This is a genomic window from Chlamydia muridarum str. Nigg (assembly GCF_000006685.1).
GTDB lineage: Bacteria > Chlamydiota > Chlamydiia > Chlamydiales > Chlamydiaceae > Chlamydia > Chlamydia muridarum.
Window position 1 is genome coordinate 1 of the sequence record NC_002620.2, and the last position, 57,671, is coordinate 57,671.

Consider the following 57,671-nt stretch of genomic DNA (forward strand, 5'->3'; position numbering starts at 1 on the left):
CACATAGCAAAACACTCAAAGTTTTTCAGCAAAAAAGCTTGTTGAAAAAATTGTTGACCGCCTGTTCACAAATAGGCATAACTTCCTGTTCTGAACAGTTTGAACAATCTGTAAACAGAGTTATAAACAGTTTTTTCACAACTTTTTCTCTCGAAGAAATAAAGTTATAAACATTTTCCACACCACCTAAAGAAGAAGAGACTAATAAATATCTCTAAGAATCTTCTTCTGTGGGTGTGGAAACTTTCGATAAGTGTGAAACTTTATGACAAGACTTCCTCTACTCAAACGACCTCGAAGAAATCGGAAAAGTGCTGCTATTCGATCTATGATTCGAGAAACTAATATGGTTTCAAGTGATCTAATTTGGCCTATTTTTCTTAAAGAAGGTTCAGGAATTCGAGAAGAAATACCCAGTATGCCTGGAGTATACAGATGGAGTTTAGATACCATATCTAGAGAATTAGAAAGACTCTGTCTTATAGGGCTAAAAGCGGTTATCCTTTTCCCTGTTATAGAGGATCAGAAAAAAGATCAATTCGGAGCATATGCATCGCATCCGTATAACATTGTTTGTAGAGGAATTCAGGAAATCAAAAAATCTTTTCCCCAACTGTGTGTGATTAGTGATATAGCTTTAGATCCTTTTACGACTAGTGGTCACGATGGCATTTTTTACAACAATGAAGTGTTAAATGACGAAAGCGTTCGCGTATATGGAGATATCGCAACATTGCATGCAGAAATGGGAGCGGATATTGTTGCTCCAAGCGATATGATGGATGGGAGAGTTCGGCATATTCGAGAAAAAATGGATCAGATGGGCTTTGTTAATACAGGAATTCTCTCTTATAGCGCAAAGTATGCATCTTACTTGTATGGTCCGTTTAGAGATGCTCTTTCTTCGCATCCTCAATCTGGGGATAAACGGCAATATCAAATGGATCCTGCCAATGTTCGAGAAGCTTTGCTTGAATGCCGGCTAGATGAAGAGGAGGGAGCAGATATGGTAATGATAAAGCCTGCTGGGTTTTATTTAGATGTTATCATGAAAGCTCAAGAATGTACGCATCTTCCAGTAGTTGCCTATCAAGTCAGTGGAGAATATTCTATGATTATGGCCGCCAGTCTGCATGGATGGTTAAGTAAAGAAGGAGCTATCTCGGAGTCTTTGTTAGCAATTAAACGAGCTGGGGCTACGGCTATAATTAGCTATGCAACTCCATGGGTTTTAGAATGGCTAGCTAGAGACGCTCTTCCTTTTTAAGGAAAAAGTTCTTTGAAGAACCACCTAAAAAATTACAGAGGTGTCAAAACATTTTCTTTCGCGTAACGGATGAGAGCTTCTTTTACAATAGCAAACATCTCTGTTTTAGAAGGATCTATAAATGTTGGTAGAGCAAAATCTTCTGGGGAGACTTCTAAGAGTCCCAAGCGACACGCTTCTTCAAAATTTTGAGTTTCTAAAGCTTTAATAAGAGGGGCTACAGGAACTGCAATTGCCGAAACTTTCTCATAGATTTCAGAATCAATGATTGGGCGTTTTTCCCCGTGTAAATTGGTATTCATATCCATGAACACGCGTTTTCTCTTGAAGAATCCAGAGAGATAGGTTCTGGTGACCGTAAGTTTATTCCATCCTAATCGTAAGAAACTAAACATCTCTCGGGTTTTAGGGTTTGGAAGAATCGTTATGGTATGGTCCCGCATGCCTAAACAAGGATTTTCTTCTTTGTTACACAATCTTCCTGTAAGAGGATCCCCCGAAATTAAACTGACATCGTTGGAAGAGAAGATTTCTTGTGGTAACAAGTCTTTGAAGCTGGCTCCTTTTGCTGTGATCAGATATTTCCTTTGAGAAGGCGGGAGAGCAGATCCTGCTAATGCAACGACTTGTTGTCCTAGGAAAAATCCCTTTAAGAATAGATGGCCGATAGAGAGGACTTCTTGGAAGCTAATTGTGAATACGATATCCCTGTCATTGCGAATTCGTGCGATATGATGAATATGGGTCGAAGGAGATCCCGAAGGGTAAGGACCAGCTATTGTATGTAAATGAGCTACAGATATTAAATCTTGGGTAGGTAAAGAGAGCCTATCTGTGGAAACAATATGTGGTTTGAGACCAAATAGTTTTGCTATAGCCTGAACTCCCACAACAAAAATGTAATAACCATCTTCTTTTGAAGAGAAAAGACTTAGATGTTTTTCTACAGATGGGGTGAATGGACGATTGTCCGCTAAGTTAATAAAAACATCTCTAGGGGATTGTGTTGGGAGCGCTGGGATATTGAAAGGTCTTTGTTTAAAAAGGGTAAAAAGCCCTTCTTTTTTAAAGACTTCTAAAAGCTCCTTTTGAGATAAAGCGTGGAGGTCATAAGAGAACTTCGTTTGAGAAACCCCAGGCTTTTTTTTAATCACGATATCCAAAAGAGCCCGCTTACTTCCTCTACGGATTTCGATAACCTCTCCATCAACCGACGAGGTGATGAAAACACCTGGGAAAGACTTATATTCCGCTAAGGGAGAACCAGCTGTAATCTGGTCTCCTGGAGAAACTTTCACACCAAGTGGTAGGGGAGCAAAAGGTCTCAGATCCACGGAAACAAAAGCGGGATCCACTTTTCCGCAAAAACCCGATTCCTTAGGGGCTCCTTTTAAAGACAGATCTAATCCACGAGAAACTATTATCTTCATGTCTCGGGATTATAGAAGTTTTTATAAGGGAATCCAATTTTTTTTCTTACTTTTTTTCGGAGAGCTAGATTTTGCTTTGGGAGTGGGAGATTTTCCTGAGGTATGGCTGATGTCTTGGGTGACTTCTTTTATAAGCTCTTCGGTCTCTTTCTTGTATTCATTGCAAGAGGATCGGATGGTTTCTAGAGCTCGCCACTCTTCAGGAGAAAAGTTATCAGGATTGTTAGCAAAAACTTCCATTTGCTCGCGAGTCATACCAGTTTGTTGAAGGATTTCTTGAGAACGTTTGTCGAGCTCTTGGATTTTTTCTTGGGTTTTCTCGATGAGCATCTGGTAGTCCAGATCGTTGTCATCTGTAAGAACAGCGCCGAAGGAAGGATCGAAATCTATTTTATAAATAGAAAGAATTTGTTTTATAGAATCGATAATTTTTTGAGCGGAATTATTTTTCATAACAAAAAACCTGATGTTTTATTTAATAATAAAATTTTTCTTGTTTTTTTTGTGACGTAATATTGCTCTTTTTTATTGTTCAGCGTATATTTCCGGACTAAAAAGGGGAGCTATCATGGATTATCTAGAAAAGCTACAGTCCTTAATGGAAAATCATCCTTCGGATTTTTTTAGTTTGTGGGAAGAGTATTGCTTTAATGACGTCGTTAGTGGAGACGAGTTGATAGTCTTGCTGGAAAAAATTAAAAGCTCAAGTATAGCTCCTGCCTTTGGGAAAATAGCAGAAAGCGTAATTCCTCTTTGGGAACAACTTCCTGAAAGTGAAGAAAAAGATAAAGTGCTTTCTCTAGTCTTTGATATCCAAACAACAAACAGCAAGCGTTTATTAGAACTAGCTCTTCAACAGGTTAAGAAGTACGAGGACTCACCAAATTATAAAGAAGCTTTGCGGATAGTCGGATTAAGAGATGGGATTTTCTTTACTCATTGCTTAAGACATTTTGCTTTGCTTATGCATCTTTGTGAAGGGAACTTTGTTTTCCATCAGGGAGGATGGGGAGTAGGAGAGATTATGGGAGTTTCTTTCCTTCAGCAGAAAGTCCTTGTTGAGTTTGAGGGAGTTCTTACAGCAAAAGATATTTCTTTTGAAACAGCCTTTCGCATGCTGTCTCCTCTAAAAAAAGATCACTTTTTAGCAAGACGGTTTGGGGATCCCGATGCATTTGAGGCGTTTGCTAGAAAAGATCCTGTTGCGGTCATAGAATGTCTGCTAAAAGACCTTGGACCCAAAAATGCTAAGGAAATCCGTAATGAGCTGGTTGGACTTGTGATTCCAGAGGAGGATTGGAGTAGATGGTGGCAGTCCGCTAAGATTAAAATGAAGAAGGATTCACATATCCTGGCGCCTACTTCTTCTAAAGATCCCTATATTTTTGATCCAAAAGGTTTTTCTTTCATTTCTCAATTACAAGCTTCTTTGTCGGGAAGCAACGATGCTAGTAAAAAGATCGCTTCTTGTTACACATTTGTTAGAGATCTTGGGAGTGAGCTTAAGGATGAGGCTAATCGGCAGTTTGTGATAAAAGAGTTAAAATCTTTAGATTTGCCAGCGGATTCCGCCTTATCCATTCAGAGAGCGATGTTATTATCTGAATTCCTCGGAGATAAGTCTTCAGAATTAGATTGTGAAAACATTGCTAAGCTTTCCGAAGATCAAATGTTTGATATTGTCAACCATATTGAAATTCTATCTTTTCAGAAGAGTTTCCTATCGCTAATACACTCTTGCTCTCCAGCTTGGGTATCGGTATTTACAAAAATTCTCCTGACAACAAGTACTTCTATTCTTCGCGATCAAGTCTTTAAAGCATTGATTGTAGATAAAAAGGCTAGAGAAAGCATCTTAGAAAAAGTATCAGCTATGATTGAGCAACCCTTGCTTTATCCTGAGCTGTTTGTTTGGTTGTTTTTGCGAGTAGTTTCTGGGGAAGACGGGCTGTTTTCTGAGTCGGATAGGAAGGAAATTGGAAGACAGATGCTAGCTAGTGCTTTAGAGTTTATGCATAAAGTGGCTGGCTCTCCTCAAAAAGATCTTGGGAAAAAACTCTACTCATTCTTAGTCGGTCAACGATTTCTTGCAATTCGTCAGATCATAGAAAATGCTTCTATAGATTATCTTAAAGAATTTGTTTTATTATCTTCAAAATGCCCTCAGTTTACTCAAGGAGATCTTGGAGTTTTGAGAAGTTTAGCAGAAGTTGTGCAACCCGCTCTTAAACGAAGGGTTGCGGAAGAGGAAAATATCCTTTGGACAACCTCTGAGAGTTTTACTCGAATGAAGGCAAAACTTCAGTCTCTTATTGGGAAGGAAATGGTGGATAATGCCAAAGAGATAGAGGATGCAAGAGCTCTAGGAGACTTAAGAGAGAACTCTGAGTACAAATTTGCTTTGGAAAGACGGGCTAGACTCCAGGAAGAAATTCGAGTATTGTCTGAGGAAATTAATCGCGCAAAAATTCTAACAAAAGATGCTGTGTTTACAAATTCTGTTGGAGTTGGTTGCAAGGTTGTTCTTGAGGATGAGCAAGGGGAAGAGGATTGTTACACAATACTAGGCCCTTGGGACGCCAATCCAGAGGAAAAGATTTTATCGTTAAAATCTAAACTTGCGCAAGAGATGGTTGGGAAGACAGTTGGAGAGAGTGTGCTATTCCAAGGGAAGAAGCACAAGATAAAACAAATCTCTTCCATATGGGACTAAAAGAATTTGGAGCATAGCGGGATCGAACCGCTGACCTCAACAATGCCATTGTTGCGCTCTACCAACTGAGCTAATACCCCGAGAGAAGAGACTAGGGTATCATGTTTGTACGATTTAGGACAATAAGCTGTGGTCTTATCAGAAAAAAAAGATAATAATCGGCAGATTCATTATAGAGAGGTGTTATTGTGAGTCTTTTTGAACAGTTACCTTCTTTCTCTCCGGATTCTATTCTTGGTTTAGCACAAGCTTTTCAAGAAGATCCTCGTGAGGATAAAATTAATTTATTACTGGGTACTTACGAGCGAGAAAAAAGCCGATACGGAGGATTCTCAAGCGTCAGAAAGGCTCAAACAGTGTTTTTTGGTGATGAGAAAGATAAAAACTATCTTCCCATCAGAGGATCCTCAGTTTTTTTAGACCAGATGGCTGCTCTATGTTTTGGCGAGATTGATGCTAATCGATGGACTGGAGTGCAAGCTGTTGGTGGGACTGGAGCCTTACATTTGGGCGCCTTAGTGTATGCTAAATCTTCTCTTGCAGGTAAAGTCTATATCCCAGCTCAAACTTGGGGGAACCACTCTAGAATTTTTTCTCGTCTAGGATTGTCCCTAGAACATTATCCCTACTATGATCAAGAAAAAAAAGATCTCGATTTGCAAGGATTAAAAGCATCTCTTCGGGATGCTCCTGAGGCTTCTTTAATTCTTTTACATTGTTGTTGTCATAACCCTACAGGGAAGGATATTCCCCTTTCTGAATGGCCTGAAATTATTGCTATTATAAAGGACAGAGGCCTCATTCCTTTCTTTGATATGGCTTATTTAGGTTTTGCTAACGGAATAGTAGAGGATCGCCGACCTGTTCGGCTTTGCATAGAGGCTGGAGTTGCTACTTTTGTTGCAGGAAGTTGTAGTAAAAACTTCTCATTATATGGTTCTCGGGTAGGATTTTTTGGGGTTGTTCACCAAGATAAAACGGATTTGAGCAGGATACTTTCTTTCTTGGAAGAGCAGATCCGTGGGGAATACTCTTCTCCTGCTAGAGAAGGTGTTGCAATCGTTACCTCTATATTAGAGAATCCCTACTTGCGACAAGAGTGGGGGCTTGAACTGAATGGTATTCGCCAGTCTTTGGAAGAAATTCGAGCGAATTTTGTTATTGCAATGAGAGAAGTAGCGGGACATTCTTTTGATTTCATCGCGTCTCAGAAAGGATTTTTTGGGTATCCAGGTTTTTCAAAAGAGCAGGTTGTGTTCCTTAGAGAAGAGCTTGGTATTTATACAACAGCTGGTGGAAGATTCAATTTAAATGGCATTACAGATAAAAATATAAATCGTGTTATCCACGGTTTTGCTAAGGCCTATGAATACTCTCGGTCCGTATCATAAACGTATTCGGTTTATTACTTATCTCTTTGTCGCTTCAGGAATTATTGTAAGTTGGAATCTTCCTAGAAGCGTTTATGAGTCGCTTCAGGATAAATTTGTAAGTGTATGTTCTAAATTCCTTCCTTTTCAACAAAGGGCCAATTCAAAGGCCCTTATTGAAGAGAGTCAAAGTTTTCTTCTGCAAGAAAAAATCCGATTATTAGAAGAACGCATACTTTCTATGGAAGAGACTTCAAAATCTCCTCCATTATTTCCTGAAATTTTGTCTTCTTACTTTCAATCTCCGATCATGGGGAGAGTGATTTTCCGAGATCCCGCTCATTGGGGGAGTTCTTGTTGGATTAATATTGGGAAGCAGCATGGGGTTAAAAAAAATTCTCCTGTTGTTTGCGGAAAGGTTGTTGTTGGATTAGTGGACTTTGTTGGCAGTGCTCAATCAAGGGTACGATTAATCACTGATGTGGGAATAAAACCTTCCGTTATGGCTGTTAGGGGGGAGCTTCAAACTTGGGTAGTGAAGGATCAGCTACGTACATTAGCAAGAAATGTGACAAACCTTCCGACATCTGCATTTGCAGATAGTGATAAGCAGCAAGCTTTACAATGCTTAAAAGCATTAGAGAGCTGTTTATCCTCGTCTGAACACAATGATTTTGCTCTTCGAGGGATTGTTTGTGGTAGAGGGGACCCTATTTGGAAACCTGAGGCATCCGTTCTAACTGGGAGTGATTTTGGTTTTGTAGATGGGAAAACTATTGAGGTTGGAGATGTTCTTGTTACTACGGGATTGGATGGCGTTTTTCCTCCAGGATTACTTGTTGCTACAGTCAGCGAAATTTTACCGAAGAGTGAGGGGGCTTGTTCTTTAAAGATAAAAGCACAATCTTTGGCTCCAGATTGTTCTGTAGTTGACTTTTTGGTATTGCCTCCCATGGATTTTAATCCTAATGATCGTCCGGACATTTTCGGATTAATTTGGGAGTAATCATCCCATTTTAAGGGCTAGGTTGTAAGAATCCATTTCCTTTGTCATCAATTCCTCGAATGAATACGAAAGCCATCTCAATTTGAAGAGAAGAATTGAATTGATGCAGGAACTTTTTAGCCGCTCTTTTATATAACACCCCTTGTTTATCCAATCCTTGGCGCTGGATATAAAGAAGGAGTTTATCTGGAGAGTAAAGAGAGGGTTCATCCCCTAGAAAAGATGTTTTCCAGTCGATAATGAAAAATCTATTGTTGTGTTCAAAAAAAAGATCGACAATTCCTTGCCACAACTCCCCATTCTCTTGAAGGAGAAAAGTCTCTTCCACACGAATATTGTAAGGATGAACGTCCTTAAGAGCAAAGCTTCCTGAAACAAAAGGGAGTTTTGTTGAGAAAGCTGTGTAGATTTTCTCTGAAATAATAGACTCGAAGCCTTCCAAAATTGTGTTTTTCAATAAAGTTTGGGCTTTATGAGTAATCTCCTCAAGAGAGGCGTTAAAATTCCCTGATAACGACTCTAAAAGCTTGTGAATAAGAGTTCCTGTTAGAGATCCCCCAGGAAATAAAGAAGAGGAAGAAATCTCTTGAAAAGGCTCAGTAAAATACTGTGATTCTGTTGTGGAAGAAAAAGAATAGATGGGTTGGGAAGATAGTATTGGAAGAGAAAAAAACTCTTGTTCGGGGAGAGGTTCTGAGAAAATAGAGATATTGCTTTCCGGAGGTTGCGTACCTGAAGAGAAAAATTCTGGATGGGATGCGGTCAGAGTTTCTACTAAATGAGGGATGTTATCGTGTTGTGTAATATTGGCATAGTTAGCAAGAGCAGAAACTTTTTTATTGCTTTGTAAACGTTTCTCTATAGAGGAGAAAGGGATGAATAAGAATTTCTTAGCACGAGTACAAGCAACATACATTTCTCTCATGTGAACAGAAGGAGATTTCTCTTTAACTTTGTTAAGACTAGAACAAAAAACGACATCGTATTCTAAGCCTTTTGAAGAGTGGACTGTGGTAATTTTAAGCACATTATCGTCATTAGACTGAGAGGAAAAGGAAAGCTCTTCATCATATTTTCCAGTATCTAGAATGTTTATAAGATGAAATAGCTTGTGATGAGGATTTTCCGTAGTTTTATCAAGATACAAACAAAGCTCTTCTAATTCTTGGAAAATAATGTCACCAAGGGGTGTTTGTAATAACGTTTCTCCTATGGTTTGGGAGAAAACGGTTTCTCCCATCAATTTATAAAACGTAGCTAGTAAAGAGTATTGGTGGAGATACGTATTCAGCATAAAAAACAGAGAGGAGAAAATTTTTAAATGCTGATGAATATCTGTAGCAGAAAGATGAAAAAAACGACTCAGTAAAATGGCCTGAATCTTTTGTTGATTTTCTGGGTATAGAAGAGCTTCTAAAAGAAGAATGAGGAGATAGGGCGATTCTGTGCGATCAAAAATGCGTTTTTCTTTGCAATACGCCATAGGAATCGTGCTATGAGTGATCAATTTGAGTGCTTGCGGATAGTCTTGGACTAAGACTGCCATATTCCCAAAGGGAATAGCGAATGTAGAACGTAGATAAGAAGCGGTTTTTGAAATCCAGAGAGCTTCTTCTTGGGAATCTTGTGTAGTAAAGAAATGGATAGGACGAAACTCTGAATACGAAGTGGAGGCGCTTCCTTTAGATTGGAGTGGGTGGTAAAGAATAGTTTGTGGGGTTTCTAAAAAAGGAGAGGGGAGCGAAAAAAGATGGTTTAGAGCTTGCATGAGTTGTGGAGTGGATCGGTAATTCGTATCCAATATTAGCTGAGACTCCTTAGGAAAGGAGTTTTTTGCTTGGAGGTAGGTTGGAAGGTCTGCGTTTCTCCATTCATAAATAGACTGTTTAGGATCTCCAATAAGAAATAGTGATCCTGAATAATCAGGAGAAGCAAAGAGTTTAGAAAAAATTTTCCACTGACGTTTGTCTGTATCTTGAAATTCATCAATCAAAACTAATTGAAATTGTTTTCGTAGCTGAGAAACAACGTGGTCATTCTGTGCTAGCAAAGACTCTAAAGTGGCTATGCTTTCATCATGCGAGTAGGATTGTGCACAATACGTTTTTAAGTGTTGTTGTACGCTTTTAAGCAGTGTATGGAAAATAGGTTCTTTTTGACAGAAGGGCTGGGCTATTAGTAACCAGTCTTTGAGAAAAGGATCTAAAGGGGAAAAAGGGGGTCCCAATTTCTTTTTATTTCGATTTTCTTCCTGAAATTTCTGAACCATTCCCGGGAAAAATAGGATGTCTAAAGAATTGGGGTCTGTTTCGAATTGTTTCACAAAATCGGGTAATTCCCGATCGATTGGTAGATCGCTTTGTTTAAATCGGAGCGAAAAATCTTGTAACTCTTCAAGAGAAAGAGGGGAAAGGTGTTTATATTGAGAAGACCAGTTCTTCACTTTTTGAAGAGTTATAGATAGAGGGGGGAGAGCAAGGTTGGGTGTAGAAGCATAGTCTTGAAGCAGTCTGTCTGCTAAATGACGAGTTTGTTGGGTAGTGGCTCGATGATGATAGGATAAGAAGGCGTATTGTTTAGGAGAAAGAACGTTTTCCCAGCTATTTTGTCTTAAGTAATCCAGAATATATTGCTGAATGGTTTGGGGCTCTGAGAACATGGAAGAAGGGTGAATGGGTTGCACCCAAGGGAAGTGTTGTTCTAATGTAAAACGGCAAAKTCCATGAATAGTGAAAATATTCATTTCATCTAAAGTGGCTAGGCTATTACGAWTTTTAYTGTAAAGCTGCTTTACTTTGGTTTCTTGAGAAGAAACATAGGGGGGTAAAGGTGTTTCGGGATGAGAAAGAGCTTGAGAGAAGAGCGTTAAAGCTTGTTTAAGGCTTTCTTGAATACGTAATTTTAATTCATTTGTAGCTGCGTTCGTAAATGTAACTACGAGAATATTCTTAGTTTGTTCAACGTTTCCTTCTAATAGAGAACGGAGGATAACTTGTTCTATGGTAAATGTTTTTCCCGTTCCTGCGGATGCTTCTAGGAAAAATTTTCCGGAAACAGAAGTTGTCGGAGAAAAAATATCGAAAGAGCTCATATCCGTTCTATTGAGTATCCTGATTTATAAAGAGAGAGAGGAGTTGAGAGAGCAGATCTTTGGAAAGCTCTGAGCAAATCTCTTCCGTATCTCGGTTATGGAATAACCAAAAGCTATTGGTTAAGGGATCTTCTTCATTATCTAAAAGTTTTTTAATAATTTTCGAAGCCACATCTGTTTTCTTAATGTACTCCCAGGCCTGAGCAGAAGGAAGGGGGATAGCTTTGTTTTGCAGATGTTCATATAGGCCAACCGCAAGGATTAGATAGGATTCTGGAGAAGAAAAAGGAGGGGTTATGGGTTCTATGTCGTAAGGCGTGACTCGTAGTATTGCAGAGTCTTTGGGAAGAATGTGTGAAGCTTGGAGTAGTGCTAAGGATAAATAGGCCTCTAGACAGGATTCTAGTTCAAAAGAGTTTTTAGGGAGACCATGGGATTTGGTTGCTTTCTTAAAAGAGTCTCCTGGATTCATAGAAAATAAATACACTCCTTGTGAGCACACCCCACGAATCTCTCCTTGAAGGGAAATGGTTTGGTTATGGAGGGAGAGGGGAAAGGGGGGAACATACTTATCGTGAGGACTGCTCGGTTCTTGGAAAATCTGATGAGAAAATACAACAGAAAAAGGGGCTGTTGAGGGATCTTTTTTCAGGGTTTCCACACGTTGGATTATCGAGTCTTGTGTTTGAGTATATAGCGATTCTGTAAAAGAAGAGAGGTAGTTAGTAGTAGGAAGCGGAGAGTGAGGCGCCAGCTGATGATCCCAAAAAGATTTCGCATCATATGGACTAGGGAACACTTTCTCTGCTTTTGAAAACAAAGATTTGGGATGAAACGAAAGACCGTGTTGGGTGTTAAGAAAGAAGTTAAGAGGATCTTTAAAAGCTTTTACAAGATGTTTTAGAGATAGATGTGTTGGCAAAGGTTTTGGGCTAGCAGTTTCAAAAAGCGAAGGCGCTTTGTTCTGTATCGGATCAGCTTGAGCCATTCGGTAGTAAACTTGATAAGATTGATGTAATGATTGGGAAGAAAAATTTTCTTTTGCATAGAGCTTTCCAGAAAGATTCTCTTCTCGAATAGGTACAGCATCTAATAAATGTTTAAGAGCAGAGCTGGGTAATGCAGGATTTTTTGAAGAAGAGAGATAGCTGATATGAAGCTGGTGTTTTGTAGAAACAATGGTTTGTAGAAAGTGAAGGTTGTCCTCATCTTCCGTTGAAGAAAAGAGAAAATCTTCCTGTATGAGAGAAGGATCTATAAGGAAACTTGTGTCCAAAGAGAAATTCTTTTTGTTAGCCCCAAGAATAAACGTATAGCCTTTTGGAATTAGGCTGAGACTGTTTATGGACCCAATAAAAGGTCCTGGTTGATTGTATAACTGACTGTATCCAGGAATATGTGATAGGAAATCTAAGCAAAATTCTACGAAAATCGTTAACGAACAAGAAGAGTGCGCAAAAGGTTGTAAAGTTTTGGATAATGAAACTAGCAAAGCATGTTCTTCTGTAGAAAGAAGGAAGATGTTTTCTAGGGTAGAAAAGATAAGGTGAGAGTGCTCCTCATAGGTCTTGTCTTTTGAGTCTGTGTAATGAGTGATTACTTGTTGTAATAAGTCAAGCAGAGGAACAACGATTTCCCAAGTTTCGGATTCATTTACGACTCCTGAGTCATCAATGAATGGATATTCATCGAAAATGTGGTGGATGAGTTGGGAAATAAGGGGGTCTTTTTGTGACAAAGATTTCCAGTAACGAGACAGTTTGTGGGTGAGGAAACTGATTTTCGTTGTTTCTAAAGGGGTGCGAAGGTCTGGATAGGAAAGGAGCTTTAGTAAATCATGCAGAGTGCATTTAGAGAACAAAAACGCTACCAGTAATAATAGTTTGTTTTTTAGATCTCGGGTCTGAGATTTTTCTGATTTTGTTAAATATAAAGGAATATGCGGCTCAAAGATGCCTTTTAGAAGAGGTTCATATTTTGATAGGTTGGAAGAAACGATAAATATTTCATCTGTAGAGACCCCAGAGTTTAGAAGTTGAGAAATGATGGAAAATAGTTGATGAACTTCTCGAGCTGCTGAAGGAGCTTTACGTACAAAAATGGTTTGAGGTGAATCAGCAAACAGCTTCTGGTCTATGGGACGTAAATGGAAAAAACTATCTTTTACAATGTTTAGGGAGGAGTTGTTTTCGTATGGCTGAAAAAGTTCTTCGTAGGGGACGCTATAATCTAAAAAGAAATTTTGTAAAGACTGAGATCGATGCGCAAGATTAGCCAGCAAAGCCAGTCGATCTGTTAATACATATTTTTCCCATGTCTCCTGTTGGGGTTCTGGGATTTTGTGGGAGAGGAGGGCCATGGCTTTATCGGATAAAAGATCCCCAAAATAGGCGGCACTCGGTGAAAAACAGTAAAAATGCACAGGGAAATATTTCCCTAGAGAAATGAAAAAAGAGGCCACGTGCTGAGGGAGCTGAGGATATCCAAAAATATGCAGGGAGCAGGGATATTTTGGAGGATGAGCCAAAATAGAAGAAAAAATCGTTTCTAAGGGAGTATATGCGTTTGTGAGTTGCGTAAACAAGTTTTTGTAATAAGGATTGTTAGTCGATGGCTCCTGAGAAAATGTGTAAAACTTTTTAAAGAGTGAAGAAAGTTTTTGTAAATGAGCATAGGAAACGTCCGAGGATGAGTTAAAAGAGGACTCTCTCAAAAGGTTATAAATATTTAGAGGGAGGGTAATATGATCTGGGGTAGAGAGATCTGCAAGACGAGTTCCCGTAAATAAGTATTTGACAAAAGCATCGAAAGAAGCAAAAATATGTGTCCCCATGAAGATGTGATTGGATGAAGCCTTTACCAATTCTCTTCGTAACCAGTGATCTGTGTCTGAGCTCGGCACCAGAATCCATCGTTTTGTCATGGGAGTTTGGTTGATAGAGAACAGATCTTGAGCAAGTTTAGCTAATAGAACTTCAGGATAATTACTAAACGTTGCTTGGCTGTGAGATAGTTCATTCATCGGTTTGCATTCATGAGTATTGTTGCTAGGAAACGATCTTTCCAGGCGTTGGTCGTTACACATTTTCTTACGATTATAAACGACAATCTCTATAAGTTTCTTTTAGTTTTTTCCTTGTTGGAAGGGAAGACTTTAGAAGAGAATGCCAAAATTCTTTCTTTGGTTAGTTTCTTTTTCGCTCTTCCTTACATCTTGCTTGCGCCTTTCTCTGGGAGTTTGGCAGACAGGTTTCAAAAACGAAATATTATTTTGTTGACCCGTGTAGCGGAAATTTTTTGTGCGATTTTAGGCGTATACTTTTTCCACATTCATTCTGTTTTGGGTGGGTATCTTGTTTTAGTGTTAATGGCCTGCCATTCCGCTATTTTTGGCCCTGCAAAAATGGGTATATTGCCGGAGATGCTCCCTATAGAGGAGCTATCTAAAGCCAATGGAGCGATGACTGCAGCGACTTACTCTGGGAGTATTTTGGGTTCTTGCTTAGCCCCTCTTATGGTTGATTTAACACAAGATTTTATTGCAAATAGCTATGAATTATCTGCTTGGTTTTGTGTTATTTCCTCTATTTTAAGTTTGTTTATAGCCTTTCGGATCCGCGCAAGTAATGTAAAAAACAAACAACAAAAGATTGCTTATGTAAGCTTTAAAAATTTATGGGGTGTTTTTAAAGAAACTCGAAATATCGCCTACCTTACAACTTCCGTTTTTCTGGTTGCTTTCTTTCTTTTTGTTGGAGCTTACGTTCAGTTACAGATCATTCCTTTTGTGGAATTTACCTTGGGGTATTCAAAACATTATGGAGCATATTTATTCCCTATTGTAGCAGTGGGTATGGGGGTAGGTTCTTATATGGCAGGGTGGGTATCTGGAAAGGATATCAAGCTAGGATTTTCTCCATTAGCTGCTGTAGGGGTAGGGTTTTCTATGATGGTGCTGTGTTTACTCTCATCTTCGATCGCAGCAGTGCTTATTCTTCTCTTTTGTTTAGGACTTTTTGGCGGAATCTATCAAGTCCCCTTGCACGCATATATCCAGTTTGTGAGCCCCGAACATAAAAGAGGGCAGGTATTAGCTTTAAATAATTTTCTAGATTTTTCAGGCGTCCTATTAGCCGCCGGGTTTGTGCGACTGTTGGGTTCTGGTTTGCGTTTAACACCTGATCAAAGTTTTTTATACATGGGATCTTTGGTTATGTGTTTGGCAGTACTCTCCCTTTGGTTGTTCAAAGAGCATGTATATCGTTTATTGTTAGCTCGAGTTTTGAAGAGACAGTTGGGTGAGAGTTTCGCTTCTCCAAAAGCTGATGATGTGCGCTGCTTTTTTGTTCCTGCAACCTCCTATAGGGAAACAAGACGCATTTTATCCTTATTCCCTAAAACAGTGCGGAGTCGTGTGTTCATCTTGGATAAAAAATTGCAACCAGGATGGACTACTTACTTAATACCACATTGTGTAACTACCATTTTCTCTTATGGCGTGGAGGGTACAGCCTTTACTAATTGGATAGATCAGCAAGTAGAGGAAGTTCGCCAGTTATTGAAAAAGCAACCTTCTTTAGGGGTGGTTTGTTTAGGGGATCAGTCACAGAGTCAATTTTTCTTTGCTCAGTTACGCGCTTCAGGGCTAGCTGCTCAATATGTAACATTAGTTCGAGATGCGGGAACGAAGTATTCTTTGCATTTATCTGAATAAGTGCTTGTGCTTATCTTAGCTGGTTTAGTTAGGTAAAGTAGCTTTGATAAATCTGTCTCCACCGAATACTCTTGATTTTTTCTTTTCTAGCGAAGTCTTCTAGCACCGCTGTGGGTTGAGTAGCGAAGAAGCGGATTTCTTTGTCTGTCAAGCGTAGTAGAACCCAAAGAGGTTCTATACCCAACAGTTTGCGAATTTTTTTCTTTGCTCTACGGAATAGGTTTTGCGTTCGGAATAGGCGAAAAAAAAAGAAAATACTGGGACAAAGTATGCAGAGAGCTCCTATCCAGGGAAACCAAGGAAGTAAAAAAGCTCCAAACAAAACAAAAAAGAGAAAAAAATACGTTTCCCCTGCAGAGCGGAATAATGGGCCAAAAAATCTTCTCCAACAATACTTAGAAGTGCTGTATGCAAGAACTTCTTCAAAAACAGGCTCATAAAATTTCATGCGGACGGCATGGACGGCTTCATGAGAGAGCACCTCTTCTTTGGAGAAAAAACCAAACCAAAAAGGAGCTTTTTTAAACCGTTTACGCAGTTGAATGGTTACCCGATTATCCATAATCCATGTACACCCAGCTTCCCAGGCATCAAGGCTTTCATTAGAGTAGGAAACTTCTAAAAAGGTTGGATTGATATCAAAAAGTTTTTGTAATTCCAGAGGGAAAGGAGTAGGGGTTTCTGGGGCTTCTGCCAAAGTGTTTTCTACTCGTAGGAAAAAAGCCGGTTTTTCTTCTTCAGGGCCAGCAATAAAGCCCTCCTTGTTAAGTTGCAGTAGATCATCAAGGGGATTTAAAGAAGAGGAAGAAAGAAACTCAAGCGTGTTCAAGATTACTCTCAAAATTTTGGTCTTCTACAGTAAAGGAACGGCTCCGATGCCATTTTTTAGAAAAGACTTCACCATACGTTAGTATGGGTTTTTTGCCAAAGGAAGCGGTATGGTAAAGTGTTTCTAGGACATATATCTTACATAACGGCAAAAGATAGAACTCCCTTGTTAGAGGGATGTTACACAAGATTGTGATTTATAGGGCTTCAAAAAGTCTAGAGCATTAAAGTAAATTCCTTGACATTTTCCTGAGACCCAATGATATTGTGTTCTGGGAAGATTTGCTGTCCTGCAAATTCTTGATTCTGCTGGAAGGTTGTGCATAACTGTTAAAAGTCGTTAATCAAAACTCTTTCCAAAGAGTTAAATCCGGAAGGATTAGAGATTTTTCCCCGGCAGTTCTTTTATCAAATTTTTATTGGTGGAGAGGTTAGCGCTCCGTTCGGCTTTTCTGGCAAGCCTTCGAAAGAAGGCTTTGTAATATGTGGCTATGCAATCAAAGTTTTGTAAAAAACTAAGTTTTCTATGTTGTTGTTTTACAAGCGCGCTTCCGTTACTCCTTAGAGATTGGTAGCCCCCGCTATTCGAAGAGGTTGGGGGTGTTTGGGTTCGGGTTGTGAGTCTTGATATTTGAAGACTTTTTTGTTTATGGGAATAGGCATGTTTTAAATATGGGAAGCCTTAAATCAAAATAGGGAACAAAAATTCTCTAATATTTTCCGCTGCTTTGGTTTTGGTTTTCCCCCCAGATAAAATCAGCTTATAAATAGATGTAAGCGCTTGAAAAAGAGTAGCTAAAGAAAAAAGAGCCCCTTGAAAGGGAATAAAAATCATAAAAGGTAAATGAAGAGGGACTAATATAATCGTATAAGAAAAAGGTTTTTTTTTTTTAAAAAGCTTTTGTGCGAGAGACCAGGATCCCGCTTGTTGGCATTGGTGTATGAAAAAATCCTTAATCATCGTTGAGTCCCCAGCTAAGATCAAAACCTTACGAAAATTGTTAGGAGAAGGGTTTATTTTCGACTCTTCTTTGGGTCATATTGTAGATCTTCCAGCAAAAGGGTTTGGTATTGATATCGAAAAAGGATTTATTCCGGACTACCAAATTCTAGAGGGGAAGGAAGAGGTTATTCGGAAAATTTGTGCTGAAGCCAAGAAATGCGACGTTGTTTATCTTGCTCCCGATCCAGACCGAGAGGGGGAGGCTATAGCATGGCATATTGCCAATCAGTTGCCTAAGAATACCAAAATTCAGAGAATTTCTTTTAATGCGATCACTAAAGGGGCTGTTACAGAAGCGTTGAAGCATCCCCGAGAAATTGATATGGCGTTGGTTAATGCTCAGCAGGCGAGACGTTTTTTAGATCGCATAGTGGGGTATAAAATTTCTCCAATCTTGGGTCGCAAGTTGCAGCGATGGTCGGGAGTATCTGCAGGAAGAGTGCAGTCTGTAGCTTTGAAATTAGTTGTAGATCGAGAATACGCCATAGAACAATTTGTTCCTGTAGAGTTTTGGAATATTCGCGTTAATCTCCAAGATCCTAAAAGTCAGAAAACGTTTTGGGCGCATTTACATTCTGTAAATGGAAAAAAATGGGAAAAAGAAATTCCAGAGGGGAAGTCTTCTGAAGACGTAGTCTTAATTGATTCTAAAGAAAAAGCGGATGATTTAGTTTCCCTATTAGAATCAGCAACTTATTGCGTAGATCGCGTTGAATCTAAAGAGAAAAAGCGCAACGCATATCCTCCATTTATTACTTCTACGTTACAGCAGGAAGCCAGTCGACATTATCGTTTTTCTTCCTCTAGAACGATGAATATCGCTCAAACTTTATACGAAGGGGTGGATTTAGATAGTCAAGGCGCTGTGGGATTAATTACTTACATGAGAACCGATTCCGTTCGGACAGATCCTGAAGCTATCAAACAGGTGCGTAAGTATATAGAGAACCATTTTGGAAAAGAATATGTGCCTTCTTCTCCAAATATGTATGCCACGAAGAAAATGGCTCAGGATGCTCATGAGGCTATACGTCCTACAGATGTTTCTCTTTCTCCCGAATCCATACGTACAAAGTTAACAGAAGATCAGTACAAACTTTACTCTTTGATATGGAAGCGTTTTGTAGCTTCACAAATGATTGCGGCCATCTATGATACTCTTGCCATTCAAATAGCGACAAATAAAGGCATAGATCTCCGGGCTACAGGTTCTTGCTTAAAGTTTAAGGGGTTTTTAGCTGTCTATGAAGAGAAAAGAGATGAAGAAGGAGATGAGGATGAGAATATTCAGCTTCCTAAGCTCCATGAGCGTGATGAGCTAAAAAAAGAGGAAATAGAAGCTGAACAATCGCATACTAAACCTCTACCGCGTTTCACAGAGGCCTCTTTAGTTAAGGAATTAGAAAAATCTGGCATAGGAAGACCTTCTACTTATGCTACGATTATGAATAAAATTCAGAGTCGGGAATATACATTAAAAGAAGGCCAACGATTACGTCCTACCGAGCTTGGAAAGGTAGTTTGTCAATTTTTAGAGACGAATTTCCCTCGGATTATGGACATTGGTTTTACGGCTAAAATGGAAGATGAGCTAGAGCTTATCGCTGATAATAAAAAGCCTTGGAAACAGCTGTTACAAGAATTTTGTGAATTATTCCTTCCTTTTGTAGTGACGGCTGAAAAAGAAGCTTTTATTCCTCGTATTGTCACAGAAATGGACTGTCCAAGATGTCATAAAGGGAAACTAGTAAAAATTTGGTCTAAAAATCGATACTTCTTTGGTTGTTCGGAATACCCTACCTGTGATTACAAAACTTCGGAAGAAGAGCTCACTTTCGATAAAAGCGAGTATGCAGACGATACTCCTTGGGATGCTCCTTGCGCTCTTTGTGGGGGGCAAATGAAAGTGCGACATGGGAAGTTTGGAAGCTTTCTCGGGTGCGAGAATTACCCACAATGTCATTATATTGTGAATCTTTTTAAAAAAGGAGAAGCTGGCTCAGAGCCTGAAGAGATCGTATCATGTCCTGCAGAAGGCTGTACTGGTCATCTCGTTAAAAGAAGATCGCGGTTTAATAAAATGTTTTATTCCTGTTCAGAGTATCCTGCGTGCAGCGTTATTGGGAACTCTGTAGATGCAGTCATTGAAAAATATACAGGAACTCCTAAAACTCCTTATGAGAAGAAGATAAAAGCTAAAAAAGCAACAGCTTCTAAAAAGGGAAAAGCAACAAAAGGAAAGGCTTCTACTACGAAAACAAAGAAAAAATCTACTGTAACGACGAAAAACAGAAAGACTGCAACCTATACACCTTCTTCTGCTTTAGCTGCTGTTATTGGTCCTGACCCAATAGATGGTTTCCCCGAAGCTACGAAAAAAATCTGGGCGTATATCAAAGAGCAGGGATTGCAATCGCCGAATAACAAAAGAGTCATTGTCCCTGATAGCAAAATGAAGCATGTAATCGGTGATGATCCGATTGATATGTTCGCACTATCTAAAAAAATACAAGCGCATTTAACGAAGCAAGAGTAAGAATTTTTTTAGAAAGACATCCTCTTCTATTCAGGAGAGGATTCTTCTCCTTCTGCAGATTCTTCAAAATCGTTTATAAGCTGATAAACTTCTTGTGATGAGGAAGCTTTAGCTAGGCTAGCGCGTAAAGAACGAACTCTTGGGGAAAGAATTAAGTAGTGACCACACAGTTTGCGGGTATCTGTTAAGAGCTTTTCTTCGCTTTGGTAGTATTCTTCTATCCACTGTAGGTGCTGTACAAACGCTTGCTTTCTCATGGAGAAGGATGGGGAAGAATAGGTCCCTGTGGTTAAGTAATCTTCTATTTGTTTTCCAATCCAAGGAGCTCCCATTGTACCGCGAGCGACAAGGACTCCATCACAGTGAGTAGTTTCTAACATTGTTTTAGCTGCTTCAGGAGAAAAGACATCTCCATTTCCAAATACTGGAAAGTGCTCTCCAGCAGCTCGCTTTGCTCGTGCAATAAACTCCAAATTGCTGGGGCCTTGATATCCTTGAGAGCGAGTTCTTCCATGTACAAAGACAGCGCTTGCGCCGCTTTCTTTAATAATATGAACGGTTTCTTCGACATTGATGTGTTCGAAATCCCATCCAGAACGGATTTTTACTGTTACAGGAACAGAAACAGCTTCTACAATACTCTCAACTACTTTCCCGATTAATTGAGGGGTTTTGAGCATCCCAGAGCCACTTCCATCTTTGGTGATGCGATCTGTAGGACATCCACAATTCAAATCGATGAGATCGAAGCCTAATCCCTCTAAAATTTTTGCAGATTCTCCTGCAAGATCAGGTCGGCTACCGCAGAGCTGGCCTCCGATAGGGCGCATAGATTCTGAGAAATCTAACAAGCGCAACGTACGTTTAGGACAGTAGTGCAGACCTTCCATTTTGATCATTTCGCAGAACATCAATGCAGGGTGATATAGGGCCGACATACGGCGATAGGGGTAATCAGAAAATCCTGCAAGAGGGGCGTAAACTATCTGGGACCTAAGGGGAAGGTTTTTTATAAATACTGGAGAAGCCATGGTGATTGAAAAATATTTAGAACAATGAACCGCACAATTTTTAGAATCACGAAAGGAATAGTCCCGAGACAAAGGAGAGCGATCATTGGGCTAATGTCAATAAACCCTATACGGGGAACGAATTTATGGAAAATGCGAAGATAGGGAGTTACCCAGCGACGAATCACATGATACCACTGTGCGTTGTGGCATTCTGGCAGCCAAGAGCAGAGAACGTAAACTAAAATTAAAAAGCTGTAAATATTAACTACAGTTCTAAGTAAATAAGAAAGCATTTTACAAACTTTGTTTACTAATTAATAATATTTTTCTTGAAAAAGATGGTTTTATTTTATAAAATATGCGCTTTTCATTTTAAAAAAGATCAAAAACGCTAAATGGATTTTAAGCTGCCCATTTACTGCATGGGGATAACTCAAGATGCAGAAAACGTTACCAGGATAGCAATTTTACAGAAAACCTGTAAAGGGTGGCGTCTGTGTTGTTGCGATAAGCTTACTGAAGAAGTCGCGTTGTCTTTGCCAAAAAGGTTTCTATCTGCAAAGGTAGTTTTGTCCTTACAGGGACAGGAAACTTTAGTAAAAAGTGTCTTATCTTCTTTAAAAAGCAAAAACAATTTTTTAAAAGTAGTTTATGCGGAGCAAGAAGCTACTGCTGCTTTCCCTTTGCAGGAGTTGGTAATCGCGCACCATCTAGGAGGATGGAATTCTGATCAAGAGCGGGCTCTTACGCTATGGATGCTGCAAAGACAATCTATTGCTACACAAACCGCCCTTTTGGAAGAAAAGGGGGTGTTTGCCACTCATATTTCTTGTCGAGCTAAGGATATCTTTTCTGCCCTTCAGCACACTCTTTTAAACCGTCTTGCTTCGTATTTTTTTGTGTATGAAGGCATCGATGAAACAACCTGTTTGTTTGTGCGAGAAGGTTCTGTGTTATTAGCTCGTTCTTTTAAGAACGATTCCGAGGGCTTATTGGAGGATTTATTAGCCTCGTTTGCCTATGTTCAAGAGGTTTATAAAATCCGTTTGTCGGAGATTCATGGAGCTTACTTATCGAGTTCGTTACGAACCGTATTGAGTCGGCAGGCCGGAGTTCCTGTGATTATAAGTCCACTCTTTCCTCATCTATCTGCTGATCAAGACTCTTATCGCGATGCTGTGGCTGCAGCGTATCAAGGAATTCGTAGTAGCAAAACATGCTTTACTTATAGCTGGGCAGATTTTTCTCAAAAGGCTTTTGGCCATTGGATAAAAAGAAAGCTCTTTGGTTTCACAAAACTTGCTATGGTAAGTGCTCTCTTGATGTTCATAGGCAGCGGAGTAGAATCGTTTTTTTTAGTTCGCCAAGCTCAAAGGATGTTCAGGGAAATATCTTCTGAGAAAAAATTGCCCTGCACGCTTGGTTCAGCTCAACAGGCTGTTAAAGAAATTTGTGAATCTGATCCCGCTAGGGAATATGCCTATCTTCCAACAGTTCCAACAAATCAGGAAGTGATGGATGTTCTTGGACGTATGACTGCGAATCTCCCTTCTATTTCCTTCTCTCACTATATGTATAAATTAGAGGATATTCCTTCTGAAGAACGTCCATTGGGTGGGTACAAAGCCTATATTTCTCTACAAGGTTCTGCTAATGAAGAAGATTTTTCATCTTTTATAGATAAGTTATCGGCTTGGTTAGGTGCTCAAGTCCTTTCTAAAAAGCTGGCAAATAGCCAATTTGATGTGCGGATGGTTTTACTTGGGAGGGAATAAATGCGCCGGATTGGAGTTGTAGTATTATTATTCTTTGCAAGTTGTGTAGCTTCTCTTCCTGCATTAGGGGTGTGGTGTTGGCGCCAGTGTTCTTCGGAGGCTTGGGGAAGCTTATTGCTTGATATGCGAGCTATTCAGCGCAAACGCGATCACTTACATCAATTATCTGCGAACAACACTCTCTTAAAAGCTGCTCGGCAACAAGTGAGTTTCTCTGATTGGATAGAGCGAGGGGAACAGTTAGTTTTTTTAAATAAAGAACGGGGAGCATTGGCTAAATTTCCTGTGGCAGCTTGGGATGCAAGAAGTCGTGCAATTCAAGAGCGAAAAGCTTTTTTGAAAGACAATCGGCTGTTGTGGAGTGAACAAGCTTTAGGAGGAGGGAGCACTCTCTATTCTTTGCAGAAAGCTATCCAGATAGATAGCGAAGATATTCCTTTGTTATTGGCATTATTTGATTCTAGGCAGGCCCAAATACCTATAGTTTTTCTTTCTTACTGGGAAATGACTAAACAGATTTCATCACTAGGAAACGAGGTGTGGGTTGTTCACGCGGAGGCTTGGGGACGATGTGTTTAGGTAGAAGCATAAGATTGTGTTTATGTTTTCTTTTAGCTTGCGGGCTTTTAGAGGCGGGGGTTTACGATAAACTTCGGCTTACGGGTATTAATATTATTGATAGGAATGGGCTTTCTGAAACGATTTGTTCAAAAGAAAAGTTACAGAAATATGCTAAGGTGGATTTTTTGTCTCCCCAACCTTATCAAAAGGTAATGCGTACCTATAAAAACGCATCGGGAGAGGCTGTTGCTTGCTTAACTACTTATTATCCGAATGGTCAAATTCGACAGTATTTAGAGTGTTTGAATAATCGAGCTTTTGGGCGTTATCGTGAATGGCATAGCAATGGAAAGATCCGTATCCAGGCAGAAGTCATTGGTGGAATAGCAGACCTACATCCTTCCGCAGAAGCTGGATGGTTGTTTGATGGAACAACTTATGCTTATGATAGCGATGGGCGGTTAGAGGCGGTTATTTGTTATGAAAAGGGCTTTTTAGAAGGGACTTCTGTGTATTACCATTCCAATGGAAATGTGTGGAAGGAATGTCCTTATCATAAAGGAGTCGCTCACGGAGATTTTTTCGTATTCACCGAAGAAGGGAACCTATTGAAAAAACAAACGTATTGTAAGGGGCTGTTATCTGGCCATTCTTTGCGTTACGAACCCGGGTCACAGTTATTGCTTGCAGAAGAAGAGTATGTTCAAGGGAAGCTCCGATCAGGCAAGTATTACGATCCATTTACCAAGGAAGTCATTGCTTGTGTCGTGGATGGTAAGGGAGAGCAAGCAATTTATGGGAGATATGCGGTTATAGAAACTCGCACAATTCTTCGAGGTTCTCCTCATGGTAAGGTGGTTTTATTTGATGAAAGTGGAAAAACTATTTTACAAACCTATTCTTTGATAAATGGACAAAAAGAGGGAGAAGAAATCTTTTTTTATCCAGGAGGAGAAGGGAAGAAAATGCTGCTCACCTGGTCTAAGGGGATTTTACAGGGATCCGTCAAAACTTGGTATCCTAATGGGGCTTTAGAGAGTAGTAAAGAGTTGGTCCAAAATAAGAAGAACGGGTTACTTATGGTGTATTACCCTTCAGGGCAAATCATGGCTACTGAGGAATATGTGGAAGATCTTCTGATAAAAGGCGAATATTTTCGTCCGGATGACCGATACCCTTATGCTAAAGTTGAAAAAGGGTGTGGGACCGCGGTCTTTTTTAGTGCAACAGGCGGTCTTTTGAAGAAGGTTTCTTATGAAGATGGGAAACCTATTGTGAATTAGATATGGATGAAATTCTAAAGCAGAAAAGTTGTTTGCGTCACGAAGGGTTAGCTAAGCGGAAACAACTTTCTTCTAAAAGAAGGGAAGAGGCGTCTCTTTCATTGATGGATTTCGTTCAGCAAACGATTCCGCAGGGATTCGTATTATCCTACATTCCTTTTCGCTCGGAGTTGGATGTTCGAGCGATTAATCTGTGGTTAGCTCAAGAGAATCGTCTGCTTCTCCCGAAAATGCAAGGGAACACGATCGTTCCGATCGAGCCTTCCTTTGCAAAAATTTTTCATCTTTCTTCTCCTAAAGATGTGAATCAAATGGCAGGAAACGAGGTAGGTGCGCATCTGGTTACAACTGCCTTGGTTCCTGCTGTGGTTTTTGATCAGGAGCAGTTTCGTTTGGGATATGGCGGGGGGTATTATGATCGCTTTCTCGCTAGATACCCGCGTATTTGGACCGTAGGGGTGGGGTTCAAAGAGCAGCTAATCGCAAGTCTTCCTAGAGAATCTCACGATATTCCTTTAAACACATTGTATCTAACGTAGAAGGAAAAAGATTTTTGATTCCCGATGTTTTTTTTGGATTGCATGGCCCGGATAAGAATCCGATTTCATTCAAAATATGGGGATTTTTTTAAAAATTCTAGCACTTGACTGTTGGCTTTGAAATATTGCAAACTGACGCCACGAAATACAGGGGAGGAGTGCGGGTGGCAACCTCCTAAAGTAGAGTCTTCTAGACACAGCGCAACAAGGGAGTATACATGAGCGTTCCCGACAGAAAAAGGGCTTTGGAAGCTGCCATTGCTTACATCGAGAAGCAATTTGGCGCAGGATCTATCATGAGTTTAGGGAAGCATTCTTCTGCTCATGAGATATCAACTATTAAAACTGGCGCATTGTCGTTAGATTTAGCTCTGGGAATAGGAGGAGTTCCTAAAGGAAGAATTATAGAGATTTTTGGCCCAGAGTCTTCAGGGAAAACGACTCTAGCAACGCATATCGTGGCTAATGCCCAAAAAATGGGGGGTGTGGCAGCTTATATTGATGCTGAGCACGCCTTAGATCCTAATTATGCTGCGCTAATTGGTGCTAATATTAATGATTTAATGATCTCCCAGCCCGATTGTGGAGAGGATGCTTTGAGTATTGCAGAGCTTCTGGCTCGATCGGGAGCTGTTGATGTCATCGTTATCGATTCGGTGGCAGCCTTGGTTCCAAAGAGCGAATTGGAAGGAGAAATTGGAGATGTGCATGTGGGTTTACAAGCACGCATGATGTCTCAGGCTTTACGAAAATTAACGGCGACGTTGGCACGAACGAACACTTGTGCGATTTTTATTAACCAAATTCGAGAGAAGATAGGTGTTAGCTTCGGGAATCCTGAGACCACAACAGGGGGGCGGGCACTTAAATTTTACTCTTCTATTCGTATGGATATTCGTCGTATCGGTGCTATCAAAGGAGGCGAAAACTTCGATATAGGAAACCGAATTAAGGTGAAGGTCGCAAAAAATAAATTAGCTCCTCCATTTCGAACTGCTGAATTTGATATTTTGTTCAATGAAGGGATTTCTTCTGCGGGATGCATTATTGACCTTGCTGTAGAAAAAAACATTATTGATAAGAAAGGATCTTGGTTCAATTACCAAGATCGTAAGTTGGGTCAAGGCCGAGAGGCTGTGCGCGAAGAGCTGAAAAGGAATAAAGAGTTATTCCAAGAGTTAGAGCGCCGTATTTATGAGTCTGTACAAGCTTCCTCATCACAGGCGCTAGCATCTGCTTGCTTGGACCAGGAGGCTCGAGAAGTAGCAGAAGCAGCGAAATAAAGCAACGTTTTCTGTACTGTTGTAATCAAGGAAAAGAGATTTCTCTTTTCCTTGATATTTTCCCCCCTCTGCATTTTCAAGTCGCGACCTAAAAGGTTGTGTTTCAATTTCTCTCTAAATCTCTGTTTAATAATTTTTCTTTGAAAGGTTAAAAATTTTTGTTGTAAACTTCGCGGCACTTTAGTGGGCTATTTCTTGGTATTGGGTCTAGATGAGACCTGAACATAGAGTTCAGCTGAAGATCAAGCATTTTTACGAGAGAAAAGGCTTTGTGGTTCGCGTTTTTTTATTAGTGGGTTTTCTCCTTTCTTGTTTCTCCGCAGGAAGCAAGTTGTATCTATTTTTTTCTTCTTGGGAGACTACTCCAGAGCAATATGATGGGAAACATCAAGCTGTTGCACGATTAAGAGAAAAAAGTACTTTGTCAGAAGGGCTTCCCATCGAACAAGAGCAAATGTATTTACTCTGTTGCCAAGGGTTTACTTTACAAACACAAAGAAAATTTAAGGAATCGGAAGAAATTTTCTCTCGTATTTACAAAAAGAAAACCTCTTCACCCTTTTTTTTAAAGCGAGAGCTATTAGAGGGGCGTATCATTAACGCCTATTTTTTGGATAACATTCCATTAATGGCAGGCTATATTGCGGAGTTAGAACAAGAAGCTGGATCGGAAGCACATATTTGTTTGTTCAAAGCTTTACATGCCTATCGTGAAAAAAAATATAACGTAGCAATTGATGAGCTTTCTCACTGGTTTGAACACATAGAAAAGACCAAGCCTTTGTGTTTGGATACGAATATCTATGAGTTATTCCCTTCCTATGTTCTGGAGGATATTGCAGCAGAAAGTCTGATTGGTTCCGGTCGGTATGTAGAAGGGCGGATTGTTCTTAACAGAATTTTCCACAAGATCATGTCTCGGGAATATGCTTGGTCTGTAGATATGTACAACCGGTTAGTACTGATGTTGGGTCAGAGCTACCTTCTGGAGTTGAAAGAAGGTGTGCGTAGCGATTTGTTACCTGAATATTATAAAACCATGGTTTTCTATCAGAAGCAGATGCGGGGATTTGATGCTGTAGCATACAGGACATTTTTCCCGGAAAACGCTTTAATCCCTACAATTATGCAACATATTTTTGTTGTTCCGGAAACGATGTTGCCTCTTTTTATGGATGCGTTATTTCTTTGGGAGAATAGTTATGTAAATCCGAATTATTCCTTAGTATTGGAGGGGATAAAAAAAGAAGTCTTACAAGGCTCCCCGGATCTTCTAAAAATATGTCAGGCAATCGCCGACTCAAAAATTCAAAAATTAAAAGAGGAAGCCATAGAGGATTTCAGTAAGGAACTCGTTTTTTGGGTTGCTCAAGGAAACACGGTGCGGGCTAATCAATATTTAGCTTTGTTAAAAATTTTAGATCCTAGGGCTTCTTGGGGACATAAGTTACTACTTTCTGAGCAAGATTTTGTAAAAATAGTTTGCGAAGATGACGAACATTTTTCACGACTGAAAGACTATCTTATTTTATGGGAAGAGCAAGATGTTGCCGATGTAGATCGGCAACAGTTAGTGCACTATCTCTTGTTTAGCGCAGAGAATTTATGGAGAATTGGCAAGGAAGAAGCCTGTGTGCGTTTATTAAAAGAAATTATAGCGTTCTCTCATTATGACAAGGTTTGTCAAAATCAAGTGTTGCGAATTGTTAAGCGTTTTTATACGCAGGCTTTATCTATGCGGACTTTTCCACACTTAATATTAATAGAAGATTTTTTAGATGATGTGGGGTTGACGACGGCATTAGTTAGTGATGCTGAGATAGCAAATTGTTTAGCAGATGCGCAGTATCTGTTTTCTACGAAAGATTATCGTCTTTGTATTATATATAGTTCTTGGTTAGCACGAGTATCTCCTTCTACAGAAGTTTTACGATTGCTTGGGTTGAGCCTAGCAGGACAAAAAGAATATCAAGAGGCATGGGAAATTTTACAAAAGCTTCCTTTAGGTAAGGATACTTGTGATTCCCAAGTGCAGAAGGCTTTGCTTTTGTGCCATAAATATATAACACGACAACAAAAAAATACTTTCTTCCGTGAATGAAACTTTACACGTACAAAATATTCTCCAATCTCTATTAGCTCAACACATTCTCCTTCCTTTTGATCTAGTTTTCGCTCAGAAGCACTTGGCTCAGACATCTTCTTCCAATCGAGAGGCCGAGGCTTTTTTAGTTGTAGCGTCAGCACTGTTGCGTTGCGGCTATCCTTATTTTACTATCCATAAAGCAACAATAAGCCCTACGCTTCCAGGAATTTCAAATAGGCTATTATTCCAATGGTTCCAGGCATTGCCTTCTGATGTGAAAGCGACACTTTTTGAAGTGTGTGATGATAAAATTTATCTACGCTCATTGTTTCTTTTGAGAGAAAAAGTCTTTCAAAAACTGCATACACTAGCAGAAGCGGTTCCAAGAACTTCTTTAATTTTTGAAAATGTTTCTCAGCTGTCGGAAGAACAGAACGCAGTGTTAGGAAATGTATTAAATTCTTGTTTTTCTCTTGTTTGCGGTGGACCTGGAACAGGAAAAACATTTTTAGCTGTGCAGATGATTCGATTGATACTTTCACAAATCCCTTCAGCACAGATTGTGGTGGCATCCCCAACAGGGAAAGCAGCGGCTCATTTGCACAGTGTATTATCTTCTCAGGAGATTATAGGCGCTTCCGTAGAAGTAGTTACCATTCATAAATTTTTGAAAGATGTGAATAACGGACGTTCCCCAGTAGACTTACTTCTAATAGATGAAGGATCTATGGTTACTATGAATCTTCTACATGGACTGATAAAAACTATACGGGGGGAGATTCGAGAAGGGAAGTTATTTGCTGATAGAATGGTCATTTTTGGAGATGTGAATCAGCTTCCTCCTATAGGCATTGGAGTTGGGAATCCTTTTCATGAATTGGTATCGGAATTTACTCAACAGGCATTCTTCTTATCTACTAGTCATCGAGCTAAGCACAAGGAGTTGCAGGAGTTGGCAAAATCCGTTCTTCATAAACAGCCTATTCCATTTCAGCCATTACCTTCCCGCAAGGAGGCTATCCGCAGGTTATCTGATGCTTTTGTACAAACTGCTAAAGCAGGAATATCCTTGTGTGCCTTGACTCCAATGCGGCAGGGGCCTTGGGGGTTTTTACAGTTGAACCGGCTATTGTTTAATGAGATGCAAGAGAAGCATCCTCAGGCTCCTGTTCCTATTATAGTGACAGAAAGATATGAAACCTGGGGACTAACAAACGGAGATACTGGAATTTTAGATCCTTTAACGCAACAGCTGCATTTCATGAATGGAGAGATTCTGCGTAAGGAAGATTTCCCTTATTATTCCTACAATTATGTCATGTCGGTGCATAAAAGCCAGGGTAGCGAATACGATCGTGTGATTGTTATTCTTCCGAAAGGAAGCGAAGTTTTTGATTCTGCTATTCTTTATACTGCTATCACGAGGACGAAGCAATGTGTGGAGATTTGGGCGGATAAAGAGACTTTAGATATGGTGATTTCGAAAAAAGGTCGTTACTAATTAGAACTGGCACACTTTTTGCTCCTAGTATGAATGAATGATTTCAGAAAGAAGGAGTGGATGTAATGGATCAATTATCGCAGATGCACCAAGAGCTAGCCCGTTTAGAGTTTGTTAATGATCAGCTGCAGTCAGAAAGAGCATACATTCATGATTTGCTATGCGCTATAGGATTCCCTGAGGGGCTGAAGACTATAGCTGCAATTGCTAATGAGGTGCTCTCCGAAGAAGATCCACAAAGATAAACTCCTTCCATTTGCAATGAGCCCCAGGATTCAAATTCTGGGGCTCATGAATGTTTGCACCGGCCAATGATTAGGGGGTTAAGAGAAAGAGTCCCCTAAGTAGTGCTGTCTTACCATAGGATTTGCGATCATTTGTGCGGAAGATCCTTCGAAGAAGATTTTGCCATCAATGATCAGGTAGCAACGATCAGCAATGGATAAAAGTTCTTTAGCATTATGGTCAGTGATTAAAATGCCAATGCCTCGGCTTGCTAAAATTTTAATCAGGTATTTGACATTTTGAATCACAAGGGGATCCACATTAGCAAAGGGCTCGTCCAGTAAAAGAACACTAGGATTTAAAGCGAGAACGCAAGCAATTTCCAGTCGGCGACGTTCTCCTCCGGACAAAGAACCTGCTTTTTTATGTAAGCTAGTGGTCAATTGCAAATCATCTATTAGGGCGTTTAGTAGATGGGTCTGCTCTTTTCGTGTTTTGTAGATAATTTCAAGAACACAGATCAGGTTTTCTTTAACAGTAAGCTCTTTAAAAATAGTGGGCTCTTGCGCTAGGTAGCCAATACCGAGACGTGCTCGATAGTCCATGGGCTTCTTAGTAATGTCTGTGTTTTTGAATAAAATTTTACCAGAATCTGGACGGATTAACCCTACAGTTTGATAAAAAGCTGTTGTTTTCCCTGCTCCGTTAGGACCTAATAACCCAACGATTTCTCCTGCATTCACTTGGAAGGACACATCGTTAGTAACCGGTTTTTTATTGTATCTTTTGATTAGGTTGCAAACGGACAGTACTGACATAAGAAATTAGTCTTTAAGTAAAGAGAGAGAGAGGACTTTCATTCCGCCTTCAGCAATCCCCTTACCGGTTTCAGTTATGGAATCTGGGCTATTAATGGAAAAACAACAATTATACACGCTCAAAGAATAATCTTTGTAATTAAGCAGACCCCCTGTTCCTCGAAAAAACATAGCCCGCTCTGCGGTTTCAGTCTGCAGACTTCCTGTTAAATGCGATAAAAGCTCTCGACAATGCAAACTTGTATTGGAAATATGAAGTTCCATGCAAGATTTATCTATCGTGCAGTAAAAGAATTGCTTTTCTGGGGAAATAATGCGTTTTCGGACTCCTAGTTTTTTTATTTTTAAGAACGGAGGAGGAGGAGTTGAAGGGTCTTGGTGTACGAGTGTGGGATTCGTGAAATTTCCCATTTTGACAACAGCTAACGCTGTTATACAAGCACATAATACTAGGACGACTGTACACCAAATGCCGTGAAAAAGAAACTTTGTCATATAGAAACGGTGTCCATCTCTTGAATGTATGTGAACAGTTGTACCCAAGATGGTAATAATCGTTCTAGATCTTTCAAAGAGAGCATAGAAGCGGCATCACTTAGAGCGGAAGCAGGATTAGGATGTGTTTCTATAAACAATCCATGTACGCCTGCGGCTATAGCAGAACGCGTTAGGACAGGAATAAACTCGGTTTGTCCACCACTTTGACTTTGTAAAGCCCCTGGTAGTTGTATGGAATGTGTGCCGTCAAAAATAACAGGAAAACCAAAGCGCCGGAGAACTTCGATAGAGCGCATATCGGACACAAGATTATTGTAACCGAAAGAGCACCCTCTTTCGGTTAAGATAATTTTGTTATTCCCGGTAGAGAGGACTTTATCAATAGGTCCTTGCATTTCCCAAGGAGAAAGAAATTGTCCCTTTTTAATATTCACGATAGCTTGAGTTTCTCCTGCGGTAACAAGGAGATCTGTTTGGCGGCACAAAAAAGCCGGAACTTGAATAATATCACAGACTTTAGCAGCCTCTCGAGCCTCGTCAGGAGAATGCACATCTGTTAAAATCTCCACATCGAAAGTTTCTTTAATTTTAGCTAATGTTTGTAACCCTAATTTCAACCCAGGACCGCGATAATTTTGCAAAGACGAGCGGTTCGCTTTGTCATAACTGCTTTTAAAGATCCAATGAACAGAAGAAGAATAGGGAGCAACAATTTCTTTTAATCTTCGTGCGGTTTCAAAAACAGAATTGTCCTCAATCACACAAGGTCCAGCTATCAAGAGCATTTTGTTGTTTGGGAACATAAAGGGTGATCCTTTGTTTTAGAGTGAAATTGCGCTTTTAGTCAGGGCTCTAAAGATATTCGTAGCTGACAGAAACTCGACTATACACCATTTACGTTTGATTGGTATGAGAAACCTTTTAAAATCTTAGGAAAGAGGCTTTTTTTAAAGAGATATAGAAGCATGATACATAAACAGAGCAAGTAAGTGCACAAGCAGAAGACGGAAGAGTACTTCCAGAAAATCGAAGTCTGAGGTATAGTGTCTTCTTCTGTCACATCAGAAGTGTTTCTTGATTGTGGACCGATAGCTCAGTGGATAGAGCATCCGCCTTCTAAGCGGATGGTCGCAGGTTCGAATCCTGCTCGGTCCGAGATGCATGCTTCATTTCCTTTGGGGTTCGCGGCTTTTCTTTCGTGCAAAAAACTTTTGACTCGAGTAAGAATACAAAAAGATCTTTGTGTTTTTGGGGGCTTATATGGATACGCAGTCTGTAGCAGGTCGGATTGTTCAGAGCCAAGGGGCTTTTGCTGTTTCTGGAGACTTAAAAGGGAAATCCGGTGCCCCTTCAGATCTGGTTTTTGACGGACCAMTTCGGACTTTGGACCAGTTGAAGAACGCTCTCATTATTAAAATGGGAGAGGAAAAGGGGTTAGAGATGTATGATCAATTCATAAACTCCTTATTAGTTTCCGTATTTTCCACTATGCGTAGGGGGATGGACCGGGCTCAGCGCGCGTCTAAGCGAATGCGTGCGGCAATGTAGAGAGTAGCAGTGGATATTCTCCATTTCTTAGCGGTTCCTCTTGATGAGGAAGAAATGCAAAAGCTGGCTAATTGCTGTGAAAAGTTTCAGTTTGATGCAGAAAAGTATTTGATTCCGATTCGTTATAAACAGAGTGTTTATTTAGCCAAACCGATAAGAAGCTTCCCTATGACAATAGAAACGTGGGAATTACACGTTCGGCATGTCATGAGTATGTTGAGGCAACAATTTTCTTTTCTTTTGAATCGCGATCCGATCCTGCTCGTTTGTGAATCTAAGCTCGTGATGAGTGAGCGCGTGCTCAATGATTTTGTTAAGATTCCTTAACGGTGCTGAGGTTGAATAAAACTTCTTCGAACATTATCATGGTTGGGTTTAAAGAATAAGAGTTTGCTTCAAGGAGACTTCCCTCTGAAAATCTTTCCCCCAACTGATTCTTTTGTTGTTGATGAGAGGTTAATAGGCCGCTTAGATAAGGGGTTGGTCCTGCATAATAATGCGTATTCTCGAGCTTTTTATCAGCAACAGATAGACCTCGGTCGTGTCCGAGTAAATGGGCGAGTACAAACGCGCGCTTCGTATCTTTTATCTCAGGGAGATTTGGTCGATTTAGAATTGGTGGAAGAAGAGACCCCCTCTTCTTTAACCCCGGAGAATATTCCTTTGGATAAGGTGTATGAAGACAATATGATCTTGGTTATCAATAAACCAAGAAATATGGTGGTGCATCCAGCTCCAGGGCATGTACAAGGAACCGTAGTGCATGCTCTACTTCATGAAATAGGAGAGCGCTTAAAACAAGAGTTCCCCGAGGAGCCCTGGCGTCCAGGAATCGTACATCGTTTAGATAAAGACACTTCTGGGCTTTTGATTACTGTAAAAACACGGCGGGCTAAAGCTGTATATAGTGAGCTTTTTTCCTCTAAGCAGATGAAAAAGATGTATATTGCTATTTGTATCAACTCTCCGGCACAAAAGCATATCCATACACGAATTGCGCGTCATCCCGTAAAACGAAAGGAAATGACTGTGCTTTCTAAAGACACTGAAGGAGGGAAGGAAGCGATCACGCATTGTCATGTTCTTGCTTCCAATGGACGATTAAGTGTAGTTGCTTTATATCCTGAAACAGGTAGGACTCATCAGCTTCGTGTGCACATGAAGCACCTCGGAACTCCCATTCTTGGAGATCCTGTTTATGGTGTTCCCTCCATAAACTTTCGTTATGGTCTTGACAAACAACAATTGCATGCCTATAGCTTGGTTTTTACTCATCCGGAGAGTGCGGAGCGAGTGGAGCTAGTGACAAAGCTGCCCGACGACATGACTTCCTTAATAGAAAAGGAATTTAGAGAAGGTGTCTCTATAGTAGGTGGTTCGTGTGATTGGTTTAAAATCATTAGGTAGTTTTGTTTTTTAAGTAAGAAGTATAAAATTAGATTAGAATTACTATTTTATTTTTCTTTTTCACCTTCAGAAAAAAGCTTGTGTAGGATTTGCTTCGCATGAAAGAGTTTTTAGCGTACATTGTAAAAAATCTTGTTGATAGGCCGGAGGAAGTGCATCTAAAAGAGGTGCAGGGAACGAACACGATTATCTACGAATTGACTGTTGCTAAGGGAGATATCGGTAAAATCATCGGGAAGGAAGGACGAACGATCAAAGCAATTCGTACCTTGCTTGTCTCCGTAGCAAGCCGAGATAATGTGAAGGTCAGTCTAGAAATTATGGAAGAGCGATAAGAGCTCTTGATAGCTTTTTTGTTGCAAAAAGAGATCGATAGGCACTGTTGGCCCGGGAGGTGTGAACTCTAGGGCCCTCGAGGGTTTATTAGACCAGAGATTCTTCTTGGTCGATGGTGGATGCTTCTTTTGCTTTTTTATGGATGGATTTTCCTAAAAGCGCGTCTTCGAATTTTTCAATTTTTGTCTTTCGATGTCCGAGATGCTTGTAAGCATCGAGCAGTTTTTTGATGTACAGAATCGTATATTTTTTCAATTGTCCAAGATCTTTTTGCACGTTACAGCGCTTTTTCTCTAAGGATAGAAGCTCTTTTTCATAAGCATTTTCATCAAAACATAGGATTTTTTTGATTGTTAAAGAAGCAAGTTGTGTAGTTGCTTGTTTATCAGGTGTAGGGAGTGTTCCTAAGAACGGAGCTAAAGCATCTGTGACTGCATTGTGAATAACGCTTGCTGAGGGAGAAGTTTTTCTCTTAGAAAGCATGGCGCGCACAGTGTCATAAAGCTTGTGTTTGATGAATAGGTATTCAAGAGTTTTGTGGTAATGCTCGCGAGTTAACGAATCTTCTAAAATAAGTAATTCTTTTTTTAGGTAGCTTTGGAGAGTTTCTGTTTGTAAGCGGAGGATTTCGCTTACAGAAGTTTCCCAGGGTTTTCCTTGGTAGATTGCTGTTGGACGAGAGGTTAAAACGACCTGACATTCTGTGTGAGCGTATAGGGGTTGCAATAGATCTTTAGCATGGACCCCTTTAGGGAGTTTAATCTCTATATGTGGAAGATCTGTCGAAAAATCTTGGATAGAATCGATCTTAATAATTCCACGTTTAGCTGCGTTTTCAATAGAGCGAATAAGAGTTTCTGTAGTTGTGGATGGGCAGATCTCTTTGATTAACAGGGTTTTGTCGTTAACAATATCTATAGTTGCGCGAAGAACGATAGATCCTAATCCGTCTTGATAGTCCGAGGCATCCATCGAACCCCCAGAAGCAAAATCCGGGAAAAGAGAAAAAGGTTGGTCATTGAGTATGGCTATTTGAGCTTTCAGCAAATCACAAAAATTATGAGGGAAAATTTTTGTAGTCATACCTACTGCAATTCCATCCACTCCATGAAGAAGTAATAGAGGAATTTTTGCAGCTAAAATGTCTGGTTCTTGCTCTCTTCCATCATACGAATCATGAAATGTCATGAGATCTGTGTTAAAAAGCACCTCTTTGGCTAATGGACTTAATCGTGCTTCTATATAACGAGCAGCAGCATGTGGATCGCCTGTTAGGGGATTGCCAAAATTACCTTGTGTTTCTATGAGGAAACCTTTGTTTGCTAAAACAACAAGAGCTTCCACAATAGGCGCATCGCCATGAGGATGTAATGCCATCGTTCGTCCCGCAATGTTGGCAACTTTGTGCATTTTACCATCATCCATACGGAATAAGGTCCAAAGGAGTCGTCTTTGAACAGGCTTGAGTCCATCTAAAACATGGGGGATTGCGCGCTCTAAGATGACATAAGACGCGTATTGTGTGAAATGAGTCTTAAATAGATCCGAGATATTGCTCATAAGTGTGTTTGTCGCTATAGGTTAGTAACTAGATTCTCAATAATAAAGTGCTTCCGCTCTTTCGTATTTTTCCCCATGTAGAACTGTAGAAGTGCATCTAGAGTATCTGCATTGGGGGGAGAGACTGGAGTTAAGCGCATGTCGGGTCCGATGAAAGATTTAAATTCTTTAGGAGAAATTTCACCAAGACCTTTAAATCGAGTGATTTCAAGCGAAGATTCTTTTTTCCCCAGCCGTTCTATGGTAGAGAGTTTTTCTTCTTCTGAATAGCAATAAAACGTTTCATCCTTGTAGCGGACTTTAAAAAGCGGTGTTTCTAAGATGAATAGATGATTTTGTTCGACTACAGGCAGGAAAGTTTTTAGGAAAAAAGTAATCATCAAATTACGAATGTGCATGCCATCAACATCGGCATCTGTAGCTAAGATAATGTGATTATAGCGGAGATTCTGTAGAGAATTCTTATGGAGCCCCAGAGCTGTGGCAAGGTAAAAAAGTTCATCATTTTTATAAATAGTCTCTTCTTTTGAAGAAAAGACATTCATGGGTTTCCCTCGTAAAGAGAAGACTGCTTGTGTGAGCGGATTACGGGAAGCTAGAATAGAGGCAGAAGCAGATTCTCCTTCAGTGATGAAAATAGAAGAATTGTTGCCGTATAAAGAGTTGTCAGTGAGATGGAATTTGCAATCCCTGAGTTTCGGGATTTTATAATGGAGCTTCTTCTGTTTGTCTTTTAGCTCTTGTTTTAGAAACTGAGCATTTTTCCGAGTTTTCTCATTGAGTTTGATTTTTTCTTGAATGCGATCCGCGCTTGACGGGTGCTTTTTTAATGTAAGGATCACCGCTTCTTTCACACGTTTAGCTAGATCTGCACGAATGTTAGTGTTCCCAAGTTTATTTTTGGTCTGTGATTCAAAAATGGGGGAAGCAATTTTAATGGCAATGCACCCAGCAATGCCGTCACGGATATCTTGAGCAGAGAAATTTTTCTTGAAAAATTCATTAATGCCCTTAACAACTCCTTCCTTAAAAGCAATGAGATGGGTTCCTCCATCAGTGGTTTCTTGGCCATTTACAAAGGAAAAGTATTGCTCTGAAGAGGTTTCTGTGTGGGAAAAAAGAAAGGAGAGATCAGGATGTTGGAAAGCAATAGGAGGATAAAGAAGGGGTGTTTGAATTTCCTCTTCGAAAAGATCTGCTAACCCAAGCTTAGAGACAAAGGTTTCTCCATTATAAAGAATTGTGAGACCTGGATGGAGATAGGTATATTGACGTATTTTCTTTTTTAAAAATTCATCATGGAATGAGAAATTTTCGAATAATTCTTTATCAGGAGAAAAGGAAATTTCTGTGCCATCAGCATCTTGAGTGTCTCCTTGTTCGGTATGCAAAAGGATGCCTTTAGAAAAAGATGCTTTGAGAAATTTTTTGTTCCGCACAGAACGGACAGAAAAGTGTTGTGATAATGCGTTAACCGCTTTAAGCCCTACACCATTTAGTCCAACAGAAAAATGGAAAACATCTTGGTTATACTTTGCCCCAGTGTTAATTTTGGAGACGCAGTCAATAACCTTACCTAAAGGGATCCCTCGGCCTTCATCTCGAATGGAAAGTTTTTGTGAGTCTCCAGTTATAAAAATAGTATGCCCATGTCCCATGACAAATTCATCAATAGCATTGTCGACCACTTCCTTGAATAAAGTGTACACACCATCTTCGGATTGAGAACCATCTCCAAGTCTTCCAATGTACATTCCTGCACGGAGGCGAATATGATCTAGAGAAGCTAAAGAAATGATGGAGGCTTCTGAGTACGCAGTTTTTTTTCGCATAAAGTTCGTAGAATTGATAAGAGTTTGATGTGAGTTCTAATTGCTAAGAAAACAAGCAGCTAATAGTTATGCTCTCTTTAGAAAAATAATGTAAGACATAGTATTTCTTTCACTTCTCATTAGAGGGGTAGATAGTGAGATTCTGGACTCTAAAGAAAATGTCTTCTTTTAACGTTTTTTCTATTTTAGGCTCTAGACTACAAAAATTTTTTCAATGAGGTAACGCGAGAGCTATCAAAAATATTGGTATAAAATTAAGAAACTAAGAGAGAATAGGCCAACCAAGAGAGGAAGCTGAAGGAGCAAAGCGGAACCGCAATGGTTAGGGAAGGGGAAGAGCACATAGACGAGGAGTTTTCGTTGGGTGTTATCGGCGTAAGTTATCGCGAGACTGCGTTGCAGCAGCGAGAACAAGTCCTCCAATTCTTACAACAAGCTCAGCTTTCTTTTTATCCAAAATTTCCCCAGGAAGAAGGGCGTAGCGTTTTGTTATCTACTTGTCATCGTGTGGAGCTATACGGCATGGCTACCGAGGCGATCTTTTCTACTTTGGAGAAAGAAATTCGGGAAATGGGAGCTATCCCCTACTTTTATCGGAATCAGGATTGTTTTTCACATTTGTTTTGTGTAGTAGGAGGTATGGATAGCTTAGTCCTTGGAGAGACTGAAATTCAAGGGCAGGTGAAGCGAGCCTATTTACAAGCTATTGAAGAGCAAAAGCTTGCATTTGCTCTTCATTTTCTCTTTCAAAAAGCACTGAAAGAGGGGAAAGTTTTCCGAACAAAAAGAAGCTCGCCTTCTACAGAAATTACCATTCCAGCTTTTGTACAGCACGAGTTGCAGAAACAAAAGATGGCAAGGAGCGCATCTTTGCTGTTTATGGGATATTCTGAAATCAATCGTTCTGTAGCCTATTATCTACAAAAGCAAGGGTTCTCTCGCATTACATTTTGTTCTCGTCAGCCACTTTCGCTTCGATCTATGGATCAAGTATTGCGAGAAGAGGTGTGTTTTCAAGATCCTTATCATGTGATATTTTTGGGTTCTTCTGAACTGCGGCATGCTTTTCCTAGATCGCTCTGGGAAGGTGTGTGGGATTTTCCTGGACGGCTGGTTTTTGATTTTGCAGTTCCTCGTGCTCTCCCTGTACAGCCAGCTTGCCGTGATCGTTATATCGATATGGAACAGATTAGCGATTGGTTGAGACAGCATCAAAAAGAAGTCTTCCCATTGCAACTCGATAGTTTGAGAGAGGTGGGTTATCGTTATTGGGAATCTTTGAATAGAAGGCTTGCACGGCGTCGTTATGCAAGCGTGTGAGCCTAATCTCGGATGATTACAATGCAGGTTTTTCCCCCGAAAAGAATGCCGATATGTTAAAGGTCTGTAACTGACCTTTCAATGGAAATCACAAACTTCTTCTATTTAGTTCCAGACTTTCTAAAGCGTGAACTTTCAAGTTGATTTTATTTATGTATTAAATGTACGTTGCACCATTCAGCCTTTCATTCAGAAGCTTGCAGATTCCTGGAATAATGGAGTGCAAAGCCTTTATAGAAAGCTGGGAAGGGGGAGATCTGTTAAGCTGCGCTTGACCTAAGAATAAAGACCAAAGAGAGCTTCTCTTAAGTTTTCTTGGATACATACTGTTTCGCATATACACATAAATGATTCGTTGGGAGGCCTATTGCGCATATGGTCAATATAGGGACCACCCCCGATGAGCGTATTTTGTGGTAATGAAGTAGTGGGATAGGTCTTTAGAAATCAAAAGAACAGGTTAAGGATTCCTTATTTTTTTCTGAAATTCTTTAGTGCTTTAAATTGAAAAGGATGGCAGAGAAAACGGGAAAGGCACTACGGCTAAGATGAGAAATCGTTTTTCTTTTTAAAGTAGGTATTGGCATAACTCGGCGTAAGGTTAACCGGCCTTATTCCATAGGGAGAGGAGTATTTTGGACTCAGAGCTCTCAGTTAAAGATGAGCACGTGAACACATGTTGGAAAAATTGATAAAAAATTTTGTGGCTTACATGGGAGTTGCTTCTGAGTTGGAACTCGATGCTGATGGATCCTATGTGCTGCCGATTAGCGATCTTGTGCGGATGCGTGTTCGTCAGAACGCTGATGAGGAAATTATAATCAGTGCGTTTTTGGGAGAGATCCCTGCATCTATGGATATAGAAAAAGCGTATGCTCGAATGATGGAAGGCAACCTGTTTGGTCACGAAACCGGAGGAGCTGCCTTAGGGCTTGATAGTGATGGGCATGCAGTGCTTGTGCGGCGGGTGCCAGGAGAAGTTTCTCAGGAAGATTTTGCAAATTACATAGAAAGTGTCCTAAATCATGCTGAGGCATGGTTAGAAGATTTAGGACTCAGTAAAATGGAGCAAGAGTAAGGGATGGGTATACGCTTAGTTGTTGATAAAGGGCCCTTGTCTGGAACCGTCCTTATTTTGGAAAACGGGACGAGTTGGTCTCTTGGAAGTGACGGCAAAGCAAGCGATATTTTATTGCAAGATGAAAAGCTTGCTCCTGCTCAAGTTCGCGTTACTTTAAAAGATGGCGAATATTACCTAGAAAATTTAGATGTTTCTCGGCCAGTCCTGGTTAATGGAGTCGCTATTACAGCTCCGACCCTATTAAAAGAGGGAATTCCCTTCGTAATGGGAAGCTGCGAGTGGTCATTTTTTAAAGGAGAAGAAGTAGAAGGAGATATCGAGTTATCGTTCCAGACAGAAGAAAACGGCGGAGAAGCGGAACAGCAAGCGCAAGGATCTTCTCAAGTTGAATCAAAAACGAACACAGGACCTCGAGGCCATTCTTCAGGAGCTTCGTCTGCAGACGGAGTTTCAGCTTCTGCAGCAGAAAAAGAACAAAAGTTAGCGGAATCCTTTTTAGCTTCTGTTGAGAAGGGGACAGGAGCTGTACAAGAAGACTCTAATAGAGAAGTCTCTTTGCAGGAAAATCAACAAGCTGCTCCCGCAAAAGAGAAAATGAATCTCGAGCTTCCTTCAGTAAATCAAGAACAACCAAAACAAGCTACTCCATCAGGCAGTGGTGAACTAACTCAATCTCAAAACGTGAGTATGGAAGAAAACAGACCATCACCCGATCAAAATCAGCAGCCTCAGCTTTCTTCTGATTCGGAACCAGATGCTAAAGGTGCTGAGAATCAAGAGCAACTTTCACAATCTTCTTCTCCATCTCAGGAAAATCCGAAACAATCAGAAGATTCCAGTAGCGCTACAAAAGAAAGTGTTGCAACTCCGGAAGAGAAACTCCCAGAGGCGGAAGGAGACAATTCTGCATCGAGCGAGGAAGAAAAGATTGAAGAAGAATCTTCCGAAGGAGAATCTAATGAGGAGCAAACGGTAGAAGCTCCTGCAGAAGAAGAGAAAAAAGAAGAAAAAGGAGAGGTTCTAGCGCCTTTCAATGTGCAGGATCTTTTCCGATTTGATCAAGGTATTTTCCCTGCAGAGATAGAAGATCTTGCACAAAAACAAGTTGCTGTAGATCTCACTCAGCCTTCTCGGTTTTTATTAAAAGTACTTGCTGGGGCTAATATTGGTGCTGAGTTTCATTTGGATAGCGGGAGAAGCTATATAGTCGGAAGTGATCCTCAGGTTGCTGATATTGTTCTAAGTGATATGAGCATTTCTCGCCAACATGCGAAAATTATTATTGGCAATGATAGCTCTGTTCTCATTGAAGATTTAGGCAGTAAGAATGGCGTGATTGTTGAAGGCCGGAAGATAGAGCATCAGTCTACTCTTTCCGCCAACCAAGTTGTTGCTCTAGGAACAACATTGTTCTTACTTGTTGATTACGCAGCTCCTTCTGACACAGTAATGGCTACCATTTCTTCTGAAGATTACGGGTTGTTTGGTCGTCCGCAATCTCCAGAAGAAATTGCTGCAAGAAAAGAGGAAGAGGAAGAAGAGAAAAGAAAGCGGGCAACATTACCAACAGGCGCTTTTATTTTGACCCTATTTGTAGGAGGTCTAGCACTCCTTTTTGGAATAGGAACAGCTTCTCTATTCCATACGAAAGAAGTAGTTTCTATCGATCAAGTAGATTTAATTCATGATATTGAGCATGTGATTCAACAGTTTCCAACTGTACGGTTTACCTTTAATAAGAATAACGGGCAGTTATTCTTAATTGGTCACGTAAAAAATAGCATCGATAAGAGTGAATTGCTTTATAAGGTAGATGCCTTGCCTTTTGTCAAATCTGTTGATGATAACGTGATTGATGATGAGGCTGTATGGCAAGAAATGAATATTTTGCTCTCCAAGAAGCCTGAGTTTAAAGGGATCAGCATGCTGTCTCCAGAGCCAGGAGTTTTTGTTATCAGTGGGTACTTGAAGACAGAAGAGCAAGCGGCATGTCTGTCAGATTACTTAAACTTACACTTTAATTATCTTTCGCTATTGGACAATAAGGTTGTTATAGAAACGCAGGTAATCAAAGCGCTTGCAGGGCATTTGATACAGTCTGGTTTCGCAAACGTCCATGTTGCTTTTACCAATGGTGAAGCTGTTTTGACTGGGTACATTAACAATAAAGATGCGGATAAGTTCCGAGCAGTTGTGCAAGAGCTTCAAGACATTGCTGGGATTCGCGTGGTAAAGAATTTTGTTGTTTTGTTGCCTGCAGAAGAGGGTGTTATTGATCTGAATATGCGGTATCCAGGGCGTTATCGGGTAACAGGTTTTTCTAAATGCGGAGATATTAGCATCAATGTTGTAGTGAATGGGCGTATTTTGACCCGAGGCGATGTTTTAGATGGAATGACAGTAACAAGCATTCAACCACACAGTATCTTTTTAGAACGCGAAGGGTTGAAATATAAAATTGAGTACAATAAATAGGCAGTTCAAGGTTTATCTAATTCTTTCCAGGTAGGAATAATTTTATGTTTAATATGGAAAATTCGGCAGCTAAAGAAAAAACAGCCGCTCGTCAGCAATTGTTTGATTTAGAACAAGATATGCATGATTTAACGAAAGCCCATGAAATTAACACTAATGTACAGAGTAAGGTACAAAAGGTGACAGCTTCTCTTCGAGAAGGGGCTTCTAAAGAGTCTTTTGAGAAACAACATACATTGCTTGCGGGATATGTAGCTCTTCAAAAAGTGTTGGGACGTATCAACCGTAAAATGGTGTAATGTAAACGATAAAGGAGAGAGTATTTATGGCGAAAAGTTGTTCGGCTTTGAATTTCAATGAGATGTCGGAAGGTGTATGTAAATACGTTCTAGGAGTGCAACAGTATCTAACAGAATTAGAGACATCCACGCAAGGAACTGTAGACTTAGGGACGATGTTTAATTTGCAATACCGTACGCAAATTTTGTGTCAATATATGGAGGCTTCATCCAACATCTTGACAGCAGTGCATACAGAGATGATCACTATGGCAAGATCTGCTAAAGGAAGTTAATTAAAAAAATAGGAAGGGTATGGTCATGGCGAATTTAGATGCATTTAGGGAAGATTTTGCGCTGTTTTTTGAAGCAGGACTGGTTGCTATCAAACAAGGAGATGAGGTTAGTGCTCAAGCTTTGTTTCAAGTATTACACGTGTTAGATCCTGAACATACAGCCTACGAAGTAGGAAATGGATTAATTCATTTACATAAGATGGAGTTAACGCAGGCAGAAAGTTTATTTCGTGTTGTAGTTGAAAAAGATCCCGAGAACTGGAGTGCAAAGGCATTTTTATCATTAACATTAATGATGATTGTGCTTCATCAAGGAAGTTCTTTTGAAGTGCGCAGAGAAAGTTTAGAGCAATGCTTGCGTTTAGCTGATCAGGTATTAGAAAATTGTAAAATAGAGTCCACAAAAGCTTTAGCAAGGTCTGTTTTGGATTGGCATGACGAGTTAGTTGCTAAGAGTTGTGGTCCTTTGAATTAAATTAAGGGAAAATTGGAGTGGTGCATGATAGATCCTCTGACACTTTTTCCAAATTTTGATGGAGATAAGGAGAGTGCTGTGGTTGACAAGCCTTCAGCATCTCCTATGTCTAGCGAATTGAATAAGAATGTTGCTTTATTTTCGCTAGGAGGAGGAAATGTAGCAATGGATTCGGGAGTTTCTGCAGAGAAACCATCTTTAATGGCAATGATGCAGGATAAAAATTCGCAGCTGATCGATCCAGAATTAGAAGAAGCTCTTAATTCCGAAGAGTTGCAAGAACAAATTAATTTATTGAAAAGTCGTTTGTGGGATGCGCAAACACGAATAGAGAATCAAGATCTAGATAAGCTTACCTCAGAGCATATCGATGCTTTAGGGACTATTATTGATTTGATTCATGGAGATTTTCAATCGATTGCTGAACATACACAACAAAGTATGGATCAGGCTAACAATAAAGAGAAATCCATTACGCGTAAGGTTGTAGATTGGGTTTCCTCAGGAGAAGAAATTCTGAATCGGGCTTTATTGTATTTGTGTTCTCGTAATGGAGAAGGAGAATCGCTCGCGGATTTCTTAAAAGTTCAGTATGCTGTTCAAAGAGCTACACAGCGATCCGAGTTATTTGCCAGTATTTTAGGAGCCTCGGTAAGTAGTATAAAAACGATCATGACAACACAATTAGGTTAACATGAAAGAGCTAACGACCGAGTTTGATACGCTCATGACTGAATTGCCAGAAGTTCAATTGACGGCAGTTGTTGGGCGTATTATCGAAGTTGTCGGGATGTTAATCAAAGCTGTCGTTCCGGATGTTCGGGTGGGCGAAGTTTGCCTGGTGAAACGTCATGGAATGGAGCCTTTGGTAACAGAGGTTGTCGGGTTTACGCAGAACTTTGTATTTCTCTCTCCTTTAGGAGAGTTATCTGGAGTGAGTCCTTCTTCTGAAGTGATCGCCACGGGATTGCCTTTGCACATTCGAGCAGGGGCAGGACTTTTAGGCCGTGTATTGAATGGTCTTGGAGAACCTATTGATATAGAGACCAAAGGACCTTTGGAGAATGTCGATTCCATTTATCCCATTTTTAAAGCTCCACCAGATCCTTTGCATCGAGAAAAATTGCGTACGATTCTATCTACAGGAGTGCGTTGTATAGATGGAATGCTTACTGTTGCCAAAGGACAAAGAATCGGGATTTTTGCGGGAGCAGGGGTCGGAAAATCTTCTTTGTTAGGCATGATTGCTCGTAACGCAGAAGAAGCCGATATTAACGTGATTGCGTTAATTGGAGAGCGGGGACGAGAAGTTCGGGAGTTTATAGAAAATGACCTTGGTGAAGAAGGAATGAAACGTTCCGTCATTGTGGTATCTACTTCCGATCAATCTTCTCAGCTTCGATTGAACGCTGCTTATGTGGGAACAGCTATAGCAGAATATTTTAGGGACCAGGGTAAGACAGTTGTGCTTATGATGGATTCTGTGACCCGGTTTGCTCGAGCTTTACGGGAAGTAGGGCTCGCAGCTGGAGAGCCTCCTGCTCGTGCTGGGTATACTCCTTCCGTATTTTCAACATTGCCCAAATTATTGGAAAGAGCGGGAGCTTCGGAGAAAGGGACTATCACGGCATTTTATACCGTGTTAGTTGCTGGGGATGATATGAATGAGCCGGTGGCTGATGAGGTGAAGTCTATTTTGGATGGGCATATCGTGCTTTCCAACGCGTTAGCTCAAGCTTATCATTATCCTGCGATTGATGTGCTGGCTTCTATTAGCCGATTATTGACTGCAATTGTTCCTGAAGAACAACGTCGAATTATTGGTCGTGCTAGGGAAGTCTTAGCGAAATATAAAGCGAACGAGATGTTGATTCGTATTGGGGAATATCGTCGAGGGTCTGATCGTGAGGTAGATTTCGCGATTGACCATATTGATAAATTGAATCGTTTCCTCAAGCAAGATATTCATGAAAAAACAAATTATGAGGAAGCTGCTCAGCAGTTGAGAGCAATATTCCGGTAAGTTTGGAAAATAGTAGGATTGTGTGGTTAGATATCCTTTAGAACCTGTCTTATCCATTAAGAAAGATCGTGTTGACAGGGCAGAAAAGGTTGTTAAGGAGAAGCGCAGACTTTTAGAGTTAGAACAAGAAAAATTGCGTGAGTGCGAATCTGAGCGTGATAAAATTAAGAATCACTATATGCAAAAAATTCGTCAACTTCGTGAGCAACTGGATGACGGAACTACTAGTGATGTGATTCTTAAAATGAAGGCTTATATCAAAGTTGTAGCTATACAACTTGCCGAAGAAGAAGAAAAAGTCAATAAACAGAAAGAAAGTGTACTGGCAGCAGCAAAAGAATTAGAAAGGGCTGAAGTAGAGCTAACGAAACGACGCAAAGAAGAAGAGAAAACGCGATTGCATAAAGAAGAATGGATGAAAGAAGCTCTTAAAGAGGAAGCTCGCCAGGAAGAAAAAGAGCAAGATGAAATGGGGCAATTGCTTCATCAGTTACGTAAGCAAAAACAACGGGAATCTGGGGGGAACTAATTTATGGAAGTAAATAAAACGACAGAATCTTTGTTTAGTGCAAAGGTTGAGCATAATCATGCACAGGCAGAATCTCATGAGCCAAGAGATCAAAGAGATGTTAAGGTATTTTCTTTAGGAGGAAAATCTTCCTCTAAACAAGAAAAATTAGACCATGGATCAGGAAGAACCTCTTCGCGTCATGAAACTTCAAGAAGTTCTAAGGAAGGTAGTATTGAAGATAAGTCTGCAGAAGTTTCTTCTCGAGAAGAAGAGGAGGAAAACAGAGATGGATTCTTGTCTGGAGGTAATTTAACTGCAGGAGTAGCTTTTACTGATACACCTATGGCTGTAGCTAGCGAAGTGATGATAGAGACCAATGCTGTGACCATGAGTCAAATTGATTTGCAATGGGTAGAACAGCTTGTTTTATCTACAGTAGAATCCTTGTTAGTTGCTGATGTAGATGGAAAGCAATTAGTAGAGATTGTTTTAGATAATAATAGTACAGTGCCAGAGGCTTTCTGCGGAGCTAATTTAACCCTAGTGCAAACAGGGGAGGATGTGGCTGTTACTTTCTCAAATTTCGTAGATCAGGATCAGGTTGCAGAAGCTATGCAACTGGTTCAACAGAATCCCGAGCAATTAACTTCTTTAGTTGAGTCTTTGAAGTCTCGTCAGTTAAATTTAACAGAGTTAGTTGTAGGTAACGTAGCCGTTAGCCTACCTGTTCTTGAAAAAGTAGAAACTCCATTACACATGATTGCAGCGACTATTCGTCATCATGATCAGGAAGGAGACCAAGAAGGTGAAGGACGTCAAGAACAACATCAAGGTCGCCAGCAAGAGAAGAAATTAGAAGAAGCTCAGATATAAGGTATTCCCATGGCAGTTGCAGCAGAGCCTAGTAGTAATTGGTTGAAAGCTAGAGACGAGTTACTAAGTTCTTTGCAAAAACAGGACGAAGGGAGTTTCTCCCTTCCTGTTTTCCCAAAGCAGGAGTGTGAGCAGAAACTGAAAGAGAAATTCCACTTAGAAGAGGTGGAACTCTCTTTTGAGTCGCAAGGGCTCTTGTCTGCTGCACCTGCTGTGCAGGAATACGGAGAGCATGTTTTGCTTCAGCCATTTTTGGCAAATCCCTTTGAATCAGGAGAGTTTTATATTGTTTCTTCAGAAGAAGATTTGCAAGCATTGATAGGGACCATTTTTAATGATAGTTCCCTAGCTTCTTACTTCTATGAAAAAGATCGGTTATTGGGGTTCCATTACTATTTTGTTGCCGAGATCTGCAAGCTTTTGCAAGAGGTCTCTTGGATCCCTTCCATGGCAGTGAAGGTAACAGGGGATGTTGCATTTTCTGCTCGTGCTTTAGAAGGGGACTATCATGTTGTGCAAGTCACTTGTCGTTTAGATAGCTCTTATGTGCGTTTTTCTGTTTTGGTTCCTGACACAACAGCCCAGAGTGTCTATAAATTCTTAGAAGAGAAGAATCAGACTTTCGATATCCAAAAAATCGATATGCAAACTCCTGTTACTCTCTCTGTAGAAGTAGGGTTTTGTCAGATCTCAGAAGAAGATTGGCACCAAGTTGTTCCCGGCAGTTTTATTTTGTTAGATGCTTGTTTGTATGATCCAGATACGGGCGATGCGGGAGCTTTCTTATCGATTCAGCGTACTCGGTTTTTTGGTGGACGGTTTTTAGACAAGCAGTCGGGAGATTTTAAAATTACTGGATTGCAAGAACTTCAGCCAGAAGATGCTCCTGAGGAACACAGCGAAGGAGGCCCAGCAGCTCCTTTACCATCCGCGACAAAAATTGTTGCAGAGGTTGCTCGCTATACTCTTTCTGTTGGAGAATTTTTGAAGCTAGAACCCGGAAGCATTTTGCATTTTGAAGGCATGCATCCTACTTTAGGGGTAGATATCATTCTGAACGGGGCTAAAGTGGGTCGTGGCAATATTATTGCTCTGCAAGATGTGCTAGGAATTCGAGTTTTAGAAGTATAAGACCTTTCTGTTAACAAATCATTCTGTAATAGAGGGGGAGAGCCTCTAGTCTTTGGGAAAGCAATAGGAAAGTTCCTGGAGTAGAAGCTTTGTATTCGGGGAAGAGATCATAGCGTTGTATCAGTTTTTATGCTTGAATTAGGCGTATCGTTTCCTTCCAAGACTAAATATCTTCTGACACGAGAACTTAGTCGTAAGGTAGGCTTGACTGTCTATCAAGGAGTGGATGAGAGTTCTTCTCGTCCTGTGGTGATCAAAGCATTGGTATCTCCAGGGATTCATGACCAGCGTTTTCTTCGTGCTTTTGAAGAAGAAGCTAGGATTATGCAACTTGTAGATCATCCGGCATTTGTTCGATTAGAAGAAAAAGGTGAGTGGGAGCAAGGACGTTATTTCGTTTCTGAATATATTTTAGGGCATTCATTGCGAGATATTATCCTTTCATCTCATCTCGCTTTGGATAAGGCAGTTTCTATTGTTTTACAAGTAGCGCAGGCAATAACGGCTCTTCATAAACATCATGTTTTACATCTCGATATTAAACCTGAAAACATCATGATTTCTCGGTTGGGAGAGGTCAAGTTGATCGATTATGGGCTTTCAGCCTGGCAATTTAATCATTGGGGTTCGCCTGCATATATGAGTCCCGAACAGAGCAGGCAGGAAAAGCTATCTCCCGCATCCGATGTGTATGCTTTAGCTTTGTTAGCTTATGAGCTGATTATGGGGCAGCTTTCTTTAGGAAAGGTCTATTTATCTTTACTCCCCGTAAAGATTAGTAAAGTGTTAACTCAAGCATTGCAACCAGACCCAGAAGCACGGTTTCCTTCTATGCAAGAGTTTGCTACGGCTTTGCAAGATTATCTTATGCATGATGTGCACGAAGATTATCGTAAAAAAGATCGCGTAATCATGCAGTTTGAACAGTTGCAGCAACAAAATATGTGGCTGGCTCCAGATAAGCTTTGCATGCCGGAAGGGATGGCTCTGCACATTTATTCACAAAAAGAGCCCTGTGATTTACATAATGTTTACTATGATATACTTAGGTCTGAGGATATAGTAGAATTGTGGTTCTGTTATGCTCAGGGGCACTGTAGTTTTGCTCTTAGTATGATCAAACAGTTTCTTAATCAGCGAACAGAGAAAGCGCAAGATATCCCAACAGTAATAAAAACATTGGATACTCTTTGTAAAACAATGCATATTCCGCTTTGTGAAAAAGGGATTTCCTGCTGCTGTTTTATATTTTTCCAACAAGAACTCATGTGCTTTTCTTGTGGGAAAACTGATTTCTCGTTAAAAAAGCAAACGAGGGGAGTGCAACGTTTTCAAGCGGAATCGCAAGGAATAGGGGAAGAGGGACCCCTGGAGATCCACAAACAATCTTTTTTGTGGGAACCTGGTGATGAGCTTATCGTACACACCCCGAGGGCTAGAGATTTGGTATATTTATACTGTCCTTCTTTCCTGAAGTTGCAAGATAGAGGGCAAATGGATATATTCTGCCAAACAGATTACCTTCAGAAGGAAGTGAGGCAGAAGTATGACGGAAGTCTTTATCCTTCAACACTTATCAGCTTAAAAAGAGTCCGGTGAACATAGTGACGTCGAAAATAGGAAGCAAGATTTTAAGAATCATTCAAAATAACAAGAAATTAGGCCTCTTGTCTGCGTTAATTGTTCTAGATGCAGCGTTGTTAAGTGTGAATTCACAGTCTGGCGAGAGCTTAATTAACCAGTCAGCTTCTTTGCAGAACTATCGTGAAGTAGATCAGCAGGTAGCCGCGTGTCCTAAGAATAGCACGAGACACTCAGTGGGCAAGAGTTCTCCTGGATCTAAGCCTGTGGTGGGGCCTACTCCATCTACACGGCCTACATCGGTTAAAGCTGCTCCAGCAAGGCCTCAATCTCCTGTAACGCAAACTCGCCATTTCAAAAAAAATCACCAGATTTTTTCTCCTAATTTTACGCAAGCAACAGATAAGCCTGAAGAAAGAAAACGCCCTGCAGAGCCGAGACGTTTACAGGGAGCAGTTAGACAGGCTGCTGCTATGAAGGAGAAAAAAGCTCTTGAACAAGAGATATCCAAACAAAATGAAGAAGCGTCTAAACTCTGGGAAGAGAAACAGAATTATGCGCGTCGTGCAGTAAATGCGATTAACTTCAGTGTAAGAAAACAAATCGAAGAGCAGCATAAATCCGTGTCTAATAAAGGAAACGGACATTCTCAATCTGGAAGAAAAGATCCAAACACATCCGAGGATCTTTCCATTAAAACGATACAAGATAGCTCCCATGACCAAGATGAAGAGAAAAAAGTTCTGGAGCGATTGAACAAGAATTCTCTTACTTGTCAGGATTTGAAAGAAGTTGGCTATACCGTCAATTTTGAAGACATTTCTATTTTGGAATTGCTGCAGTTTGTAAGTAAGATTTCCGGAACAAATTTCGTTTTTGATAGCAATGACTTGCAATTCAATGTAACGATAGTTTCTCACGATCCTACTTCGGTGGATGATTTAGCAACGATTCTATTGCAAGTTTTGAAGATGCATGACTTGAAAGTCATGGAGCAGGGGAATAACGTATTAATTTATCGCAATCCGAAGCTTTCACAACTGTCAACAGTAGTGACTGATGGCTCTGCCAAAGATACTAGTGAAGCAGTAGTGGTTACACGAGTATTTCGTTTGTATAGCGTAAGTCCTTCTGCTGCGGTAGAAATTATTCAGCCGTTACTTTCCCATGATGCGATTATTAGTGCTTCCGAGTCCACTAGACATATTATCGTTTCGGATATAGCAGGAAATATCGAAAAAGTTCGAGAGTTGATACAGGCATTAGATAGCCCTGGAGCGTCTATTGATATGTCTGAGTATGAAGTGCAGTTTGCTAATCCTGCTGCATTAGTTAGCTATTGTCAGGATGTCCTTGGAGCAATGACGGAAGAAGAGGGCTTCCAAATTTTTATTCAGCCAGGGACGAATAAAATTTTTGTTATTTCATCTCCAAGATTAACAACGAAAGCGATCCAATTATTACAATCTTTAGATATCCCAGAAATGGCGCATACATTGGATGATGTGACGAGCCCTGCGTCTGCTTTGGGTAGCTCTGGATCCGCTAATCCTAAGAGCATGCGCTTTTTCATGTATAAATTGAAATATCAGGATGGATCAGCTATTGCTCAAGCGATCCAGGATATTGGGTATAACCTTTATGTGACAACGGCGATGGATGAAGATTTCATCAACACGTTGAACACGATTCAATGGTTGCCTATTAACAATTCTATCGTTGTGATCGGAAATCAGGCTAATGTGGATAAGGTTGTTAGTCTGTTGAACGGATTAGATCTTCCTCCAAAACAAGTGTATATTGAAGTTCTCATTTTAGAGACGAGTTTAGAAAAATCTTGGGACTTTGGGGTGCAATGGGCAGCTCTTGGAGATGAACAAGGAAAAGTAGCTTATGCTTCTGGTTTGTTGAGTAACACAGGAGTGGTGGATCCTTTGCGTAATCAGACTCCTCCCGTTGCTCCAAACCCAGGGAATATCTCGTTGCCAACTCCAGGTCAATTAGCTGGCATCAGTGATATGATGTATGGATCTTCTGCATTTGGATTAGGAATTATTGGGAATGTTCTCAGTCATAATGGGAAGTCTTATCTAACGTTAGGAGGATTACTAAGTGCCCTAGACCAAGATGGTGATACAACAGTGGTGCTTAATCCAAGAATTATGGCGCAAGATACGCAGCAAGCGTCCTTCTTTGTAGGCCAGACAATTCCTTTCCAAACAACGAGTACGGTTATCCAGGAAACTGGCTCTGTTACACAAAATATTGAATACGAAGATATCGGAGTGAATCTGGTCGTAACATCAACTATTGCTCCTAATAATGTCGTTACTTTGCAGATCGAGCAAACGATTTCTGAATTGCATTCAGCGCAAGGAGTTCTCACTCCTGTAACGGATAAAACGTTTGCTGCTACAAGATTACAAGTTCCTGACGGATGTTTCCTTGTTATGAGTGGGCATATTCGAGATAAACTCACAAAAATTGTTTCTGGGGTGCCATTACTCAGTTCTCTTCCTCTAATCAAAGGACTCTTTAGCCGAACAATCGATCAGCGCCAAAAGCGCAATATTATGATTTTCATTAAGCCAAAAGTCATTAGTAGCTTTGAGGAAGGAACAGTCTTATCCAACTCGGAAGGATATCGTTATAATTGGGAAAGTGAAAGAGGATCTTTAGAAGTTGCTCCTCGTCATGCTCCCGAATGTCAGAATGCTCCTAAGGTTCAGACAGAAAGTGATTTTAAAATGCTAGAAATAGAAGCAGAATAATGATATAAAGGTTGCAAGTTGGTATTCTAACGCCATGGAATAGCTTCTGACTCTGGTGTTTGTTGCACAGGGGGAAGCCAAGATGGGCTGGAGTTAGCCGTGTCTCCAGTTCTCTTGGCTTTTTGTAAGTTAGCCTAAATAGCTCAGTTGGTAGAGCAACGCATTCGTAACGCGTAGGTCGTCGGTTCGATCCCGGCTTTGGGCATGCCTAGGTAGGGTATTGATTACGATAGTTGCTTAGATATATTGTTCATGTAACAAGCCGTCAGTGTCTAAGCATGAAAGAGGAAAGTCATTCCTTCGTCCTCCTTTTTCAGACTCGAAGGATCAGTCGCTCTGCCTGGGGTTTTGTTGTCTGAGCTCGTATCTGGGCGATTATTTCTTTCTCGATCGTTTTATTTGCAGGGTCCTGATTATACAGGGCGAGGTGACCCCGTCGTAGATCCCAGAACATGGGACTCCATAGAGGATGTTTTTCACTATCTTCAATCCATTGCATGCTCATCCCTAGCTGTATCCAGCTTGTGGCATCCAGAGCCTCTTGTAAATCTAAGTAACAAGAATGTGTGAGCATTCCTATAGAACGCAAGATTCGATTTTTAATTTCTGTGGAATTTTCTTTTAGTAGTAGGTTGCGCGCTTCTGTTTCTGCAGATAAAATTTTTGATACCACAAGCCTTAAGGAAGAGAGGATTTGTTCTTCAGATACTCCTAATGAACAAATATTTGATAAACAAAGAATATCACCTAAAGATTCTTGTGATAAAGGAAGCAAAGAAGAACAAGCGAACTCGCGTTGATGGGGGACTAAGAGTTCAGATAGTTTGTTTCTATATCTAAGCGCAGGAACATGGATAAAAGCCCGAGCTACAAGCGCAGTTCCGCAACGTAAAGGATCTGTAGTTAGAAAGCCAAAATCTGGAGAAAATGCAAAAGAAAGCGATTGTTGCAAGCGTATATCCAGATCTATTAATTTTTGTAGTAACATTTCTGGCTGCCAGACAAAATCTATTCCGTGTAGCACCAAATGATCACGAAGATTAATGCCTGCTAATAAGGTCCCTGCTCGATTGACAATAAGCGCTTCGCCTTCTAAAGAGCCACTTAAATCATAAGGACAAAGATAATGCTCTAATAAGCATTCTCGTTGCCAGATGGGTAAATCTTTGAGTGGCAGAACAAAAAATTCTTCTCCCTCAATATTCGAAAACTCTTTGGCAATGGTTTCTAAAACATCGCGTTTGTTTTCTTTGGAAAGACAGGGCACAAATTTGGAAACAGAGAGATTTCTTGATAAAGAGAGTGTGGAAATAGGACGAAACGTTTCTGCTTTAAAAGAGTGTTTGACTGTTGTGATATCTGTGAGAATTTGGTTAGGGAGCATCGGTTGTATTCTGATTTTTTAGCTGATTAATTTGATCACGAATTTCTGCAGCTTGCTCATAATCTTCTCGTCGTAGAGTCTCTTGTAAGGCCTCATGTAAAGCGATCAGACGCATAGCAGGATTAACAGTAGGTTTTTCTATATTTCCTAAAGAACGCCCGATATGGAAGTTATTGGTTTTGTCTGCAGTATAGGATGAAATGGCTTGATAGCGTAAGAGCCTGGATAAAATAAGAGATTTGAAAGTTCTATAGCATAGAGCGCATCCTAATAAAATCTCATCCGTGTCGCGGATACACCATTTAGTTTTACAATTGCCACATTCTAAAATTAGGGTTTCATTTGTAGGAGAAGCGAGGACCGTTTCTCGATCATAATATCGAGAAGGGTATGGGCAGTTATTGCATACATAACATCGCGAAGTGATGTTTTCAGAAATTTCTGTAAAACAAATTGTTGCTGGTTGCTGGCAGTTATAACAAAGAGCAGAAGACTCTTCTGAGGGGTTCATACCGAAAGCCATGTAGATACAATGAAGTACTTTCAGCAATAACAGAAAAGATAAAGGAAGGAAATATTTTTGATATTGAGGAAAAAAGAAATGGGTCTTGAAGGATTCGAACCTGCGACCCTCTCATTAAAAGTGAGATGCTCTAACCGCTGAGCTAAAGACCCGTATTTCTTTTTTGTAATGACCCCAAGGGGATTCGAACCCCTGTTACCGGAATGAAAATCCGATGTCCTGGGCCAGGCTAGACGATGGGGCCAGGACGGGCTTAATATTACTATTAAACCCCTTTTTTCTGCAATCTTCTTTTTCTTCTAACTCATTTATTTTCAAAGAAAAGTCCGATTGCAAAGAAGCTGTCTATATCGAAGACAATTCAGCTTCTTTTTGTTTTGCGAGCTCTTCTATCTGCTTGCAAAACTTATCTGTGAGCTCTTGAATTTTTTTCTCCAAGCCTTTCACAGCATCTTCTGTTAGACTATCGTCTTTTTTCAACCTATCATTACAAGTACGTCGAATATTACGAATGGAAACCTTAGCTTCCTCGCTCTTACGTTTCAATTGCTTGATTACTTCGCGTCTGTATTCTTCTGTAGGCTCAGGTACATTAATTCGAACCGTAGCTCCTTCAACTATAGGCTGAAGGTTTAAATTGGCTGCCAAAATCCCTTTAGAAATAGCAGAAACGTTCCCTGCATCATAAGGGGAGATTAGAAGCTGTCGCGTATCAGAAACACTGATTGATGCAATATCTGACAACCGCATGGTTGTTCCGTATACTTCAACAGTAACAGTCTCTACCAATGCCGGATGTGCTTTCCCAGTTCTGAAACCACGAATTTCTTTTTGGAAAAACGTTAAAACGCCAGACATCTCTTTTTCCGCAGAAGTAAGTGTCATAGTTGTCCTCCCTCTGTAGAAGATATCACTGTACCAACGGTATTAAAAATGGCTTCTTCCAAGGAATGTTTGGTGAAGCTAAACATTCTAATTGGGATTCCTGCTTCCATACATAAAGACACTGCAGAAGGATCAATCGCGCCCAACCCTTGGGAGAGAAAATCTCTATAAGAGATGTGGTCATACCTTACCGCATCAGCAAACTCTCGAGGATCTCGATCGTAAACACCATCCACATGCATGGTAGCTTTAAGCAAAACATCAACTTTCAATTCACAAGCACGCAAAGCTGCACCAGTGTCAGTTGTCAAGTACGGAGCTCCTGCTCCCATAGTACATATAACAACCTTGCCTTGACTGAGAGCGTCAGATGCCTTTTGCGGGTTATACAACTCTGCCAACTGTGGGCAAGATAAAGTCGATGTTAATAGATTAGGCACATCCTCGGTCTTTAAAGCATCCGCTAATGCCATCCCATTAATCAACGTCGCTAACATTCCCATTTGATCAGCTGAAACCCGATTGATCTGCAGGTTTTGGCTCTGTGATAGCCCTCGAAGGATATTCCCTCCACCGATTACCACCGCAACTTCAACATCCGCATTGCGAACAACCTTAAGTTCTGCAATCAATCGAGAGAGGCGTTCTTCACTGATTTTGTCGCTAGAACTAGCGTCAGAAAGAGCCTCTCCAGAGATCTTGAATAAAACTCGTTTCACTCGTTTTTTCATCATCTCGCCACTTGGTTTTTATGCGCCTATCTTCCAAAAGACAAAGTGCTCAACTTTTAGCGGCTCTCCACTAGCTTTTGCAGCTCTATCAACCAATTCCTGAATAGTAACGTCAGGATCCTTAATGAACGCTTGTTCTAATAAACAAGTCTCTTGGAAAAAGGCCTTAAATTTCCCTGTAGTAATTTTCTCAATTACTTCCTGGGGTTTTCCTGATAGTTGGGAAGAAAATACTTCTCTTTCTCTCTCTAAAACTTCTTGAGGAACGCTTTCTTTACTTAAGAACTGTGGCTGACTTGCAACAATATGCATAGCAATATCTTTTGCTAACGCTTCTTGTTTGTCAGATCCGGAAAGAAAGACCAGGGCAACGGCTTTCCCATTTCCATGAGAATAGATTCCTACACTCTGATTAGAGTTAACAGGTGTATATAGCGCGCGGCTTATACGAATATTCTCTCCGACTGTTTGCATCGTTACAGCTTTGAGCTCTTCTACAGATAAAGAAGGCTCTTGAGAGGACGTTACTTGAGCTAAAGCATCCACATCACTCAGTTTGTTGTTGAGGATGTCGGATAATAAACCTGTAACAAACGTTCGGAAAACGCTATTGTTAGCAACAAAGTCCGTCTCAACATTCACTTCGACGATAGCTGCCCCATGCTCATCAACCGACGCAGCAATGACACCTTCTTTCGTTTCTCGGTGCTCTTTCTTACCAGCAGAGGCAAGTCCAAGTTTTCGTAAGTAAACAACAGCATCTTCTAAGTTGCCCTTTGCATGTTCAAGGGCTTCTTTACATTTTGTCAGGCCTACACCTGTTCGCTGTCTCAAACTCTTTAATGTTTCCATGGAGAAGTCGCTCATCTCAATGCCTCGCTATTATCAGTATCTGTCCAAACTAAGAAACCTTCTTTAGAATTAGCATCATTCTGAGCTTCGTTAGGAAGAGGAAGCCCTTCAACAATTTCTTCCGCAGGTCTTTCTATAGGACGTACAGGGGATAAAATTTCGAAACCTGAACGTTTTTTCGTATCAATAATAGCATCCTTGAGCGCGTTAACAATTAAGCGAATGCTCTTTATTGAGTCATCATTACATGGAATCACA

General features: G+C 40.3%; 49 protein-coding genes and 5 tRNA genes (1 of these 54 running past the window's edge). 33 read left to right on the forward strand and 21 right to left on the reverse strand.

All coding sequences use genetic code 11. The features are described 5' to 3' along the window. Window positions 1-265: 265 nt before the first annotated feature. Entirely contained in the window at window positions 266-1,267 is a 1,002-nt protein-coding gene (gene hemB, locus TC_RS00005; protein ID WP_010229069.1) for a porphobilinogen synthase, read from the forward strand. 32 nt (window positions 1,268-1,299) lie between these two features. On the opposite strand, the gene TC_RS00010 is transcribed toward hemB, so the two are convergent. Next, a complete protein-coding gene (locus TC_RS00010) occupies window positions 1,300-2,697 on the reverse strand; it encodes a Na(+)-translocating NADH-quinone reductase subunit A (protein ID WP_010229072.1) in 1,398 nt (465 codons plus the stop codon). Window positions 2,698-2,718: 21 nt separating this feature from the next. Further along, window positions 2,719-3,150, reverse strand: coding sequence for a hypothetical protein (locus tag TC_RS00015; protein ID WP_010229075.1), 432 nt, complete (start codon window positions 3,148-3,150; stop codon window positions 2,719-2,721). A 115-nt stretch (window positions 3,151-3,265) separates the two neighbouring features. Here TC_RS00015 and TC_RS00020 point away from each other — a divergent pair, with 115 nt between their 5' ends. Next, a complete protein-coding gene (locus tag TC_RS00020) occupies window positions 3,266-5,410 on the forward strand; it encodes a GreA/GreB family elongation factor (protein ID WP_010229079.1) in 2,145 nt (714 codons plus the stop codon). A gap of 7 nt (window positions 5,411-5,417) precedes the next feature. Here TC_RS00020 and TC_RS00025 read toward each other — a convergent pair. Then, window positions 5,418-5,490 (reverse strand) — tRNA-Ala (locus TC_RS00025). Between the two features lie 108 nt (window positions 5,491-5,598). Between TC_RS00025 and TC_RS00030 the strand changes: the two genes are divergently transcribed. Both TC_RS00030 and TC_RS00035 read left to right on the forward strand, forming a co-directional pair. Then, window positions 5,599-6,801 carry an amino acid aminotransferase gene (locus tag TC_RS00030; protein ID WP_010229084.1) on the forward strand — a complete coding sequence of 401 codons (1,203 nt, stop codon included), beginning with the start codon at window positions 5,599-5,601 and terminating at the stop codon, window positions 6,799-6,801. Continuing rightward, on the forward strand, window positions 6,776-7,786 hold the full coding sequence (locus tag TC_RS00035) for a rod shape-determining protein MreC (RefSeq protein ID WP_010229086.1): 1,011 nt from the start codon (window positions 6,776-6,778) through the stop codon (window positions 7,784-7,786). Before TC_RS00030 ends, TC_RS00035 begins: the two co-directional genes overlap by 26 nt. A gap of 10 nt (window positions 7,787-7,796) precedes the next feature. Here TC_RS00035 and recB read toward each other — a convergent pair whose 3' ends face one another. Then, window positions 7,797-10,877 (reverse strand): exodeoxyribonuclease V subunit beta, encoded by a 3,081-nt coding sequence (gene recB / locus TC_RS00040; RefSeq protein ID WP_020966580.1) that lies wholly within the window; start codon window positions 10,875-10,877, stop codon window positions 7,797-7,799. 7 nt (window positions 10,878-10,884) lie between these two features. Further along, window positions 10,885-13,899 carry an exodeoxyribonuclease V subunit gamma gene (locus TC_RS00045; protein ID WP_010229090.1) on the reverse strand — a complete coding sequence of 1,005 codons (3,015 nt, stop codon included), beginning with the start codon at window positions 13,897-13,899 and terminating at the stop codon, window positions 10,885-10,887. 12 nt (window positions 13,900-13,911) lie between these two features. On the opposite strand from TC_RS00045, the gene TC_RS00050 reads away from it, so the two are divergent. Next, window positions 13,912-15,591: an MFS transporter gene (locus TC_RS00050; RefSeq protein WP_010229094.1), complete on the forward strand. Its 1,680-nt coding sequence runs from the start codon at window positions 13,912-13,914 to the stop codon at window positions 15,589-15,591. Window positions 15,592-15,619: 28 nt separating this feature from the next. On the opposite strand, the gene TC_RS00055 is transcribed toward TC_RS00050, so the two are convergent. Further along, window positions 15,620-16,432, reverse strand: coding sequence for a hypothetical protein (locus TC_RS00055; RefSeq protein WP_010232340.1), 813 nt, complete (start codon window positions 16,430-16,432; stop codon window positions 15,620-15,622). Window positions 16,433-17,360: 928 nt separating this feature from the next. Between TC_RS00055 and topA the strand changes: the two genes are divergently transcribed. Continuing rightward, window positions 17,361-19,958, forward strand: a complete 2,598-nt coding sequence (gene topA / locus TC_RS00065; protein ID WP_010229101.1) for a type I DNA topoisomerase — start codon at window positions 17,361-17,363, stop codon at window positions 19,956-19,958. Between the two features lie 26 nt (window positions 19,959-19,984). On the opposite strand, the gene dusB is transcribed toward topA, so the two are convergent. Both dusB and TC_RS00075 read right to left on the reverse strand, forming a co-directional pair. Beyond that, window positions 19,985-20,989, reverse strand: a complete 1,005-nt coding sequence (dusB, locus tag TC_RS00070) for a tRNA dihydrouridine synthase DusB (protein ID WP_010229110.1) — start codon at window positions 20,987-20,989, stop codon at window positions 19,985-19,987. Further along, window positions 20,968-21,264 carry a YggT family protein gene (locus tag TC_RS00075; RefSeq protein WP_010229112.1) on the reverse strand — a complete coding sequence of 99 codons (297 nt, stop codon included), beginning with the start codon at window positions 21,262-21,264 and terminating at the stop codon, window positions 20,968-20,970. The genes dusB and TC_RS00075 overlap by 22 nt, the downstream gene beginning before the upstream one ends. Window positions 21,265-21,366: 102 nt before the next feature. Here TC_RS00075 and TC_RS00080 point away from each other — a divergent pair, with 102 nt between their 5' ends. The 8 genes from TC_RS00080 to TC_RS00115 all read left to right on the forward strand — a co-directional run bounded on the left by TC_RS00080 (window position 21,367) and on the right by TC_RS00115 (window position 30,244). After that, complete coding sequence (locus TC_RS00080) at window positions 21,367-22,746, forward strand: hypothetical protein (RefSeq protein WP_010229114.1); 1,380 nt, start codon at window positions 21,367-21,369, stop codon at window positions 22,744-22,746. Further along, complete coding sequence (locus TC_RS00085) at window positions 22,747-23,325, forward strand: hypothetical protein (RefSeq protein WP_010229116.1); 579 nt, start codon at window positions 22,747-22,749, stop codon at window positions 23,323-23,325. Next, window positions 23,316-24,590, forward strand: a complete 1,275-nt coding sequence (locus TC_RS00090) for a toxin-antitoxin system YwqK family antitoxin (RefSeq protein ID WP_010229119.1) — start codon at window positions 23,316-23,318, stop codon at window positions 24,588-24,590. The genes TC_RS00085 and TC_RS00090 overlap by 10 nt, the downstream gene beginning before the upstream one ends. A gap of 2 nt (window positions 24,591-24,592) precedes the next feature. Next, window positions 24,593-25,129, forward strand: coding sequence for a 5-formyltetrahydrofolate cyclo-ligase (locus TC_RS00095; protein ID WP_010229124.1), 537 nt, complete (start codon window positions 24,593-24,595; stop codon window positions 25,127-25,129). Window positions 25,130-25,347: 218 nt separating this feature from the next. Beyond that, window positions 25,348-26,412 carry a recombinase RecA gene (gene recA / locus TC_RS00100; RefSeq protein ID WP_010229135.1) on the forward strand — a complete coding sequence of 355 codons (1,065 nt, stop codon included), beginning with the start codon at window positions 25,348-25,350 and terminating at the stop codon, window positions 26,410-26,412. A gap of 271 nt (window positions 26,413-26,683) precedes the next feature. Next, entirely contained in the window at window positions 26,684-28,513 is a 1,830-nt protein-coding gene (locus TC_RS00105; RefSeq protein ID WP_010229138.1) for a DUF1347 family protein, read from the forward strand. Further along, window positions 28,506-29,999, forward strand: a complete 1,494-nt coding sequence (gene recD / locus TC_RS00110) for an exodeoxyribonuclease V subunit alpha (RefSeq protein WP_010229142.1) — start codon at window positions 28,506-28,508, stop codon at window positions 29,997-29,999. The genes TC_RS00105 and recD overlap by 8 nt, the downstream gene beginning before the upstream one ends. Before the next feature lie 65 nt (window positions 30,000-30,064). Then, window positions 30,065-30,244 carry a hypothetical protein gene (locus TC_RS00115; protein WP_010229145.1) on the forward strand — a complete coding sequence of 60 codons (180 nt, stop codon included), beginning with the start codon at window positions 30,065-30,067 and terminating at the stop codon, window positions 30,242-30,244. Between the two features lie 78 nt (window positions 30,245-30,322). On the opposite strand, the gene lptB is transcribed toward TC_RS00115, so the two are convergent. From lptB to kdsA, 3 genes are read right to left on the reverse strand one after another with little or no spacing between them, the layout of a single operon-like run. After that, a complete protein-coding gene (gene lptB / locus TC_RS00120) occupies window positions 30,323-31,042 on the reverse strand; it encodes an LPS export ABC transporter ATP-binding protein (protein ID WP_010229155.1) in 720 nt (239 codons plus the stop codon). A gap of 6 nt (window positions 31,043-31,048) precedes the next feature. Continuing rightward, complete coding sequence (locus tag TC_RS00125) at window positions 31,049-31,537, reverse strand: DUF1137 domain-containing protein (protein WP_010229159.1); 489 nt, start codon at window positions 31,535-31,537, stop codon at window positions 31,049-31,051. Next, window positions 31,534-32,343, reverse strand: a complete 810-nt coding sequence (kdsA, locus tag TC_RS00130) for a 3-deoxy-8-phosphooctulonate synthase (protein ID WP_010229162.1) — start codon at window positions 32,341-32,343, stop codon at window positions 31,534-31,536. The genes TC_RS00125 and kdsA overlap by 4 nt, the downstream gene beginning before the upstream one ends. A gap of 279 nt (window positions 32,344-32,622) precedes the next feature. On the opposite strand from kdsA, the gene TC_RS00135 reads away from it, so the two are divergent. The 5 genes from TC_RS00135 to TC_RS00155 all read left to right on the forward strand — a co-directional run bounded on the left by TC_RS00135 (window position 32,623) and on the right by TC_RS00155 (window position 34,830). After that, window positions 32,623-32,695: transfer RNA gene (locus tag TC_RS00135), tRNA-Arg, on the forward strand. Between the two features lie 105 nt (window positions 32,696-32,800). After that, the gene (locus tag TC_RS00140; RefSeq protein ID WP_020966581.1) at window positions 32,801-33,088 is read left to right on the forward strand and encodes a hypothetical protein; all 288 of its coding nucleotides are present in this window, start codon (window positions 32,801-32,803) and stop codon (window positions 33,086-33,088) included. A gap of 9 nt (window positions 33,089-33,097) precedes the next feature. After that, a complete protein-coding gene (locus tag TC_RS00145; RefSeq protein ID WP_010229165.1) occupies window positions 33,098-33,415 on the forward strand; it encodes a hypothetical protein in 318 nt (105 codons plus the stop codon). A gap of 84 nt (window positions 33,416-33,499) precedes the next feature. Next, complete coding sequence (locus tag TC_RS00150; protein ID WP_029589500.1) at window positions 33,500-34,495, forward strand: RluA family pseudouridine synthase; 996 nt, start codon at window positions 33,500-33,502, stop codon at window positions 34,493-34,495. 98 nt (window positions 34,496-34,593) lie between these two features. After that, window positions 34,594-34,830 carry a KH domain-containing protein gene (locus tag TC_RS00155; protein ID WP_010229169.1) on the forward strand — a complete coding sequence of 79 codons (237 nt, stop codon included), beginning with the start codon at window positions 34,594-34,596 and terminating at the stop codon, window positions 34,828-34,830. An 88-nt stretch (window positions 34,831-34,918) separates the two neighbouring features. Here TC_RS00155 and TC_RS00160 read toward each other — a convergent pair whose 3' ends face one another. Together TC_RS00160 and TC_RS00165 are read right to left on the reverse strand one after the other, a co-directional pair. Further along, window positions 34,919-36,391 carry a DNA gyrase subunit A gene (locus TC_RS00160; RefSeq protein WP_010229172.1) on the reverse strand — a complete coding sequence of 491 codons (1,473 nt, stop codon included), beginning with the start codon at window positions 36,389-36,391 and terminating at the stop codon, window positions 34,919-34,921. Between the two features lie 14 nt (window positions 36,392-36,405). Then, window positions 36,406-38,223: a DNA topoisomerase IV subunit B gene (locus TC_RS00165; protein ID WP_010229173.1), complete on the reverse strand. Its 1,818-nt coding sequence runs from the start codon at window positions 38,221-38,223 to the stop codon at window positions 36,406-36,408. 318 nt (window positions 38,224-38,541) lie between these two features. Here TC_RS00165 and TC_RS00170 point away from each other — a divergent pair, with 318 nt between their 5' ends. The 14 genes from TC_RS00170 to TC_RS00235 all read left to right on the forward strand — a co-directional run bounded on the left by TC_RS00170 (window position 38,542) and on the right by TC_RS00235 (window position 53,243). Beyond that, complete coding sequence (locus TC_RS00170) at window positions 38,542-39,543, forward strand: glutamyl-tRNA reductase (RefSeq protein ID WP_010229174.1); 1,002 nt, start codon at window positions 38,542-38,544, stop codon at window positions 39,541-39,543. Between the two features lie 676 nt (window positions 39,544-40,219). Next, complete coding sequence (gene scc4, locus TC_RS00175; protein WP_010229176.1) at window positions 40,220-40,621, forward strand: CesT family type III secretion system chaperone Scc4; 402 nt, start codon at window positions 40,220-40,222, stop codon at window positions 40,619-40,621. A 3-nt stretch (window positions 40,622-40,624) separates the two neighbouring features. Then, window positions 40,625-43,099 (forward strand): type III secretion system inner membrane ring subunit SctD, encoded by a 2,475-nt coding sequence (sctD, locus tag TC_RS00180; protein ID WP_010229178.1) that lies wholly within the window; start codon window positions 40,625-40,627, stop codon window positions 43,097-43,099. A gap of 44 nt (window positions 43,100-43,143) precedes the next feature. Continuing rightward, window positions 43,144-43,398 carry a DUF5398 domain-containing protein gene (locus tag TC_RS00185; RefSeq protein ID WP_010229180.1) on the forward strand — a complete coding sequence of 85 codons (255 nt, stop codon included), beginning with the start codon at window positions 43,144-43,146 and terminating at the stop codon, window positions 43,396-43,398. Between the two features lie 26 nt (window positions 43,399-43,424). After that, a complete protein-coding gene (locus TC_RS00190) occupies window positions 43,425-43,673 on the forward strand; it encodes a DUF5407 family protein (RefSeq protein WP_010229182.1) in 249 nt (82 codons plus the stop codon). Window positions 43,674-43,698: 25 nt separating this feature from the next. Beyond that, window positions 43,699-44,148: a tetratricopeptide repeat protein gene (locus TC_RS00195; protein WP_010229187.1), complete on the forward strand. Its 450-nt coding sequence runs from the start codon at window positions 43,699-43,701 to the stop codon at window positions 44,146-44,148. Window positions 44,149-44,172: 24 nt separating this feature from the next. Continuing rightward, window positions 44,173-44,841 (forward strand): hypothetical protein, encoded by a 669-nt coding sequence (locus TC_RS00200; RefSeq protein ID WP_010229189.1) that lies wholly within the window; start codon window positions 44,173-44,175, stop codon window positions 44,839-44,841. Between the two features lies 1 nt (window position 44,842). Next, window positions 44,843-46,171, forward strand: a complete 1,329-nt coding sequence (gene cdsN / locus TC_RS00205; RefSeq protein WP_010229194.1) for a SctN family type III secretion system ATPase CdsN — start codon at window positions 44,843-44,845, stop codon at window positions 46,169-46,171. 22 nt (window positions 46,172-46,193) lie between these two features. Next, the gene (gene cdsO, locus TC_RS00210) at window positions 46,194-46,700 is read left to right on the forward strand and encodes a type III secretion system protein CdsO (RefSeq protein ID WP_010229197.1); all 507 of its coding nucleotides are present in this window, start codon (window positions 46,194-46,196) and stop codon (window positions 46,698-46,700) included. 3 nt (window positions 46,701-46,703) lie between these two features. After that, entirely contained in the window at window positions 46,704-47,555 is an 852-nt protein-coding gene (locus TC_RS00215; RefSeq protein ID WP_010229200.1) for a DUF5421 family protein, read from the forward strand. Between the two features lie 9 nt (window positions 47,556-47,564). Beyond that, a complete protein-coding gene (gene sctQ, locus TC_RS00220) occupies window positions 47,565-48,686 on the forward strand; it encodes a type III secretion system cytoplasmic ring protein SctQ (RefSeq protein ID WP_010229202.1) in 1,122 nt (373 codons plus the stop codon). Window positions 48,687-48,815: 129 nt separating this feature from the next. Beyond that, window positions 48,816-50,285: a serine/threonine protein kinase gene (locus TC_RS00225; protein ID WP_010229205.1), complete on the forward strand. Its 1,470-nt coding sequence runs from the start codon at window positions 48,816-48,818 to the stop codon at window positions 50,283-50,285. Then, a complete protein-coding gene (locus TC_RS00230) occupies window positions 50,282-53,038 on the forward strand; it encodes a secretin N-terminal domain-containing protein (RefSeq protein ID WP_010229208.1) in 2,757 nt (918 codons plus the stop codon). The genes TC_RS00225 and TC_RS00230 overlap by 4 nt, the downstream gene beginning before the upstream one ends. 132 nt (window positions 53,039-53,170) lie before the next feature. Next, a tRNA-Thr gene (locus TC_RS00235) sits at window positions 53,171-53,243 on the forward strand. A 108-nt stretch (window positions 53,244-53,351) separates the two neighbouring features. On the opposite strand, the gene TC_RS00240 is transcribed toward TC_RS00235, so the two are convergent. The 8 genes from TC_RS00240 to rpsB form a co-directional block, all read right to left on the reverse strand. Then, the gene (locus TC_RS00240; protein WP_010229211.1) at window positions 53,352-54,422 is read right to left on the reverse strand and encodes a protein arginine kinase; all 1,071 of its coding nucleotides are present in this window, start codon (window positions 54,420-54,422) and stop codon (window positions 53,352-53,354) included. After that, window positions 54,412-54,933: a UvrB/UvrC motif-containing protein gene (locus tag TC_RS00245; RefSeq protein WP_010229214.1), complete on the reverse strand. Its 522-nt coding sequence runs from the start codon at window positions 54,931-54,933 to the stop codon at window positions 54,412-54,414. The genes TC_RS00240 and TC_RS00245 overlap by 11 nt, the downstream gene beginning before the upstream one ends. 91 nt (window positions 54,934-55,024) lie before the next feature. Continuing rightward, window positions 55,025-55,097, reverse strand: a tRNA-Lys gene (locus TC_RS00250). Window positions 55,098-55,114: 17 nt separating this feature from the next. Further along, window positions 55,115-55,189 (reverse strand) — tRNA-Glu (locus TC_RS00255). Between the two features lie 101 nt (window positions 55,190-55,290). Beyond that, the gene (frr, locus tag TC_RS00260) at window positions 55,291-55,830 is read right to left on the reverse strand and encodes a ribosome recycling factor (protein WP_010229219.1); all 540 of its coding nucleotides are present in this window, start codon (window positions 55,828-55,830) and stop codon (window positions 55,291-55,293) included. Continuing rightward, window positions 55,827-56,564: a UMP kinase gene (pyrH, locus tag TC_RS00265; RefSeq protein ID WP_010229223.1), complete on the reverse strand. Its 738-nt coding sequence runs from the start codon at window positions 56,562-56,564 to the stop codon at window positions 55,827-55,829. Before pyrH ends, frr begins: the two co-directional genes overlap by 4 nt. Window positions 56,565-56,579: 15 nt before the next feature. After that, the gene (gene tsf, locus TC_RS00270) at window positions 56,580-57,428 is read right to left on the reverse strand and encodes a translation elongation factor Ts (RefSeq protein ID WP_010229226.1); all 849 of its coding nucleotides are present in this window, start codon (window positions 57,426-57,428) and stop codon (window positions 56,580-56,582) included. Next, window positions 57,425-57,671, reverse strand: partial view of a 30S ribosomal protein S2 gene (gene rpsB / locus TC_RS00275; protein WP_010904264.1) — the 3' portion only. The gene runs 599 nt beyond the window's last position; 247 of the gene's 846 nt are visible here — the last part of the coding sequence; the start codon falls outside the window, past its right edge; its stop codon occupies window positions 57,425-57,427. Before rpsB ends, tsf begins: the two co-directional genes overlap by 4 nt.

What these genes read in the sequence shown, in the direction of transcription:
- hemB (WP_010229069.1), top strand. Translation starts at nt 266, where the DNA reads ATGACAAGACTTCCTCTACTCAAACGACCTCGAAGAAATCGGAAAAGT.
- TC_RS00010 (WP_010229072.1), bottom strand. Translation starts at nt 2,697, where the DNA reads ATGAAGATAATAGTTTCTCGTGGATTAGATCTGTCTTTAAAAGGAGCC.
- TC_RS00015 (WP_010229075.1), bottom strand. Translation starts at nt 3,150, where the DNA reads ATGAAAAATAATTCCGCTCAAAAAATTATCGATTCTATAAAACAAATT.
- TC_RS00020 (WP_010229079.1), top strand. Translation starts at nt 3,266, where the DNA reads ATGGATTATCTAGAAAAGCTACAGTCCTTAATGGAAAATCATCCTTCG.
- TC_RS00035 (WP_010229086.1), top strand. Translation starts at nt 6,776, where the DNA reads ATGAATACTCTCGGTCCGTATCATAAACGTATTCGGTTTATTACTTAT.
- TC_RS00045 (WP_010229090.1), bottom strand. Translation starts at nt 13,899, where the DNA reads ATGAATGAACTATCTCACAGCCAAGCAACGTTTAGTAATTATCCTGAA.
- TC_RS00050 (WP_010229094.1), top strand. Translation starts at nt 13,912, where the DNA reads ATGAGTATTGTTGCTAGGAAACGATCTTTCCAGGCGTTGGTCGTTACA.
- topA (WP_010229101.1), top strand. Translation starts at nt 17,361, where the DNA reads ATGAAAAAATCCTTAATCATCGTTGAGTCCCCAGCTAAGATCAAAACC.
- dusB (WP_010229110.1), bottom strand. Translation starts at nt 20,989, where the DNA reads ATGGCTTCTCCAGTATTTATAAAAAACCTTCCCCTTAGGTCCCAGATA.
- TC_RS00075 (WP_010229112.1), bottom strand. Translation starts at nt 21,264, where the DNA reads ATGCTTTCTTATTTACTTAGAACTGTAGTTAATATTTACAGCTTTTTA.
- TC_RS00080 (WP_010229114.1), top strand. Translation starts at nt 21,367, where the DNA reads ATGGATTTTAAGCTGCCCATTTACTGCATGGGGATAACTCAAGATGCA.
- TC_RS00085 (WP_010229116.1), top strand. Translation starts at nt 22,747, where the DNA reads ATGCGCCGGATTGGAGTTGTAGTATTATTATTCTTTGCAAGTTGTGTA.
- TC_RS00090 (WP_010229119.1), top strand. Translation starts at nt 23,316, where the DNA reads ATGTGTTTAGGTAGAAGCATAAGATTGTGTTTATGTTTTCTTTTAGCT.
- TC_RS00095 (WP_010229124.1), top strand. Translation starts at nt 24,593, where the DNA reads ATGGATGAAATTCTAAAGCAGAAAAGTTGTTTGCGTCACGAAGGGTTA.
- recA (WP_010229135.1), top strand. Translation starts at nt 25,348, where the DNA reads ATGAGCGTTCCCGACAGAAAAAGGGCTTTGGAAGCTGCCATTGCTTAC.
- TC_RS00115 (WP_010229145.1), top strand. Translation starts at nt 30,065, where the DNA reads ATGGATCAATTATCGCAGATGCACCAAGAGCTAGCCCGTTTAGAGTTT.
- lptB (WP_010229155.1), bottom strand. Translation starts at nt 31,042, where the DNA reads ATGTCAGTACTGTCCGTTTGCAACCTAATCAAAAGATACAATAAAAAA.
- TC_RS00125 (WP_010229159.1), bottom strand. Translation starts at nt 31,537, where the DNA reads ATGACAAAGTTTCTTTTTCACGGCATTTGGTGTACAGTCGTCCTAGTA.
- kdsA (WP_010229162.1), bottom strand. Translation starts at nt 32,343, where the DNA reads ATGTTCCCAAACAACAAAATGCTCTTGATAGCTGGACCTTGTGTGATT.
- TC_RS00155 (WP_010229169.1), top strand. Translation starts at nt 34,594, where the DNA reads ATGAAAGAGTTTTTAGCGTACATTGTAAAAAATCTTGTTGATAGGCCG.
- TC_RS00160 (WP_010229172.1), bottom strand. Translation starts at nt 36,391, where the DNA reads ATGAGCAATATCTCGGATCTATTTAAGACTCATTTCACACAATACGCG.
- TC_RS00165 (WP_010229173.1), bottom strand. Translation starts at nt 38,223, where the DNA reads ATGCGAAAAAAAACTGCGTACTCAGAAGCCTCCATCATTTCTTTAGCT.
- TC_RS00170 (WP_010229174.1), top strand. Translation starts at nt 38,542, where the DNA reads ATGGTTAGGGAAGGGGAAGAGCACATAGACGAGGAGTTTTCGTTGGGT.
- scc4 (WP_010229176.1), top strand. Translation starts at nt 40,220, where the DNA reads ATGTTGGAAAAATTGATAAAAAATTTTGTGGCTTACATGGGAGTTGCT.
- sctD (WP_010229178.1), top strand. Translation starts at nt 40,625, where the DNA reads ATGGGTATACGCTTAGTTGTTGATAAAGGGCCCTTGTCTGGAACCGTC.
- TC_RS00185 (WP_010229180.1), top strand. Translation starts at nt 43,144, where the DNA reads ATGTTTAATATGGAAAATTCGGCAGCTAAAGAAAAAACAGCCGCTCGT.
- TC_RS00190 (WP_010229182.1), top strand. Translation starts at nt 43,425, where the DNA reads ATGGCGAAAAGTTGTTCGGCTTTGAATTTCAATGAGATGTCGGAAGGT.
- TC_RS00195 (WP_010229187.1), top strand. Translation starts at nt 43,699, where the DNA reads ATGGCGAATTTAGATGCATTTAGGGAAGATTTTGCGCTGTTTTTTGAA.
- TC_RS00200 (WP_010229189.1), top strand. Translation starts at nt 44,173, where the DNA reads ATGATAGATCCTCTGACACTTTTTCCAAATTTTGATGGAGATAAGGAG.
- cdsN (WP_010229194.1), top strand. Translation starts at nt 44,843, where the DNA reads ATGAAAGAGCTAACGACCGAGTTTGATACGCTCATGACTGAATTGCCA.
- TC_RS00215 (WP_010229200.1), top strand. Translation starts at nt 46,704, where the DNA reads ATGGAAGTAAATAAAACGACAGAATCTTTGTTTAGTGCAAAGGTTGAG.
- sctQ (WP_010229202.1), top strand. Translation starts at nt 47,565, where the DNA reads ATGGCAGTTGCAGCAGAGCCTAGTAGTAATTGGTTGAAAGCTAGAGAC.
- TC_RS00225 (WP_010229205.1), top strand. Translation starts at nt 48,816, where the DNA reads ATGCTTGAATTAGGCGTATCGTTTCCTTCCAAGACTAAATATCTTCTG.
- TC_RS00240 (WP_010229211.1), bottom strand. Translation starts at nt 54,422, where the DNA reads ATGCTCCCTAACCAAATTCTCACAGATATCACAACAGTCAAACACTCT.
- TC_RS00245 (WP_010229214.1), bottom strand. Translation starts at nt 54,933, where the DNA reads ATGAACCCCTCAGAAGAGTCTTCTGCTCTTTGTTATAACTGCCAGCAA.
- frr (WP_010229219.1), bottom strand. Translation starts at nt 55,830, where the DNA reads ATGACACTTACTTCTGCGGAAAAAGAGATGTCTGGCGTTTTAACGTTT.
- pyrH (WP_010229223.1), bottom strand. Translation starts at nt 56,564, where the DNA reads ATGATGAAAAAACGAGTGAAACGAGTTTTATTCAAGATCTCTGGAGAG.
- tsf (WP_010229226.1), bottom strand. Translation starts at nt 57,428, where the DNA reads ATGAGCGACTTCTCCATGGAAACATTAAAGAGTTTGAGACAGCGAACA.